Source organism: Faecalicoccus sp. LCP19S3_E2 (assembly GCF_052121255.1).
Taxonomy (GTDB): Bacteria; Bacillota_I; Bacilli_A; order Erysipelotrichales; family Erysipelotrichaceae; genus Faecalicoccus.
The window spans coordinates 57,672-115,342 of record NZ_JBQKEP010000005.1 but is presented as its reverse complement, the minus strand read 5'-3'; the positions used below and the strand labels follow the sequence as shown (position 1 = coordinate 115,342).

53 protein-coding genes and 3 pseudogenes (2 of these 56 cut by a window edge) are annotated in these 57,671 nt (G+C 38.5%); 12 read left to right on the top strand and 44 right to left on the bottom strand.

Annotated elements, in window-relative coordinates; all coding sequences use genetic code 11:
• The 6 genes in view from ACTQX6_RS06410 to gnd are tightly spaced (at most 13 nt apart) and all read right to left on the bottom strand, a layout consistent with a single transcriptional unit that may run on beyond the window.
• Positions 1 to 764: the 5' portion of a M20 family metallopeptidase gene (locus ACTQX6_RS06410; RefSeq protein WP_168965419.1), read on the bottom strand. It extends 415 nt beyond the left edge of the window; the window shows 764 of its 1,179 coding nt (coding positions 1-764); it begins with the start codon at positions 762 to 764; its stop codon lies beyond the left edge, outside the window.
• Positions 765 to 769: 5 nt separating this feature from the next.
• Positions 770 to 1,603: a PTS system mannose/fructose/sorbose family transporter subunit IID gene (locus tag ACTQX6_RS06405; protein ID WP_117445714.1), complete on the bottom strand. Its 834-nt coding sequence runs from the start codon at positions 1,601 to 1,603 to the stop codon at positions 770 to 772.
• A 1-nt stretch (position 1,604) separates the two neighbouring features.
• Positions 1,605 to 2,348 carry a PTS mannose/fructose/sorbose/N-acetylgalactosamine transporter subunit IIC gene (locus tag ACTQX6_RS06400; RefSeq protein WP_117445715.1) on the bottom strand — a complete coding sequence of 248 codons (744 nt, stop codon included), beginning with the start codon at positions 2,346 to 2,348 and terminating at the stop codon, positions 1,605 to 1,607.
• Positions 2,349 to 2,361: 13 nt separating this feature from the next.
• Positions 2,362 to 2,859, bottom strand: coding sequence for a PTS sugar transporter subunit IIB (locus ACTQX6_RS06395; protein WP_117445716.1), 498 nt, complete (start codon positions 2,857 to 2,859; stop codon positions 2,362 to 2,364).
• Between the two features lies 1 nt (position 2,860).
• Positions 2,861 to 3,274 (bottom strand): PTS sugar transporter subunit IIA, encoded by a 414-nt coding sequence (locus tag ACTQX6_RS06390; protein ID WP_272003122.1) that lies wholly within the window; start codon positions 3,272 to 3,274, stop codon positions 2,861 to 2,863.
• On the bottom strand, positions 3,267 to 4,175 hold the full coding sequence (gene gnd, locus ACTQX6_RS06385; protein WP_441657362.1) for a phosphogluconate dehydrogenase (NAD(+)-dependent, decarboxylating): 909 nt from the start codon (positions 4,173 to 4,175) through the stop codon (positions 3,267 to 3,269). The genes ACTQX6_RS06390 and gnd overlap by 8 nt, the downstream gene beginning before the upstream one ends.
• A gap of 189 nt (positions 4,176 to 4,364) precedes the next feature.
• Here gnd and ACTQX6_RS06380 point away from each other — a divergent pair, with 189 nt between their 5' ends.
• Positions 4,365 to 5,213 carry a MurR/RpiR family transcriptional regulator gene (locus tag ACTQX6_RS06380; protein WP_117445719.1) on the top strand — a complete coding sequence of 283 codons (849 nt, stop codon included), beginning with the start codon at positions 4,365 to 4,367 and terminating at the stop codon, positions 5,211 to 5,213.
• A 236-nt stretch (positions 5,214 to 5,449) separates the two neighbouring features.
• Here ACTQX6_RS06380 and ACTQX6_RS06375 read toward each other — a convergent pair.
• The 3 genes and pseudogenes from ACTQX6_RS06375 to ACTQX6_RS06365 all read right to left on the bottom strand — a co-directional run bounded on the left by ACTQX6_RS06375 (position 5,450) and on the right by ACTQX6_RS06365 (position 11,270).
• Positions 5,450 to 6,656: pseudogene (locus tag ACTQX6_RS06375) on the bottom strand (transposase).
• Between the two features lie 221 nt (positions 6,657 to 6,877).
• On the bottom strand, positions 6,878 to 9,190 hold the full coding sequence (locus tag ACTQX6_RS06370; protein ID WP_441657363.1) for a hypothetical protein: 2,313 nt from the start codon (positions 9,188 to 9,190) through the stop codon (positions 6,878 to 6,880).
• Positions 9,183 to 11,270, bottom strand: a complete 2,088-nt coding sequence (locus tag ACTQX6_RS06365) for an efflux RND transporter permease subunit (RefSeq protein ID WP_117445721.1) — start codon at positions 11,268 to 11,270, stop codon at positions 9,183 to 9,185. The genes ACTQX6_RS06370 and ACTQX6_RS06365 overlap by 8 nt, the downstream gene beginning before the upstream one ends.
• 149 nt (positions 11,271 to 11,419) lie before the next feature.
• Here ACTQX6_RS06365 and ACTQX6_RS06360 point away from each other — a divergent pair, with 149 nt between their 5' ends.
• Positions 11,420 to 12,022: a TetR/AcrR family transcriptional regulator gene (locus ACTQX6_RS06360; RefSeq protein WP_117445722.1), complete on the top strand. Its 603-nt coding sequence runs from the start codon at positions 11,420 to 11,422 to the stop codon at positions 12,020 to 12,022.
• A gap of 57 nt (positions 12,023 to 12,079) precedes the next feature.
• Here the strand turns inward: ACTQX6_RS06360 and ACTQX6_RS06355 are convergent, their stop codons facing one another.
• Together ACTQX6_RS06355 and ACTQX6_RS06350 are read right to left on the bottom strand one after the other, a co-directional pair.
• Positions 12,080 to 12,775, bottom strand: a complete 696-nt coding sequence (locus tag ACTQX6_RS06355) for a PD-(D/E)XK nuclease family transposase (RefSeq protein ID WP_294687836.1) — start codon at positions 12,773 to 12,775, stop codon at positions 12,080 to 12,082.
• Between the two features lie 256 nt (positions 12,776 to 13,031).
• Complete coding sequence (locus ACTQX6_RS06350) at positions 13,032 to 14,693, bottom strand: diphosphate--fructose-6-phosphate 1-phosphotransferase (RefSeq protein WP_117445724.1); 1,662 nt, start codon at positions 14,691 to 14,693, stop codon at positions 13,032 to 13,034.
• A gap of 215 nt (positions 14,694 to 14,908) precedes the next feature.
• Here ACTQX6_RS06350 and ACTQX6_RS06345 point away from each other — a divergent pair, with 215 nt between their 5' ends.
• A complete protein-coding gene (locus ACTQX6_RS06345; RefSeq protein WP_320863246.1) occupies positions 14,909 to 15,865 on the top strand; it encodes a hypothetical protein in 957 nt (318 codons plus the stop codon).
• Positions 15,866 to 16,079: 214 nt separating this feature from the next.
• On the opposite strand, the gene ACTQX6_RS06340 is transcribed toward ACTQX6_RS06345, so the two are convergent.
• From ACTQX6_RS06340 to ltrA, 15 genes are all read right to left on the bottom strand, one after another.
• Complete coding sequence (locus ACTQX6_RS06340) at positions 16,080 to 17,948, bottom strand: ABC-F family ATP-binding cassette domain-containing protein (RefSeq protein WP_294687834.1); 1,869 nt, start codon at positions 17,946 to 17,948, stop codon at positions 16,080 to 16,082.
• Positions 17,929 to 19,242: an N-acetylmuramoyl-L-alanine amidase gene (locus ACTQX6_RS06335; protein ID WP_294687833.1), complete on the bottom strand. Its 1,314-nt coding sequence runs from the start codon at positions 19,240 to 19,242 to the stop codon at positions 17,929 to 17,931. Before ACTQX6_RS06335 ends, ACTQX6_RS06340 begins: the two co-directional genes overlap by 20 nt.
• A 42-nt stretch (positions 19,243 to 19,284) precedes the next feature.
• Positions 19,285 to 20,685 (bottom strand): polysaccharide deacetylase family protein, encoded by a 1,401-nt coding sequence (locus ACTQX6_RS06330; protein ID WP_294687831.1) that lies wholly within the window; start codon positions 20,683 to 20,685, stop codon positions 19,285 to 19,287.
• Positions 20,686 to 20,817: 132 nt separating this feature from the next.
• A complete protein-coding gene (gene asnS / locus ACTQX6_RS06325; RefSeq protein WP_294687830.1) occupies positions 20,818 to 22,176 on the bottom strand; it encodes an asparagine--tRNA ligase in 1,359 nt (452 codons plus the stop codon).
• Positions 22,177 to 22,392: 216 nt separating this feature from the next.
• Positions 22,393 to 23,031: a redox-sensing transcriptional repressor Rex gene (locus tag ACTQX6_RS06320; RefSeq protein WP_117445619.1), complete on the bottom strand. Its 639-nt coding sequence runs from the start codon at positions 23,029 to 23,031 to the stop codon at positions 22,393 to 22,395.
• Positions 23,032 to 23,095: 64 nt separating this feature from the next.
• Positions 23,096 to 23,725, bottom strand: coding sequence for a hypothetical protein (locus ACTQX6_RS06315; RefSeq protein ID WP_294687828.1), 630 nt, complete (start codon positions 23,723 to 23,725; stop codon positions 23,096 to 23,098).
• Entirely contained in the window at positions 23,718 to 23,972 is a 255-nt protein-coding gene (locus ACTQX6_RS06310; RefSeq protein ID WP_294687827.1) for a TIGR03905 family TSCPD domain-containing protein, read from the bottom strand. Before ACTQX6_RS06310 ends, ACTQX6_RS06315 begins: the two co-directional genes overlap by 8 nt.
• Positions 23,969 to 24,472 carry a Gx transporter family protein gene (locus ACTQX6_RS06305; RefSeq protein ID WP_022790629.1) on the bottom strand — a complete coding sequence of 168 codons (504 nt, stop codon included), beginning with the start codon at positions 24,470 to 24,472 and terminating at the stop codon, positions 23,969 to 23,971. Before ACTQX6_RS06305 ends, ACTQX6_RS06310 begins: the two co-directional genes overlap by 4 nt.
• Positions 24,469 to 24,831, bottom strand: a complete 363-nt coding sequence (locus tag ACTQX6_RS06300) for a NusG domain II-containing protein (RefSeq protein ID WP_022790628.1) — start codon at positions 24,829 to 24,831, stop codon at positions 24,469 to 24,471. Before ACTQX6_RS06300 ends, ACTQX6_RS06305 begins: the two co-directional genes overlap by 4 nt.
• Positions 24,832 to 24,834: 3 nt before the next feature.
• Positions 24,835 to 25,617, bottom strand: a complete 783-nt coding sequence (locus tag ACTQX6_RS06295) for a ZIP family metal transporter (protein ID WP_168965439.1) — start codon at positions 25,615 to 25,617, stop codon at positions 24,835 to 24,837.
• 10 nt (positions 25,618 to 25,627) lie between these two features.
• Entirely contained in the window at positions 25,628 to 26,158 is a 531-nt protein-coding gene (locus ACTQX6_RS06290) for a hypothetical protein (protein ID WP_294687822.1), read from the bottom strand.
• A complete protein-coding gene (gene whiA, locus ACTQX6_RS06285; protein ID WP_117445615.1) occupies positions 26,151 to 27,098 on the bottom strand; it encodes a DNA-binding protein WhiA in 948 nt (315 codons plus the stop codon). The genes ACTQX6_RS06290 and whiA overlap by 8 nt, the downstream gene beginning before the upstream one ends.
• 54 nt (positions 27,099 to 27,152) lie before the next feature.
• On the bottom strand, positions 27,153 to 28,100 hold the full coding sequence (locus ACTQX6_RS06280) for a gluconeogenesis factor YvcK family protein (RefSeq protein ID WP_195222024.1): 948 nt from the start codon (positions 28,098 to 28,100) through the stop codon (positions 27,153 to 27,155).
• On the bottom strand, positions 28,097 to 28,954 hold the full coding sequence (gene rapZ / locus ACTQX6_RS06275) for an RNase adapter RapZ (RefSeq protein WP_117445613.1): 858 nt from the start codon (positions 28,952 to 28,954) through the stop codon (positions 28,097 to 28,099). Before rapZ ends, ACTQX6_RS06280 begins: the two co-directional genes overlap by 4 nt.
• Positions 28,955 to 29,063: 109 nt before the next feature.
• The gene (ltrA, locus tag ACTQX6_RS06270; RefSeq protein ID WP_294687821.1) at positions 29,064 to 30,347 is read right to left on the bottom strand and encodes a group II intron reverse transcriptase/maturase; all 1,284 of its coding nucleotides are present in this window, start codon (positions 30,345 to 30,347) and stop codon (positions 29,064 to 29,066) included.
• Positions 30,348 to 30,937: 590 nt separating this feature from the next.
• On the opposite strand from ltrA, the gene ACTQX6_RS06265 reads away from it, so the two are divergent.
• The 3 genes from ACTQX6_RS06265 to ACTQX6_RS06255 are packed head-to-tail and all read left to right on the top strand — an operon-like array spanning position 30,938 to position 33,600.
• Complete coding sequence (locus ACTQX6_RS06265; protein ID WP_168964785.1) at positions 30,938 to 31,456, top strand: HAD domain-containing protein; 519 nt, start codon at positions 30,938 to 30,940, stop codon at positions 31,454 to 31,456.
• Entirely contained in the window at positions 31,440 to 31,844 is a 405-nt protein-coding gene (locus ACTQX6_RS06260; protein ID WP_117445610.1) for a VanZ family protein, read from the top strand. Before ACTQX6_RS06265 ends, ACTQX6_RS06260 begins: the two co-directional genes overlap by 17 nt.
• A 58-nt stretch (positions 31,845 to 31,902) precedes the next feature.
• A complete protein-coding gene (locus ACTQX6_RS06255; protein ID WP_195222679.1) occupies positions 31,903 to 33,600 on the top strand; it encodes a putative glycoside hydrolase in 1,698 nt (565 codons plus the stop codon).
• 20 nt (positions 33,601 to 33,620) lie between these two features.
• On the opposite strand, the pseudogene ACTQX6_RS06250 reads toward ACTQX6_RS06255, so the two are convergent.
• The 3 genes and pseudogenes from ACTQX6_RS06250 to ACTQX6_RS06240 form a co-directional block, all read right to left on the bottom strand.
• Positions 33,621 to 34,850, bottom strand: a pseudogene (locus ACTQX6_RS06250) (peptidoglycan bridge formation glycyltransferase FemA/FemB family protein).
• A gap of 97 nt (positions 34,851 to 34,947) precedes the next feature.
• Positions 34,948 to 36,144: an FprA family A-type flavoprotein gene (locus tag ACTQX6_RS06245; RefSeq protein WP_206198206.1), complete on the bottom strand. Its 1,197-nt coding sequence runs from the start codon at positions 36,142 to 36,144 to the stop codon at positions 34,948 to 34,950.
• Positions 36,145 to 36,421: 277 nt separating this feature from the next.
• Positions 36,422 to 36,787, bottom strand: a complete 366-nt coding sequence (locus ACTQX6_RS06240) for a thioesterase family protein (RefSeq protein WP_195222677.1) — start codon at positions 36,785 to 36,787, stop codon at positions 36,422 to 36,424.
• 31 nt (positions 36,788 to 36,818) lie between these two features.
• On the opposite strand from ACTQX6_RS06240, the gene ACTQX6_RS06235 reads away from it, so the two are divergent.
• Positions 36,819 to 37,787, top strand: a complete 969-nt coding sequence (locus ACTQX6_RS06235) for a hypothetical protein (protein WP_294687813.1) — start codon at positions 36,819 to 36,821, stop codon at positions 37,785 to 37,787.
• Here ACTQX6_RS06235 and ACTQX6_RS06230 read toward each other — a convergent pair.
• The 4 genes and pseudogenes from ACTQX6_RS06230 to ACTQX6_RS06215 form a co-directional block, all read right to left on the bottom strand.
• A complete protein-coding gene (locus tag ACTQX6_RS06230; RefSeq protein WP_294687811.1) occupies positions 37,784 to 39,172 on the bottom strand; it encodes a sensor histidine kinase in 1,389 nt (462 codons plus the stop codon). The two genes, ACTQX6_RS06235 and ACTQX6_RS06230, sit on opposite strands and share 4 nt — an antisense overlap.
• The gene (locus ACTQX6_RS06225; protein ID WP_022790615.1) at positions 39,165 to 39,851 is read right to left on the bottom strand and encodes a response regulator transcription factor; all 687 of its coding nucleotides are present in this window, start codon (positions 39,849 to 39,851) and stop codon (positions 39,165 to 39,167) included. The genes ACTQX6_RS06230 and ACTQX6_RS06225 overlap by 8 nt, the downstream gene beginning before the upstream one ends.
• 87 nt (positions 39,852 to 39,938) lie before the next feature.
• Positions 39,939 to 40,667: pseudogene (locus ACTQX6_RS06220) on the bottom strand (peptidoglycan bridge formation glycyltransferase FemA/FemB family protein); the annotation flags it as partial.
• Positions 40,668 to 40,735: 68 nt separating this feature from the next.
• Positions 40,736 to 41,194: a peptidoglycan bridge formation glycyltransferase FemA/FemB family protein gene (locus tag ACTQX6_RS06215; RefSeq protein ID WP_294687808.1), complete on the bottom strand. Its 459-nt coding sequence runs from the start codon at positions 41,192 to 41,194 to the stop codon at positions 40,736 to 40,738.
• Positions 41,195 to 41,497: 303 nt separating this feature from the next.
• Between ACTQX6_RS06215 and ACTQX6_RS06210 the strand changes: the two genes are divergently transcribed.
• The 3 genes from ACTQX6_RS06210 (at position 41,498) to ACTQX6_RS06200 (ending at position 42,291) form a co-directional block, all read left to right on the top strand.
• Complete coding sequence (locus ACTQX6_RS06210) at positions 41,498 to 41,815, top strand: hypothetical protein (RefSeq protein ID WP_294687805.1); 318 nt, start codon at positions 41,498 to 41,500, stop codon at positions 41,813 to 41,815.
• An 8-nt stretch (positions 41,816 to 41,823) separates the two neighbouring features.
• Entirely contained in the window at positions 41,824 to 42,012 is a 189-nt protein-coding gene (locus tag ACTQX6_RS06205; protein ID WP_195222668.1) for a hypothetical protein, read from the top strand.
• A gap of 123 nt (positions 42,013 to 42,135) precedes the next feature.
• On the top strand, positions 42,136 to 42,291 hold the full coding sequence (locus ACTQX6_RS06200) for a hypothetical protein (protein WP_294687803.1): 156 nt from the start codon (positions 42,136 to 42,138) through the stop codon (positions 42,289 to 42,291).
• A 46-nt stretch (positions 42,292 to 42,337) separates the two neighbouring features.
• On the opposite strand, the gene ACTQX6_RS06195 is transcribed toward ACTQX6_RS06200, so the two are convergent.
• From ACTQX6_RS06195 to ACTQX6_RS06175, 5 genes are all read right to left on the bottom strand, one after another.
• Entirely contained in the window at positions 42,338 to 43,138 is an 801-nt protein-coding gene (locus tag ACTQX6_RS06195) for a hypothetical protein (protein WP_294687800.1), read from the bottom strand.
• Positions 43,139 to 43,362: 224 nt separating this feature from the next.
• Positions 43,363 to 44,940, bottom strand: a complete 1,578-nt coding sequence (gene gpmI / locus ACTQX6_RS06190; RefSeq protein ID WP_117445599.1) for a 2,3-bisphosphoglycerate-independent phosphoglycerate mutase — start codon at positions 44,938 to 44,940, stop codon at positions 43,363 to 43,365.
• 70 nt (positions 44,941 to 45,010) lie between these two features.
• Positions 45,011 to 45,766 carry a glucose 1-dehydrogenase gene (locus tag ACTQX6_RS06185; protein WP_195222662.1) on the bottom strand — a complete coding sequence of 252 codons (756 nt, stop codon included), beginning with the start codon at positions 45,764 to 45,766 and terminating at the stop codon, positions 45,011 to 45,013.
• A 65-nt stretch (positions 45,767 to 45,831) separates the two neighbouring features.
• A complete protein-coding gene (nhaC, locus tag ACTQX6_RS06180) occupies positions 45,832 to 47,262 on the bottom strand; it encodes a Na+/H+ antiporter NhaC (RefSeq protein WP_294687794.1) in 1,431 nt (476 codons plus the stop codon).
• Positions 47,263 to 47,267: 5 nt separating this feature from the next.
• Entirely contained in the window at positions 47,268 to 48,047 is a 780-nt protein-coding gene (locus ACTQX6_RS06175) for an alpha/beta hydrolase (RefSeq protein ID WP_117445596.1), read from the bottom strand.
• A gap of 294 nt (positions 48,048 to 48,341) precedes the next feature.
• Here ACTQX6_RS06175 and nrdD point away from each other — a divergent pair, with 294 nt between their 5' ends.
• Together nrdD and nrdG are read left to right on the top strand one after the other, a co-directional pair.
• Positions 48,342 to 50,516 (top strand): anaerobic ribonucleoside-triphosphate reductase, encoded by a 2,175-nt coding sequence (gene nrdD, locus ACTQX6_RS06170; protein ID WP_117445595.1) that lies wholly within the window; start codon positions 48,342 to 48,344, stop codon positions 50,514 to 50,516.
• Between the two features lie 66 nt (positions 50,517 to 50,582).
• Entirely contained in the window at positions 50,583 to 51,104 is a 522-nt protein-coding gene (gene nrdG, locus ACTQX6_RS06165; RefSeq protein WP_117445594.1) for an anaerobic ribonucleoside-triphosphate reductase activating protein, read from the top strand.
• Between the two features lie 8 nt (positions 51,105 to 51,112).
• Here nrdG and ACTQX6_RS06160 read toward each other — a convergent pair whose 3' ends face one another.
• The 6 genes from ACTQX6_RS06160 to ACTQX6_RS06135 form a co-directional block, all read right to left on the bottom strand.
• Positions 51,113 to 52,279, bottom strand: coding sequence for an iron-containing alcohol dehydrogenase (locus ACTQX6_RS06160; protein ID WP_117445593.1), 1,167 nt, complete (start codon positions 52,277 to 52,279; stop codon positions 51,113 to 51,115).
• 78 nt (positions 52,280 to 52,357) lie between these two features.
• Positions 52,358 to 53,455: a glycerol dehydrogenase gene (locus ACTQX6_RS06155; RefSeq protein ID WP_294687784.1), complete on the bottom strand. Its 1,098-nt coding sequence runs from the start codon at positions 53,453 to 53,455 to the stop codon at positions 52,358 to 52,360.
• A gap of 148 nt (positions 53,456 to 53,603) precedes the next feature.
• On the bottom strand, positions 53,604 to 54,740 hold the full coding sequence (locus tag ACTQX6_RS06150; protein ID WP_294687781.1) for a M15 family metallopeptidase: 1,137 nt from the start codon (positions 54,738 to 54,740) through the stop codon (positions 53,604 to 53,606).
• 333 nt (positions 54,741 to 55,073) lie between these two features.
• Positions 55,074 to 56,441 (bottom strand): MATE family efflux transporter, encoded by a 1,368-nt coding sequence (locus ACTQX6_RS06145; RefSeq protein WP_294687778.1) that lies wholly within the window; start codon positions 56,439 to 56,441, stop codon positions 55,074 to 55,076.
• Positions 56,442 to 56,509: 68 nt separating this feature from the next.
• Positions 56,510 to 57,277, bottom strand: a complete 768-nt coding sequence (locus ACTQX6_RS06140; RefSeq protein WP_272001575.1) for an N-acetylmannosamine-6-phosphate 2-epimerase — start codon at positions 57,275 to 57,277, stop codon at positions 56,510 to 56,512.
• Positions 57,274 to 57,671: the 3' portion of a Cof-type HAD-IIB family hydrolase gene (locus ACTQX6_RS06135; protein ID WP_294687774.1), read on the bottom strand. 388 nt of this gene lie beyond the right edge of the window; the window shows 398 of its 786 coding nt (coding positions 389-786); its start codon lies off the right edge, out of view — the gene reads right to left on this strand; its stop codon occupies positions 57,274 to 57,276. The genes ACTQX6_RS06140 and ACTQX6_RS06135 overlap by 4 nt, the downstream gene beginning before the upstream one ends.

The following is a 57,671-nucleotide window of genomic DNA, read 5'->3' as shown; positions in this document are numbered from 1 at the left end:
TTAATTAATCTCACTAATTTTTCAAGATTACTAGCACTAAAACACCTAACATTTGATTTTATGACTACTTTATCAGGAACGATGTTTGTTCTTATTCCTCCCTGTTCTATTATTTGATTTATTCTTGTATCCATAGACAATTGCTGTTTCCATAAGCCACATGCAGTTAAATAAAGATTAGCAGCACTCAAAGCACTTCTACCTTCCTCAGGATGACTTGCAGCTTGAGCTGATTGTCCGTAAAAAGTAATCTTTAAATCATAAACCGAAAGGCATCGTCCTGCTAGCTTTGTTTTATAACTTGTTGGATGCATCATAAAAACAGAATCTATATTCTCGAATACACCTTTTTTTAGAAGCTTTATCTTTCCGCCACCGCCTTCCTCAGCAGGTGTTCCAATCACTTTAACACACCCTTGATCAGGATGCTTGGATAAATACTCTCTAATAACATCTCCAGTTAAAATTGATGTTGCGCAAATTAAATTGTGTCCACAAGCATGCCCCATTCCTTCTAATGCATCATATTCTGAGACTATACAAATAGCAGGTTTGCCACTGCCATACGTAGCAACAAAAGCAGTGTCTAATTCATCAACTCCTTGTTGAACTTCAAATCCTTGCTTTCGTAAAAAATCACATTGGATCTTTGATGCCTTATACTCTTTAAAGCCAATCTCGGGGTTTAAATGAATGTACTTGGAAATTTTCCAAACATCTTCTAATTTTTCGTCTATATATTGATTATAATAATCTTGTTCCATATTCATTATCCAAGAATTCCAAAGAAGCCGGCAATCATCGAGAAAATTAAGATACCAAAAATAACTTTATTATAGTTTGCTCCTTTATGCGTAAAGTACCAATATATTCCAAATATGCAACCAAGAGGTAATATACCTTTCAGTATTTGGTCTAAGATATCCTGCAATACTATAGGATTGGCGTTTTGCATAACAAATTGTAGACCTGTTGACACTTTAACGTATGAACTAGATAAAGCCCCCATCATAAACAAACCTAAAATACTTGCTCCAGTTATAATATTATTAATCATTCCAGATTTCATTAATTTCATAACTGAATCTTTTCCTAATCTATATCCAAATCTTAAACACCACATTCCTATCCCTATGCAAATTATTGGAATAAGAAATGGAATAAATGCTCCTAACGTACTTCCTTGTAGAGCAAAAGTACAAGCCAAAGCAAGAATAATCGGCTTTAATGTTCCATGAATTAAAGTATCTCCAATACCAGCTATCGGACCCATCAAACCTGTTTTTATCCCTGTAATAACTTCTCCAGTTATCGGTACACCATTTGCCTTTTCTTCTTCCATAGATAAAGCAATCCCATGTATGACAGATCCCGTAATTCCTTCAGAATTGTAAAATTCCATATGTCGAACTAATGCTTTTTTATATTCTTCACTATCTTTTCCATATAATTTTTCTAGGTTTTTTGCCAATGCGTTACAAAATGCCAACCCTTGTAAACGATCATACGAATTACTTAGTTCTGTAGTTGCCCACCACATCATAAAAGTCTTTTTCAAGTCTTTTTTGTCTAATGTTACTTTTTTATTTACATTGTTTTCCATGTTAAGCCTCTTCTTTTTTCATTGAATTAAAAATAACTAATAATGAGATACATACCCCAAAAACAGCTGCAGCCATAGTATTAATTCCTAAGTATTGGACCGCAAAAAAACCGATAAAGAAGTAAGGTAGCAATTTTGGTTTTCCAATAGTAACAATAATGATAGCAAACCCCATAGCAGGTAAGATTCCACCTGCCACAGAGAATCCTGTAATCACCCAACCAGGTAACACTTTTAATAGAGATGAGACCGCATCTGTACCAAATAATGTCAAGACAAAGACTGGTACAAATCTTAATAAGATGGTCATTAATTCTGGATATAGAAATGCACATTTGAAAATTCCCTTTCTATCTCCCATTAAAGCATACTTATCCCCCATTCTGACCCATATTGAATTTGTGGTTCTACGAATCTGATCTAAAAATACTCCTAAAACTCCAAATGGTACTGCTAGAGCAACAGCAGCGTCTGTATCAATACCGGTTTTTAGTGCAATAGGTATTGCTATTACTGCAGCTAAGGCTGCATCTGCTGGAACATTACCTCCTGTCATTATGATTCCAAGGTAAACCAGCTGAATCGAAGCACCTATAGCCAATCCTTTAGTTACATCTCCAAAGTATAATCCTAAAACAAAACCAATAAATACTCCCGAGCCTAGAGCTGATGCCAAAGTATAACCAACACGATTAGTTCCTGCAAAATATAGCAAACCACATAGTATAGCTAGTGCAATATCCATATTATATCCTTTCCTAAATATCAAAATTATTCTTTTTTAAGACGTCAATTAATTCAGCAGATCCTTCTTCCGGAACTTGATGAAGATAAACTCGAACGTTATTATCATTCATTTGTTTTAATTTTTTAGCATCTTCATCATTTAAAGTAATCGGGCCAAATACTACTTTACGCCCCGGAGCACTACCTAGTCCTCCAATCTGTATTTCTTTAAATGGGAACCCTAGTTCCCATGCAGAGTATATTTGATTCACATTTTTGAAGAGGACTAATAGCTTACCATCTCCTAATTGATTCTTATTCCACTCTTCAACAGCTTTTTCAACCGAAAAAACTGTAACTTTCGCGCCCGGAGGAGCTGACATCTCGTAAATACTTGCCATGAATGGATCTTTAGATAATTCATCGTCAATAATTATAATTTGATTTGCCCTTGTAGTACCAAACCATTTTGTAATTACTTGTCCGTGTATTAATCTAAAATCAACTCTTACTAATCTAATATCTGCCATATTATAAACGCTCCTTCTGATTGCTTAACAATTCCGACTTTACATTCTTGATATTATTAATAGATGTTGTTATCGCCAATTCCCCAAGCAATTTGATTGGCATTCTATTTACATTAGAATACACTTCGATTAGCATTGCCAAGTTTAGTCCTGAAACAATCTCTATATTAAAGTCTTTTACGAATGTACTTGCCATATTTGACGGAGTACCGCCAAACAAATCCACGAGAAATAGATAATAATCTTGTTCATGCTGTTTCAAATAATTTTCAATTCTTTTTTTATAGTCGTATGGATCTTCTCCTGGACTTAAACATAAAATTTCAATATCTTTTATTGGACCTACTATTAATTCAGCTGATTCTTTAAGAGTTCTACCAAACTCTCCATGTGTACATATCACTAATCTATTCATATAATTTTTCCTTTATTACTGTGTGACCTCCAAATCCATTTCGCAATGCTGAAACAACCTTGCATGAAAACTTTTCCTCATCTTTTGAATTATTTCTCACCATAAGCGATAATGCTATGATGGGAATACTTATGCCCAGACTCAATGCCTCCTCAACTGCCCATTTGGCTTCACCTGTGGCATCAACAACCCCTTTTACATCTTTTAGACCCGGATGGGTATTAAATTGTTCCTGTGCTAATTCCATTAACCACCCTCGAATCACAGATCCATTATTCCAATTTTTTGCAACCAATTTTAGATCATAATTATATTCACTCTCCTTTAGTAGTTGAAACCCCTCTCCAATAGATTCCATCATTCCATACTCGATGGCATTATGTATCATTTTCATATAATGACCGCTGCCAGAACTACCAGTATACAACTGACCGTCAGTTACTGAGATATCTTCGAAAACTCCTTTTAAATATTCATATGCACGTTTATCACCACCAATCATTAAACATGCTCCTGTTCTTGCACCTTTCATTCCACCTGATGTACCTACGTCCAAATAAAATATTTCTTTTTGTTTTAAGGATTTCGCTCTAGAAACAGAATCCTTATAGTAGGAATTTCCCCCATCTATTAAAATGTCATCCTTCATCAGATATGGAGTTAATCGATTAATACAGTCATCGATTGTTTCCCCGCTTGGAAGCATCAACCATACTACTTTTCTATCATCTAAAGCGGATAATAATTCTCTGATATTCTCTTTCACTTCAATACCCTGATTCTTCGAAAAATTTCTTGCGGAAACACTTGTATCAAAACCAACTACTCCATAGCCATGGGATTGTAAATTCATCGCAATATTTACACCCATTTTTCCTAATCCTATAACACCTATCTTCAATGTAAGCGCCTCCATTTCTTAATTTAATTATACAAAAATTATTTTTATTTTCAATCATTAAATAAAAAATATTTTTTTATTTAATGATTTGACCGTTTAATACCAACGTTTGCTGAGGTTTTAAAATATCGACACAAAAATATTTTCATGGTACTATTCATTTGTAAAAAAAATTGTTTGGAGAATTAAATGAAAACCAAAACTATTAGCCTAAAAATTAAGTCAATTTATAGAGATTTGAGCAAAAAAGAAAAAACTATTGCAAACTTTATACTTCATGATCCAAAAAATGTTTCGCACATGACTATTACTGAAATTGCAAAATATTTGGGATTTGCCGATTCAACCATTTTTCAGTTCACTAAAAAACTTGGATACTCTGGGTTTAGAGATTTTCGTAACGATCTGCTTACAGAGACTTTCGACCCCGAAATATCCATACATGAGAACATAAAACAAAGTGATAGTTATTACACTATCGCACAAAAAGTGTTTGATTCCAGTATACAGTCTTTAAAGGACACAAAATCCCTTATTGACCCTAAAACTGTCGAAAGAGCTGCTAAAATGATCCTATCCTCCGATTCTATAAATTTTTTTGGTGTTGGTGGATCAAATGTTGTTTCTTATGATGCGTATCATAAATTCCTCAGGTCTCCAATACCTTGTCGCTATAATAGTGATTTTCACATTCAATTAATGCAGGCATCCCTTTTAACCTCTAAAGACTGTGCCATTATTATCTCTCACACAGGCTTAACGCATGAATCAATAAAAATTGCCCAGACTCTAAAAAAGGCCAACGCAAAAATTATTATCATTACTAGTTATAATCTAAGCCCACTAACGAAGTATTCAGATATTTTACTCATTTCATCATCTGAAGAAACGGGCTTTCGATCTGAATCTTTATCTAGCAGAATTGCTCAATTAGCAATTATAGATTGTTTGTTTACAATTGTGATGTTTGATAACGAACAGAAGTCTAGAGAATCTCTATACAAAATTAGGGAAATAATAAGTTCCACAAAAGGATAATACCCAGTTTCTAAATAAAAACCTATGGATATTGCTAATCATTTGATAATTTAACTTATCGTGTGGACAAATTTCTATCATTACAGAACAAAAAAAAGATCAGCCAGATGAGGCCGCTGAAAAAATAGGAGATTTTAAAATCCAAAAAAATGAAAACAGTGAGAACATCAGAAAAAAATTCTGTCTCTCACTGTTTTTTTTGATAATGCTATAAAATCGGTTAAAATCAGGGGACTTTAAACTCCTTTATACTTCATTAATTTGAAAATTCGCTTCATATTGACCATAAACATCGTACTGGCCCCTTGTATGTTCATGCTTAAAAGACCACATCCTTGTGCAGTATCATAACCATATTCACTTTTTAACTCTCCATTCTTTGCCTCGATTTTATATCGTTGTGCATACAGCCCTTCAAATTCTTTTGTCTTCATGTAATCCATATACTCAATATGAATATCCGATTTGACTTTGACAGAATACGTTTTTGTTTTTGCCCCTCCTTTTCAGAATAAGCTCCATCTCCTATTACTGCTTCTACCTCAATTCCTGCCGCTTCACTCTTTTCTGCCAATTCCTGCATTTGTTTACCGTCATGTTTTTCACCCGATGTAATGACGGCTGCCGCTATGATTCTCTCTTCACTCATCGCAATATGTGTCTTATACCCAAAAAAATTCGTATCCGCTGTTTTATGTCCTATTCTGGCATCCCTGTCTTTTGAATATTCTATTTCGGTTTCTGTATCCTCAATCCCTTCTCTTAGATATTCCATGCGTTCATTAACGGCTACACAATTTTCAAATCCACCTTCTGTCTCTACCGCTTTTATGACTTCTTTTGTATATTCAATCGTATCTTCTAAAAGTCCACTGTTCGCTTTTCGTTTGGAAGGCATTTTTTCTTTCATCCCTTCGTCAACCGCATAAACGGCTTTGCGTAAATCTTTGGCTCGTTTTAGAAGTTCTTCTCTGGGTGATACCGGTTGATAAAGGGCATGGGTATGCGTGGAATCTTGGATCAATTTGTTTCTGACGTTCATCACACCTTTACTGAGTGCGATCTCGACGGTTTTTTTAATAAAAGATCCACTAAGTCTAGATCCTTCAATCGTATATGCCGAAACTTTGATAAAAGAGAAGGGTCAATAAAATTCGTTTCTTCCGGCGTGTAACCAAGGAAATACTTCATCTCCATATCCACACGGGTTTTACGTATGAGATCCCTATCCGATAATTTCATGGCCGATTTCGACAAGACATATTTGAACATCAAAATAGGGTCCTGTGCTGGACGGCCCATATTGGCGCAATCATTTTTTTGGACTTCGTTGTAGATAAAAGATAAATCTACAGTCTCATTAAGCATTCTCCAAAAATTATCTTTATCGATCAAAATGTCATATAAATCACCGAAAGGACTTAAACTCAAACCATCCTGGATTACTGTTTTTAGCACACATATCACCTTTATTTCTACATTGTCTATTTTATCATTTTCGAGCACAGGAAGGGATGAAAAAAGAGGTTAAATAAGCATACTGTGATCACTTATTCTAACCTCTTTATATTTTGCTTTTTCGAAAGATTCTTTTCTATTCATATCTTGAAGACTTTTTCAGCAGCCTCAGCCAGATACGCTTTTGTATCCTGCTGATCATTTTTTTATTCATCTTTTGATTCGATATCCTTGGTTCGGAATACAAATCGAACGATGTTTTCCGAATTATCCGGTGTACCCGCAAACGACTTATGTTCCTTGTTTAATGCATCGATTTGATCAAACACAGTTTGTAGTGTGTTAAATTCCGTTGTTGTCAAATCGACCGTTTCTTTTAATTGATTCATACCCTGCTCATTGAACTGACTTTGTCCGTCATAAAGCTGTTTGGCACCATTCTCCAATGTATCAAAAGCACTTTGCAGCTGTACAAGACCATCGCTCATCTCCATTAATTTTGATTTTTGTCCTTCCAACTGTGCTGTTCCGTCATTTAATAAGGAGGCACCACTGATCAATTCTTCATTTTTAGATACGATTTGTTGAGAACCGGCATTTAACTGATCAACAGCTGTCTTGGATTCACTTTGAATCTGTTGCAGACCTGATTCCAAAGCTACTGAGCCCGTATGAAGCTGATCAGCCCCTGCTTTTAACTGACTGACTCCACCCTGCAGCTTCGTGATGAGTTGAACAAAATCTTGATCGCTCATATTCTGATGAACACCTGTCATGATTTGTTCTAAGGTAGCCATGGACTGAGCGGCTGTCTGCATAGATGTCTGCAGCTTTTGCATATCTGATTTCGTACCTTCCATGACCTTTGACAGACCTTCCAAAGAATGCTTAGTCTGAGAAAGCAAGACTTGCAGCTGCGTTTTTTGTGCATCTAATGTTTCCAGTGTATAACCCTGAACATCAATACTTTGAACAACTTGTAATTGAGTCTGCAGACTGGCAATCTGTTCATCAATCTTAGAAGCGGCTCCTGTTGTATCTTCCTGTGGAATTGCAGACTTACTGGCTTGTAAGGCCTGAATCGAAGACTGCAGTGCCTGCACCTGCGCCTGTTTTGCACTTTCTAACTGAGCATTAAAACTTTGAATCTTGCTTTGATCGCTCTCTACAGTTTGATTTACCGAAGCCACCAGAGTTTCAAATTGTGTCTGGAAAGTATCCAAACCGGCCATAGCCTGCTGAACCGTTTGTAAACTGTTCTCTAATGAAGTCAAAGCTTCTTTTGAAGTCGAAAGCTGTGTTTGTAATGTTGTTAATTCTTGCTTGGTCGTATCCATCGCCTGTGTCAGTTTTGCTAAGGTGTTTTTATCCAGCCCATTTACCTGTTCTTCCAGTTGTGCAAGCCCGGCCTGCAGTTTTTGGGCACCTTGCGATAAGGATGTGCTACCCTGCACAGTTTGCTGCATAGCGGTTGGTATAGCTGTTAACTTTTGATTTCCCTTATCCAGCTGTGTTACTCCCTGTGTATATGCTTTGATTCCATCCAACAATAAGCTGGAGCCTGTATGTAATTGTGTTGATGCATCAGCCAGCTGTTGAATCTGGGGTGTAGCACTCGTTAAAGGTTTAGCCCCTTCCTTTAGTTCTGTCGTACCTTCATACAACTGTTTAGAACCATCTAACAACTGATCGGAAGCCGACACCAGCTGATCGATACCGCCTGTCAGATCCCCGATGGATAATTGACCAGCCAATTCATCCAAAGATATTTCATTGCTCATGGCAATCATGATCGATCCTAAATCAAAATCCTTTACATCGGTCTCAATCACTGTATCATCACTGATATGTAACTGATCGATGACCTTGTTTAATCCGGCGTCCTGTAAAGTACCAGCCAATCCCGGTACATTGGCAAAGGCCAGCACTTCATTTGTACCATCATTCACGATTTTTCCATTGGAACACGATACATTATCGTAATGATTCGCATCCAAAGTTAAAAGACCTCCGGCTAAAAAGCTGGGATGAACAGTAATAGCTTTTCCATCCGCATAGACCGTCTTTGATTCCAAATTTTCAAAGTGAATCGTCAATTTCAAATGTCCGCTTTGCCCAGCAACTTCTTTTGCGCTTAATTGACGTCCATCCAACTCATATGTAATTTTTACTTCAATGGGAAGCTGTTTTGTTGTTTTACCCTGATAGTAAATATCATTGCCCTTGCTGTTCCATGTATAGACATTTCCATCTACTTTTGGTTCCTCATCGGTTTTAACATTTTCTACATCGGTTTCATCTAAGGTTTCTTTGATGTTATGGATGCCGTCATCATCGTGCAGCCAGCTGGATACGATTGTATCCGATATCGATCCATCGGCATTTAAAACCGCATAGACAGTTTCTGTTTTCTGGGTCGGATTTTCATCCTCTAACGCATACACATGAAATGGAAGCATCGATTGTGCCAATACGGCACTTAAGATCAAACTGCCCATTACCTTAATTTTTTTATTCATACTGATCCTCCTTAGCTGTCGGCCATTTTTTCGTTGTTTTTTCAATAAGCTTATGTCCTAATAAAAGCATGCTTGGCAAGATGAAAATAATACTGATGACAGAAATGATGGCTCCTCTTGCCAAAAGCTCACAAAGGCTGGAAATCAAATCCATACGTGAAATCAAAGACACTCCAATACAAGCCGCAAAGAAGGAGCAACCACTGGTAATAATCGAAGGGGATGTCTTTTGAATCGCAACTCGTATAGCCTCTTTTCCACTCTTATTTAAACTGAGTTCTTCTCTAAATCGCGTTGTCATCAAGATCGCATAATCCACACAGGCCCCTAACTGAATCGTACCGATCACAATACCGGCAATAAACGGCAATGTCGTATGTGTCAGATAAGGAATACCCATGTTGATCGTGATTGCCAATTCAATCGCCAGCACTAAGATAAACGGTAACGCAATTGATTTAAACGTAATCAAGATGATCACAAAAATTGCCAAAATCGATAATACATTTACGACCTTAAAGTCTTCATTGGTCGTGGTAATCAAATCCTTTGACAACATGCCCTCACCAGTGATCAGCGCTTTTTTGTCATATTGATCCAAAATTTCATGGATCTTGTCCAACTGCTCATTTTCTTCATCCGTAGCCGCATGATAATCACTGTTGGCAATCAACAGTTTATAGCCGCCATTTTCAAAAATATCTTTAATGGCTTCCGGCTCAAATGTGCCGGGAACACCACCACCGACAAAATTTTCATAAGCTAGTACATTTTCAATCCCCTCAATGTTTTCAATTTTTTTGGAAAGTTCCTGGATATCCTTTGTCGGCAATGTATCACTGACCAAAATAAAGTGAGTCGTATTCATATTAAATTTATCTTTCAGCTCTTCCGTTCCCTTCATACTGGAAAGATCAGATGGCAATGTACTGGTCAAATCATAGTATTGCTTGACATGAGCCTGTGCAAAACCCATAGGAATAAAGATACAAATTCCAATCAGCAGCAAAAACTTGGCATGTCGAACTACAAAGCCAGGCACTTTTTTGAGTTCATGAATCAATGTCCGATGTGTATATTTTTCAATTTGGCGATCAAAGATCATCAATAGACTAGGTAGAACAAAAATCGTACAAATGACTCCCAGCACAACCCCTTTAGCCATAACGATACCAATATCGCCACCCAGTCTTAACTGCATGAAACAAAGTGTTAAAAAGCCGGCTATCGTTGTCACTGAACTGGATGTGATGGAAACAAAAGTAGCCTGAATGGCCTTAGCCATGGCCATATCATTGTTCGTATTCTCTGCTTTTTTCTTTTCTTCCTGATAGCGATGTAGAAGGAAAATCGAATAATCCATTGTTACTGCTAACTGTAAGATCATCGCCAAAGCCTGTGTAATATAAGAAATCTTTCCTAAGAAGATGTTGGTTCCAAAGTTATAGATAATGGGAAAAGCCATACCCAACATAAAGATCAAAGGTGCTACAGAAGATTCAAGTCCTAAATACAGCACAACCAGACTTAACAAAACAGCAATCACTGCATATTTGACAGTCTCTGAATTAGCCAGATCCTTGGTATCCTGCGCAATAGCACTCATTCCCCCTAAATAACAATCCTTGTTTGATACTTCTTTGATCTTCGCAATCGCATCCATCGTTTTCTCCGAAGCTGTATCTTCTTCAAAGGTGACGATCATCAAAGTTGAATCTTTGGAATATAACTGTTTTTGAAGGGCTTCCGGTATCATTTCCTTAGGAAAGGTGATATCCAAAACATCATCTCGCCAGAAGACTTTTTTGACCCCGTCGATCTTTTCAATCTTATCTTTTAAAGAAACAACCTCTTTATCCGAGAGATCATTGGTTACCATCATTCCTACACTGGCCAGATTAAAATCCTTATCCAGGACTTCCTGTCCCTTCATCGATTCCGCTTCTTTAGGCAGGTAGGAAAGAATATCATAATTGATTCCCGTATTTAAATAACCGATCACACTGGGAATCAAGAGCAGTACAGCAACAAGTAAAATCTTGTTTCTGTATCTGACAATAAACTTAGAAATTCTATCCATATTCTCTATCCTTTCTCAACATGGACATGAGTATAGTACAAAAATGACTATTAGTCAATTATTTAAAATAATTTTTAATATAACCTTTATATTAAGAAATAAAAATTGACCAAACGTATATTTTTGTCTATACTGTACGTGGTGATAGTATGAAATCCAAAGTATTGGAAAATAAAAGAAATAAAGAAACAGCGCTTTTAGACAGCGCTTTTGACCTGTTCACAAAAAAAGATATCCATTCCGTAACCGTTCAGGATATCGTAAAAAAAGCCAATGTAGCGAAAGGAACCTTTTATCTGTACTTTAAAGATAAATACCAGATTCGTGACGTACTGATTCAAAAAGAAGCAGCTCGTTTGTTTCAGGAAGCCAGAGAAAAGCTGGAGAAAAATGATATTCAAAATTTTGAAGATGCGATCATTTTCATCATTAATCAGGTTTTGTTGAGCTTAGAAGATAATCCGGCTATTTTAAAATTTATCGAACGTAACCTATCCTGGGGCATTTTTCATGAACAACTACAGACAACTATGGATAATGAAGAAATCGGTATGCTTCAACAGTTTACTTTATTAGCCAAAAAAAGTGGCTATACCTTTAAAAGACCGGATATTATCTTATTCATTATCATCGAAACTGTAGGAAGCACTTGTTACAACTCTATTCTGTATCAAAAACCCCTTCCTTTTCAGGAATACAAGCCTTATTTATTCAAGGTCATTCGAGCCATACTCAAAAATTATAAAGACTGATGATTTTAAAAGCAGGAGGATGTCTTTTCAGAATACTCCTGCTTTACTTGTTTGAAACTACATCTTGCATGTTTCGATATTTTCAAAGTAATCTTTATTGAGCTTCTCGATTACCCTTGAATCCATTCGATTGATGATTTTATCTGCCATTGCGATCCCTTCTTCTAATCGAATCAATTCTTGGATGATGTCTTGTTTTTTATCGTCTGCATAGTATTTGATAAAGAAACACCATTTTTGCAGCAAGCTCATCTGATCAGGATCCATTACAGGAACTTTGACCAGTTGAATTATCTTTAATACTATGATTTCTAGATCTCTGCCAAGCGGCTGTCCTTTTTTATTTCGTAAGTCAAATTCTGTCAACAACCCCTCAAAGTCAGGATCCACTACAAAATCCGCAATCCCAATCTTATATGAACTCTTCAAGCCCAGATCGAGTTCATCCCCTTTAAGCTCCTGATTGCCATAAATCGCATATAGATCAAGCATCATCTCATACATGATATCCTCTCGTGGATTGACGATCTCCAACTCAACAATAACTTTTCGACCGCTCTGCAGTTGAGCAACAAGGTTCACACACGATTTACTATTATCTATGAATCTATTATCCGTGATTTGAACAAACTTCACCTTCTTACCCAACAATGCATACAACAATGAACATAAAACAATCTGATTTTTTTCATCATCCGATCCAAAGACCGTCTTAAAAGCCACATCATGCTTTAACACTAATTTTGACACCATAAATTACCTCCTTATTCGACTATTGATACAATGTTGTAAAAGAAGGCAGATTTATTTTAATTTCACTCTACTGTATCAATAGCCTCACTATTAGATACGCAAAAAAAAATCAAAAAACTATTAAAAATTTTTTTATCTTTTCGTTAGGTGCAGATAACTTATAGGCTCATTTGCCATTGCATAATAAAAGATCATCAGCCAGAGCCAATGATCTATGATTTCATATTTCTGATGTTTTTCATCTAAAAATGTAAGCTTATTCACCTTGTTCTAAAGCCAAAGTTTTTGTAGTGATGTCACATACATCAGCCGGTCCATAATACTGGATAGCACCTGGATATACATAACATGTGTTTTCAGCCCATTCTTCACGATGTGCTTCAAAATATTTAAATGGTTTTCCTTCCAATTCAACTAACGCTTTTTTGATAACTGGTTTGTCTTCTCCATGACGTCTTTCGATGTTCATCATCTTAGTGATCGGCATACCTCCGGCAACCCATTCATTAGCTGGTTTTGACAAGTTGGAAATCTTAGATAAGTATCCAGTGTAACCATACTGAATTAACATAAAGGCATTGTATCCTAATGAATAACAATAGTCCGCATCAAAGTTAGATGGGAATGCACAACGTCCTTCATATCCGAAGAAATGATGTAAGGCACTAAATTTACCTGTGTAAGTTCCGGCTTCTTTTCTTTGTGCCAGTTTATCGGCAACCAGAGCAGAGAACAATTTTTCAGATTCAATCAAAGAAACCTGTACGTTTCCATGAGGGTCACGTTCTAAGAATAACTGCTGCTGAATACTTTCCGGTAAAATCGCAAATACATCCATCGATTCTTTTGTCAAACCATTTTCGATGAAAGCATATTTATCTTTCCATGCAGGTAAAGCATTAAATTCATCAGCTTTGCTTCCGGCTAACAATTCGTTAATTTCCGCAATCAATTTAGAGAATTCAGGTACAAATTCTACTACACCTTCCGGAATGATGGCAACACCAAAGTTCATACCTTTGGCAGCACGTTTTTCTACTGAATCAGCAATGTAATCGGCAATCTGTGATAAAGACATTTTCTTGGCAGAAACTTCTTCAGATACCAAACAGATATTCGGCTGTGTTTCCAGAGCACATTCCAAAGCAACATGAGAAGCAGAGCGTCCCATAACTTTAATGAAGTGCCAATATTTCTTAGCGGAATTGGCATCACGTTCGATATTTCCAATCAGTTCGCTGTATGTCTTAGTGGCCGTATCAAATCCAAAAGAACATTCGATATCTTCATTTTTCAAGTCACCATCAATTGTTTTTGGACAACCGATAACCTGTACACCAGTGTTATTAGCTGCAAAATATTCCGCTAATACAGCTGCATTGGTGTTAGAGTCATCTCCACCGATGATTACGATAGCTGTAATACCATGTTTTTTGCAGACCTCAGCAGCTACGGCAAACTGTTCCTGTGTTTCCAGTTTTGTACGTCCGGAACCGATGATATCAAATCCTCCGGTATTTCTGTATTCATCAATATATTCATCATCAAAGATCAAATAATCATCTTCGATCAATCCGCTGGGACCATTCTTAAATCCATATAATTCATTTTCCGGATTTGTTGCCTTTAAAGCATCATACAATCCACAAATAACATTGTGTCCACCTGGAGCCTGACCACCGGAAAGGATAACACCGACAACCTGTTTTTTAGCTTCCGATGTATTTTCACCTTTTTCAAAAGTGATTTCTTTTTTCCCATAAGTATTTGGGAACAATGCTTTAATCGTTTCCTGATCGGCAACGCTTTGTGTTTCTTCACCTTCCTTGACACAGATGGCAGAAATTCCATGTCTTAACATTCCAGGAAGTTTTGGCGAATATTCATATCTTGCCTTTTGTAATGATGAAATTTTCATACTAGATCTCCTTTTTTTCAACGTCTAAATTATAGAATATACATCAAGAAAAGTAAACTGTCACCGCATGGATTCTGGCTACATTCACTTCATGATTTTTATCATTTTTTAAAAAGTTTTCTAAAAAATTCATAGTTTTGATTCTTGTTTACGTATATATAAGCAGGAGGTATTTTTGTATATCACAATTAAATGAACCGGGAACCGTACTTGAAATGGAAAAGCATTATTTTGATACCCAGTCAAAAATCATTCTCTCTTTTAAGTCGGTTCAGGCTACTCTTCTTCAACAGTGTCTGGACGAATGTAAGCATCTGTCCCTGCACGAAATAGTTCCTCTGATTCAGCCAAGCTCTTCCCATTCCAAGATCATTACCTTGAATCCGGAAGATCTTCGTATGCCTGGGGCCAGAATCATCTATGATCTGTTGTATGTCCTTCAACATCCCTTACATCCGGATCGATCCATTTTGATCCATATTGAAGCACAGGGAGAGGAATCCTATAAGTATCATCTTCCTCGTCGAGGTCTTTATTATGGATCTCGACTCATTGCCGGTCAACAAAATCATTCCCTGGGATTTCAGGATGATTCTTACGATGATATCCTGGATGTTCGCTCCTTGTGGATTTGTTTGCGCCATGCCGGAAAAAAGGATAACTGTTGGCTGGAATACACAACAGAAGAGAAACTTAGAAAAGGAAACTTTCGATTTGATCCAGAAGTCTATGGGATATCCAAGATCCAGATTTTATATCCCGGTATCCAATCCAAGAAAGACAAATCCATTGAGGAAATACTGGAAGGCCCCAAAGACATTATGGAACTATTGTCATTGTTGTTTTTATCGGATAGAGAATTCGAACAAATTCTATTAATCCTAGAAAATAAGTATGATATACTGTTGACGAAAGAGGAAAGAAAGGAGGTTGAAGAAATGTGTACGTTTGGTCAGGGTGCTTTTCTGGCTTGGAAGGATTATGGATTAAAAAAAGGTCGTGAAGAAGGTCGAAAAGAAGGTAGAAAACAGGGAGCTTATGAAACCCTTGTTCAAAATATCACATTCCTACTTGAAAGTGGTACGATTTCGGATATCCAACAAGCCTTTTCTATTCTTCATGTTAAAAAAGAATTACAGCCTAAAATTTTAAAAAGATTAAACCTTAATTAATTGTCTCAATTAATTTGTGTATTTTCTAGCATTGAAATCCATTTCTACCATTTTTTTAAAGGCAGTTATTTAACAAGTTGCCTTTTTGTAATCACTTAATGAAATGTTCAGTAATCGCCTGAACAATGGTTGAAATATAAGCTTGAAAGTATATTTTATTCATTAAATACTAAAAAATAAGCCCTGTGTTCTCCAAACCATAAGGGCTTATTCTTTAGGACATAGACTCCAACAATTCCATCTTTTCTTCCCATTCTTGTGTATAGTGTGCTATTTCATTATGCTTATCATCAATTTGCTGATCCAACTCTTCCATTTTCTGATAGTCTTGATAGTACTCTGGTTCATATCGTAATTCTCGAAGAGCCTCTAAATCTTCCTGTGCCGCTTCAAGGAGCTGCTCCAGTCGATCCACTCGATTTTTCAAAGCTTTTCGATCTTTAAATGACTGTACAGACACATTCGATTTTTCTATCTGCGGCTGCGCTTCCAATAAAGTTCCCGCTTCTTTTTTCTCAATATACTCAGCATAAGTACAATCATATACTTTGCAGTCTTGTCCCATTTCTAGCACTCGATTGGCCATTTTAGATAAAAACATACGATCATGCGAAACAAATAAAATCGTTCCATCATATTTTTCCAAAGCCTTTTCCAAAGCCTCTTTTGTAGGGATATCTAAATGGTTGGTTGGCTCATCCAGCAAAAGCAAATTGTCTTCCATCAACATCAGTTCTGCTAAAGCAAGACGCACTTTTTCTCCTCCGGAAAGCGTATTGATCTCTTTAAAGACCTCTTCCTGTGTAAATAGAAAACTGGCCAGGGTATTGCGAATCTGTGTCTGTGTCAAATCCGGAGATACATCCCATAAAGTATCGATAACCGTCTTATTCGATTTTCGATGAGCACTGTCCTGATCAAAATAACCAACATCAATTTGATGTCCAAAATGAAACTGCCCGGATAACGCCGGTACTTTATGCATCAATGTCTTGATCAAAGTACTCTTTCCTATTCCATTAGGTCCTACAACAGCCATTCTTTGTCCTTTGATCAATGAGAAGCTAACAGTCGATAGAGGTTTATCATACCCGATTTTTAGATTTTCAACCTCCAGCACCTGTTTTCCGCCTTTTCTGGCACATTGAAATGTCGCATGCATGGATGATGTATCCGCTTTTCGATCTTGTATGCGATCCATTCTTTCCAGATATTTAATTTTACTTTGGGCAAAGGCTGCCTTATTTTTCTTATAACGAAATTTTTCGATCAACTCTTCCAGACGTTGAATTTGTGCCTGCTGACGCAAAAACGCCTCATGATTCTTTTTGATAAATTCTTCTTTGGCTTTCACATAATGTGAATAATTCCCCACATAACGTGTTGTCACACCGTATTCGATCTCAATAATTTCATCGACCACATGGTCTAGAAACATTCGATCATGACTGACCAGAACGATCGCACTTGGATAATGTCGGACATAATTTTCCAGCCATTCGATACTTTCAATATCTAAATGATTGGTTGGCTCATCCAGCAAAAGCACATCCGGCTTTGACAACAACAACTTAACTAACGCAATTCGTGTTCTTTGTCCGGAACTGAATTCGTCTAATGTTTTATACAGATCGTCTTCTTCAAAGCCAAAATGGAAAAATACGTTTTTTAATTCCACTTCATATTGATATCCATTCAATGCCTCAAACTCACTTTGTAAGCGAGCATAGCGCTCCATCTGTTTTTCGCTGGCATCGGTTTCCAAGATACTCGCCTGCTCATGAAGCTTCGTTTCCAATTCTTTTACTCTGGCAAAGGCATCACTTAATTCCTGGTACACCGTATGTTCGGTGTTCGAAAAAGTAATCTGTGCCAAATATCCAATACGCACTCCATTTTGGACAACACGACTTCCCTGGTCAGGTTGTTCTTTATCACAAATTATTTTCAACAAGGTTGTTTTACCGCATCCATTTTTCCCAACCAATGCGATTTTTTCTTTATCTCGGATGCTTAAAGTAGCTTTTTCCAAAACATCCTGCGCCCCATAGCTCTTTTTTATATTACTGACTTGCAGTTTCACTGTTCTCACCTATTCCATAATAATTGAATATCGCATCGGCAATTGTCTTTGCCATCTGCTCTTTATTTTTCTGATAATACTGAACACTTTCTTCATTGCTTCCATTTGCCAGCATGAAAACAATGCTCTCCATTCCAAACACATCTTTATAGCCTTGATTGGCCGATGAATTCTCCAACACACCGGTAAAAGTCTGTTTTCCACCGGTTTCTCTTAACTGTGGATATACATCATACACACGATCCTGTCCTTCCTCACTCTGTCCGGGATCGATTACGACCGCACTGTTTTGTACGCTGTTACTGGTAATGGATGCCATCTTTAGATCTTGTGATCGAAAAGCATATGCAATTTCATTGGCTAAAAGTCCTTTCGTATAATTCGATGTCAAAATATAAGGATACTGCAGTTCATCATCTTCATACACTTCAAAACTGATAAAAGCCTTGGCCTTAGCCTTATATCCCACACCTACACGCGAGGAGGAACCATAATAGCTGTCAAAATCATCAGCTTCTCTGGTCAATAAGACCTTTAATCCTCTAGATTCTAGCTCCTTTTGGACAAGTACGGCAAAACTGGATGTTTCCTGCGGCTCATTGATCCAATCGGTAATGATACCCGGTTCATTCTGCATACTAAACTCGTTATAAATATTTCCACCTGGATCTAAAACCACATCCGCAACCTTAACTTGCGGTATATTCTCATTGACTTCCAAAAAAGCGTAGTTCAGTTTATAAGAAATACCAAAGTCTGATAAATACTCTTTGGAAGCATGTAATGTGATATCCTTTACATGCTTATCATTGCGCATCGTACTAAATGTTTCACTATCGAAAGAATCTTCAAAATAGACTCTTTTCTTCTCATAGTTTTCATAAATATAGATTTCATATAATCCCGGATCCAAAGTACCTAGCTGAATACCTGAATCAATACTTTCTCCGATCGCAAAGCCCAGTTCCTTTTTGGTTTCCACATTCCGTAAAACGACCATGGTTCCAATCAATGAATCTGTCTTTTTTTGTCCATATTTTCCCTGATAGAAGGATAGAGTCTGACCATAAATGCCATAATCCTGGATTTCAAATGTTTCTGTAAACCCTTTTTTCACATTGTCTTCGATAACATCGGAATCCATTTTTTCTAATACCGTCATCTGTAAACGATCAATATCCGTAGGACGACTCATATATAGAAAAAGAGCAGCACTGATCAAAGAGATCACTACGACAATCGCAATGATCATTCTAGGGTGTTTAAATCGTGAATGCAGTTTTCTTTTTGTCATGCCCTAAGTATATCAAAAAATGAAAAGAGCGCAAAGAGCGCCCTAGTTATTGACTCCATGATGTGGGGCAAAAGAATCTATCTCTATTGCCTTAAACACATAGCCTTCTGATTTGTAATGTTCAATGATTTTAGGTAATGCCTCTACAGTCGTATCTTTAGCTGCTGTATCATGCATCAAAATATTGATATATTGACTTTGACAGGCTGTTGCATTCTGAATCAAAGTATCTGCCGGAATATTATTTCCACTGGCATCCCCTGAATCACAATTCCAGTCAAAGTACTGATAACCTTTATCCTGAAGGGACTTTGTCAAGATCGTCATGATCTTGGGCGAATATTGTTTAGAAATTGTATTGGAGGATCCACCGGGAAACCGGACTAATTTGACTTCTTCACTTGTTATGTCCTTGACCATATCTTGTATCTTTCGCAAATCGTCATAGTAAGCACCGGTTGAAGAATAAACGCTGGCAAAATCATGTGTAAAGGTATGCAAGCCAATCGTATGTCCTTTTTCATGAGCCACTTTTAGCCAATCGTTATAAGAAGGTTGATTCCCCGTCACAAAGAATGTAGCCTTGACATCGTACTGATCAAGAATCTTTAAAATTCGCTCTGTATTTTTACTTGGTCCGTCATCAAAAGTTAAATAAACGATTTTTTGGTTTAATTCCTCATTTTTTAAGATTGTCAAACTTCTTGTTTTCTGTGTTTCATTACCGGAACGATCCCTACCGATATAAATGAGGGTATAATCACCCGGCTGATCAAAATTAACTTGTGAAGTATCCGTATCTAATGAAGGATTTTCATCAAAATCATCTTTGATGGATACATCTTCCAAAAAATCAGGAAGCAGCCCTTGTTTAAATTCGATCCTTTTATCCGAATGTTCAATCGTCGGACCTTGTTTGTCTTCACAGCGCTCTAAGATAGCGCTTGTTTTTGTTTCATTTTTTCCTTGATCTGTGGCAATAATTTGAACTTCATACCGCCCCGGTTTGGAAAAATCTTCTTGATTCGCAAAATGATAGGTAACTTCTGTTGCATCCTCACATTTTTCAATAAAGGAAGCTGGCTCAATGTCCTGTATCATATCTGTTTTCAGATTTTTGGTTGTTATAGAAGGAGCTTTGGTGTCTTGTACCTTGATCTTTACTTCCTTTTGATATTGATGAAACTTGTAGTTAAGCGTATATTCACCTAACTTCGATGTATCGACCTCTCCATCTATTTTTACTTCTTTATCATCGCCGAGTACAAATAAAATCTGATCTTCCGGTTTAAACTCAGAATTGATTTCCACCTCTATAGTGGAGGCTTTTAACAGGACAGGGTGAAACAATAAATAGAGAAACGAGATACCGGTAAACAAAATAGCCGCGGCAAAAAAGACTCTTTTATATCGAATCTTATATGTCCGCGGTTGTTTCTTCATAATCTATTCCTTCCATCGATATTCTTATTATACAATAGTAAACCGAAAATAGAAAGGTTATTAAATTATTTAGATTCATAAACTATTTGTACGAATTTCTTGATTCGCAAAATAAAAGAGTCTTTCGACTCTTTAGAAAATAAGATTTCGTGGTGTACGTGGATATGGTTCTACATCACGGATGTTTTGGATACCGCTTAAATACATCAACATACGATCAAATCCTAATCCAAATCCACTGTGTTTGCAGCCGCCGAAACGACGAAGATCCAAATACCATTGTAGAGGTTCCTGTGAGATATTTAATTCTTTTAATTTCTCTACCAATACATCATATCGTTCTTCACGTTGTGAGCCGCCAACCAGTTCTCCAACATACGGCACCAGTAAATCACAGGCAGCCACAGTCTTTTGATCCTCGTTGACACGCATATAGAAGGCTTTGATATCTTTTGGATAATCAATCAGGAAGACCGGTCCGTTGACAACCTTTTCGCAGATATAGCGTTCATGTTCACTTTGCAGATCCATACCCCAGTATATGTTTTTATTTTCAAACTGGTCTTTGGCCTTTTCCAAATGTTCAATGGCTTCGGTATAAGTCATACGTTTAAAGTGGGAAGCGGCAACAGCTTTGATTCGTTTGATACAATCTTTGTCGATCATCTTTTCAAAAAAAGCCATTTCTTCCGGTGCATGCTCCAGACAATAATTGATACAATACTTGATCATTTCTTCAATGCAGTCCATATTATCGCTTAGATCCGCAAAAGCAAGTTCCGATTCGATCATCCAGAATTCACTGGCATGTCGTGTTGTATTTGAGTTTTCCGCCCGGAATGTAGGCCCAAAGGTATAAACGTTACGATACGTCAAGGCAAATGGTTCGACGTGAAGCTGTCCGGAAACGGTCAACTGTGCATGTTTGCCAAAGAAGTCTTCCTCGTACTTATTATCTTCTCTAGTTGTGACCGTAAAACATTCGCCGGCACCTTCGGCATCGTTACCGGTAATGATTGGTGTATGCACATAGACAAATCCTCTATCCTGAAAGAATGTATGAATGGCCATGGACAAAACACTGCGCAAGCGGAAGATCGCATAATAGGTATTGGCACGAGGACGTACATGAGGAATCTCACGCATATACTCAAAGCTGTGGCGCTTCTTCTGCAGAGGATAGTCATGATCACTTAAGCCAAGCACTTCGATCGATTCAGCCTGGATTTCAAAAGGTTGTTTGGAATCCGGTGTACACACCAGCTTTCCTTTAACTTCAATCGCAGAGCCTAATGTGATCTTACTGATCGCTTCATAATTTTTTGTACTTTCCTGATAATAGACAACTTGTACATTGCCAAAGCAGGAACCATCATTCAGTTCGATAAATCCTAAAGCTTTCGAATTTCGATTGGTTCTAACCCATCCCTGCAATGTGATATCTTGTCCATCAAAACTCTGAAAATCTTCTTTTAACTTTTTGACTAACATCTTTTCTCCTCCTGTAAAATAAAAAAATCGTCCCGTTAGGAACGATATATAACCGCGGTACCATCCTGTTTCAAAAAAGCCCTCTTGAGATTAACGCACTCCAACGAGGCTGACTACTGCTATTTCTCCAGCCCGGCTCCGCAGTTGTTTGTGCTTATAAGCTATCGGTTCTTTTTCACCATACAGAACTCTCTTTTGACGCATCACTTATGGCAACTACTGTTTCTTAGCCTTTGTATCCATGGAATTGGTGATAAAAACCAACTCTTGAATTGATGATACCACATCCACAACTTTCACGGCAACCCCTTTTGGCACCAGAAAATGTTCATGGGTAAAATCCACAAGTCCGGTAATGCCACAAGCCACCAAACGATCTACCGTTTCCTGTATCATATGGGAAATCGTCAAAATGGCAATATGACAGCCTTCCGGAATTTTTTCTTCTAATTGTGTCATTGGATAAATCTGTACACCAAACTGGACTCCGGCTTTGGTTTCATCCATATCAAAGGCGCAGGCAATTTCTCCAACCACATGATCCCATTTATTATAATTCATCAAGGCCCGCCCTAAGTTACCGGCTCCCACCAAAATGATCTTTTCATCAAAATCGACTCCAAGCTCCGCATTAAAAATCTCTATCAGTCGATCTACATCATAACCATATCCTTGTTTCCCCAAATTCCCTAAAAAGGAAAAATCTCTACGAATCGTTGTGGATTCGATATCTACAAACGTTGATAATTCTTTGGACATGATTCTTTGTACGCCATTCTTTTTTAGACGGCGCAGTGCTTTTAAATATAACGGATATCTCTGCAAGGTCGCTTTTGGTACTTTTTTAGTCGCCATGTCTAATCACTCCTACAAGTATTTTAGCATTTTTTTATGCTTTGTGAAGATGTTAACAAGTCTTTTAGAAAATTTTCTTTCGCTTCTTTTGTTTCTTCATGACACAACGATCCAATCTTTGACAGAGCGTATCTAAATCAGGATACAGTTTTTGAATCTGTTTCTCCATCAGGAAGCCGATTCCTTTTTGTTTACCAAAAAACAATACACCTCCATAAAAGGCGATAGATACCAGCCATCCGATCAAAAACGGAACTTGCAAGACCAGAACACTGAGAACTAAAATGGCAATCGTAACAGTCAGTAAAATCAATAAAAATACCCGCGTATATTCATATACCACATTTTGATAATACGATTTATGAGCTTTTAAAAATTCTTGTACCTCGCTATCCCCATCCGATGTAAACTCCAGATAACGCCAGTTCTCTTGTCTTTTTCGTTCATTTTTTAACTGCATGATCTGCTGCATGCGAAGGATACAAAAGTACATGCCTTTATGGTTTTCAAACCGTTGGTATTTTTTATAGTACAGCTCCAATGTCTTTAAATAATCGTTATCGGAAATCTTTTGATAGATCATTGATTCTACCAAAGCATCCAAACGCTCTGTCAAGACGTCTGAAAAGATCAGTACATTATCTTTAGAGCGTCTTTCCAGCGCTTTTAAAGCCCCTAAAAAATAATCAGCCATTTTCTTTTACATACGCCTGCAAAGCTTTAGAAATCTGATCCGGACATGATGTGCTCTTTATGCCACAAGTTACTCCTTCCAGATCCTCCATGACTTCCTTTACATCTCTTCCCTTTAACAGACGTCCGATTCCTTTCAAATTGCCATTGCATCCGCCAATGGCTTCAAAAGACTGGATTACGCCATCTTGAATCTCAAAATGAAATTCACGAGAACATACACCTTGTGGTTTATAAACAAACATCATATACTTTTTCTTCCTTTCCATCGATTCATCATAAGCTGGCTCAAAGCGCCGATGCATAAGCCACTTACAATAGACAATGCCAGTAAAACCGGCAAAAACAACTGCATAAAAAACTGTTGATAGATCCATGTCACCATCAAAACCTGGCCAATGCTGTGAAAGGCCGCACCTAGAACACTGATTCCTAAAATGGAAAACCAACCGGTTTTATAGCCAATGCTCATAGCGCATAATGCCAGAAAAGCGCCGCTTGCCGACAGCCAGAAAGAAACCGAAAACAAAGTTCCCTGTAAAAGACTTGCCAGAAAAACCCGCATGGCACTGACTAACCACATTGATTGGATACCGTACATCTTTAATACAAACAAAGCCGTGATATTGGCAAACCCGATCTTGAATCCGGGAATGATCCAGGAGGTAGGCAAAAAGCTTTCCAGTATCTGTAAAACAATCCCAATAGCACACAAAAAGGATAACTCTACAATTTTTTCTGTTTTCATTGTATCACCGTGTCTTCCTTTGTGTCACCTTCGATTTGAATGACTGTCTCATTGGGCAGGCATACGATCGGCACATTTGAATCCGAAACAAAGCCTTGTTTAGAACAAAGATGATGCGGACTGTTTTCCTGTGTTACACGTACCGCATGGTCTTTTACTTCGATGTTGACTTTGCCATTGGTTCCCTCTACGCTATATTGTCCATCCTGATTTAAGTCAATTGATAAAACCTTTTCTTCCTTGACATACACATCCGCCCTGTTGGCTTGTGTCGTATGTCCCAATAAAAAGAAAAGGCTTGAAAGGGATATCAACATCAAGATCACGATCAAGATACGATCGGCTTTTGTCAGTTTCATATTCTACCCCAAAGCCGTATCCAGGATCATCATGCAGGCAAAACCAATCGCAAAGGCAATCGTGGCAATATTCGAATGCTGCCCGTGCTGGGATTGCGGAATCAGCTCCTCTACACAGACATAGACCATAGCTCCGGCCGCAAACGCTAACAACCAGGGCAAAACCGGCTGCAAGACCGCCGAAAACAAGATCGTCAAAAACGCACCAATCGGTTCTACGATGCCCGAAGCGGTTCCTAAAAGAAATGATTTCATCCTGGACATTCCCTGTGAATGTAACGGCAAAGATATAACGGCTCCTTCCGGAAAGTTTTGAATGGCAATTCCCATAGAAAGTGCCAAAGCCCCTTCAATGGTCAAGGCCGTATTGGCACTGTATAATCCGGCAAAAACGATGCCTAATGACATCCCTTCGGGAATATTATGCAATGTCATCGCAAAGAATAGCTTTGTAGTTTTCTTCCAGGAAGTATGGATTCCTTCTTCCTGATCCGAATCTACATGTATATGCGGTATTACTTCATCTAACACCAATAAAAAGAAGATTCCCAACAAAAAGCCAACAGATGTCACCAGCCAGCTGTTTTGATGTAAACGTTCGACTTCTTCCATCGCCGGCAATAATAAGCTGAAGACACTGGCTGCGATCATAACACCTGCCGCAAAGCCAAGCATAAATTTTTCAACCAGTGGCGGCACACCTTTTTTTAAGAAGAAAACGACCGCTGCTCCCAACATCGTTCCCAAAAAAGGAATTACCAATCCTAAAAACATTTCTAAATACATCTCTATCTCCTTATGTTACATTGACATGGACTTCTCGTGTTACCGCATTGCCAAAACGATCGGATACGCGTACTGATACATCCTGCGATCCGGCAGCTGAAGCATTAAAATCCGATGTCGTTGAAAATGAAACTCCACTTAAATCACTGGCTTTGATATAAGCCGACCAATCTATGCTTTGTCCTGCCGAAATATCGATTTCTGTCGGACAGGATAATATCGTTGGCGGTTGCGTATCTTTTACGGAAATGGAAAAATCGATATCCCGATTTCCCGCATGGATCACAAAATCATACACTCCAACCACCAGATAATCCATATTCTCGGAAGTAAAACGATTTTGTGCCTTCACAACACCGGAGCTTTTGGCCTCCACTTCCCAGTCATCCGTTGGATAATTTTGCGCATTCTTAATATATAAGGCCGCATTGGCATAAATATCCTGCCCTAATTCAACCGTAAATGTCTGTCTTTGCAGTGCGGGACCAGAACAACCCGTCAATACCAACAGACACATCATAATCCATCCTAGTTTACGCATCTGCATCCTCCAAAAACGGCTTTGCCATTTCTTTGATTTTTCCCAGACGATGCTTCATCCCCGATTTGGAAATGATCTCACCATACGCCAGATAACATTGTTCACACAGCTCATTCATGCTGGCTTCCGGGAACTTCTTCCGTATTTCCATCACATGCCGTATCTTGGAAGAAATCTCAACCTTATTCTCATTTTGTTCCAATGCATATATATAATCCAACTGTTTTTTTCCTGCTTTTAACGCCTTCATTTCATTGGCCAGCTCGCAATTATCCAAACGCTTTAAATTGTTGTAGAAATCACGCTGAATTCGTGAATCCTCAAAGTCAAACAAAGCCTGGGATGCGTTACAGAGTTTTAAGAAATCGGCAATCTTGTCACCGGCTTTTAGATAGACGATATACGCATTCTTTCGGCGTATGGTCTTGGCCGGCAAATAAAATCGCTGCATCATCTTTTGTATGCTTTGGGCCATCTGTTCTTCATGTGTACTGATCTCACAATGATAATTTGTCGTTTTAGGATCGTTGATGCTGCCACCGGCTAAAAAACATCCCTGAAGATAGGCACGAGCGTTTTTCTCTGAACGTGTATATTGGATCGGTGGTGCAAAATGCAGGCCACTTTCCGTCAAAATCTTTAGATCCGAGAGAATTGTCTGCGCCTTGTCATAGACTTGAATACGATAGACATTGTTCTTTTTTAACTGCATTTTTCTCAGAACAGAAAGACGAGGATCCACCTGATACAACTCTTTCATTCTTTGAAAGACATGCTTGGCAATCGTCGCATTTTCGGTTTGAAACGATAAGTACATCCCCTGCCAGTTCATATGCAAAGAGGCCCGCATTTGTAACAGAGCACAAAGCTGTGCTTTGGCAGCACTTGTATCCAGTACATCATCACAGATCTGTTTTTTTACCTCGCTTGTAAATGACATGCCAAACCTCCTTTTTTGCGCTAGTTATTATACCATGAGATTTTTAATTGTATTCTAAAGAGCCTTTAAAATTTCTTCTACGACTTCCCGAACGGCTTTGGGATCATGACGAATATGTCCCTTTTCATCAAAATAAATCATGTTTCGTTTTAAAATCTGATACGAATGCTCCTTTTCCTGCACCTGAATCGGATATGAGTTCATATGAGCATACTTATCCAGAATGGATTGTGGGATATAACTTTGATCAACCACGACAAGATCCACCGGATTTTTAAACGCATGTTTTTCAATAGCACGGATGTGATCTTCCATGCTGTAGTTATCCGTTTCTCCAGGCTGTGACATCGCATTACAGAAATAAATATGCGGACATGTCGTTCTTTGAATTGCTTCTGAAATCTCTTTTATGATCAAATTGGGCATGATCGATGTATATAGCGAACCAATCCCGTAAATTAGAATATCCGCATTTTCAATGGCTTGAATGGCCGGCAAATACGGAGTGACTTTCTTTTGATAAAACACGTGATCGATACTGTTATCCAATGTAGGAATGTTTTTTTCTCCCCGGACCAGCGTTCCATCCTTCATCATCGCATACAAGGTTACAATATCCAGTGTACTGGGTACGATCGTTCCTTTAACCTTCAAAACCTTGCTGATGGCCTGAATGGCACCAATAAAAGAACCCGTCAGATTCATCAAAGCTAAAAAGATCAAGTTTCCCAGGTTATGACCGCCGATATCTTTATCGCCTTCAAAGCGATAATTCATCAGATCGCTGAACAAATGATTTTCATCATCCTGTGCCATGGCACAGAGCACATGACGGATATCCCCGACTGCCGGTACATTATAAATATCTCGGATACGACCGGTACTTCCGCCATCATCCGCCACCGTTACAATAGCGGTAATATTGGCATTCTGAATACTTTTCATTCCCATAAGCATGCTGGAAAGTCCGGTTCCACCACCAATGACTACGATATTTTTCATTCTTCATCCACTCCTATATCCCGATGGGATTTAAAACAACGATACGTATCCTTATATATATCATATAACCAGTTACATATGGATACGGAACGATGCTGTCCACCGGTACAGCCTATCGCAACGATCATATGGTTTTTATTTTGGTGATCATAGCTTTCAAAAACAAAATCTGTGTAATTTTTTAACCGAACGATAAAATCCTGAGTTTCCGGCTTCTCCATGACATAGTTATAGACTTCTTTTTGATTACCGGTCTTATCCCGCAACTCGGGTTCATAAAACGGGTTGGGCAAAAAGCGTACATCGATGACCATATCTGCATCTAAAGGAACACCATGTTTAAAGCCAAACGATTGAAACGTCAAGGTAAACTGACTTTTTTCCTGCATCTTAAAGCGATGACGAATGCGACTAGCCAAAGATGTCGGTGTGATCTTTGTCGTATCAATATGGATCATATCCGGAGCACTATCTTGTAAATGATCAAATAAATCTCTTTCCATTTCGATAGCTTCTTCGATTGTTGTCGCTTTGCCTATGGCAATCATCGGATGATGTCGTCGGGTAAAACGATAACGAAGCAGCAGTTCTTCATCACTGCAATCCAGAAAAACGATAGATACAGGTTCCGGCATATTTTTAAAATACGTTACAAAATCTAAATAATCGATGGCACTAACAGATAACGCAACATACTGATAATGATCTTCTTTTTCCAGTAATGTTTCTAAATTTGGTAAAAGCTCTTTTGGAAAGTTATCGATACAATAATATCCCATATCTTCCAAAGCATTCATGGCACTGGATTTTCCGGCACCTGACATACCGGTGACCAGAACAACTTTTTGTTTCATAGGTAAATTTAACTCCTCTCTCTATAATAAACAATTGGAGATTAACTCCTCTAAGAACCGTACGTGCAGTTTTCCCGCATACGGCTCCCCACTGTTACTTTCAAACATTTCAGTTATAAGTCACACCTGTACTATTCCATATATTCACATGAATATGCGGGTGTACAATTCTTTCCTGCCATATCTTATAAAATGTGTCCAATTGAAAACTCTTCCTCTGACTTCTTCGATTTAACCACTTGAATGTTACGTACATCGCATGTCGGCATAACCCCTTTATCTCACGCATCATTCCGTTTAAACTGTAGTAGTTGATACTTCCAGTTATCTTTTTATTCAGTGTCTTCATGAATTCATCAAATGGAAGATTTCGATTTTCTTTCACCCATTTCTTTAGATTCGACTTAAACTGCTTCTTCTTTTTGCGACTGATTTTATGTCCCACTGTATAATACCCATTTCTTGTCTTTCCATTAAAATGGGTAAATCCCAGAAAATCAAAAGTTTCCCGTGTGGCGCAGTTTCTTTCAAATGGAAGTATCTGTGTCTTTTCTTTGGATAATTCCAATCCAAACTTTTCCATTCTTTTCGCAATAGCTTCATATACTCTGTGCGCATCCCTTTCATATTGAAACATGATTAGAAAATCATCGGCATATCTTACCAGATACGCTTCTCCATAGAGTTGTTTCTTGATGCACTTTTCAAACCATAAATCCAGTACATAATGTAGATACACATTGGCAAGTATTGGACTTATCAGTCCTCCCTGTGGTGTTCCTACACTGTTATCCTCAACTCTTCCTTCTATCATGACTCCCGATTTAAGCATTCTTGCGATATATCTCAGGTAGTTTGGGTCCGCAATATCATTTCGCAAGAATTTCATGAGCCATTCGTGATTCACGTTATCAAAGAATCCTTTTATGTCACAATCCAGTATGTAATTTACTTTCTTGTGCATAATCGTATCATTGATGACTTTGATCGCATCATGTGCTTTTCGATTTGGTCTGAATCCATACGAACAGTCCATAAATCTGGGCTCATAGACTTCTTTGAGTATTTCTGCCATGGCTCCCTGAACAAGCCTATCCTCATAGACTGGTATTCCCAAAGGTCGTTTCTTTCCATTTCCCTTATCGATTTCTACTCGTCTTACAGGTTGTGGTCTATATTTAAAACTTTTGAGTTTGTTTATTAGATTATCTATGTTCTCTTCTAGATTTTCTTCATACTCTTCCTTGGTTACCTTGTATATTCCAGAAGCTTTGTTTCTCTTCTGTAGTCGGTGTTGTCTTATTAAAGACTCTTTGTCGACTTGATTCATCAACGTTTCCAGTTTAGGGTATCTTTTTGACAATGTTCTTATATCTTGTCGTTTTGTTTCCATGTCTTTATAACCTCCAGTGTTTCAACATGTGTCCCTTCAAGAAACGTAACTGTGTTTCGGTCCTTCGCTCCATGTACTTTCATACACTTCATCACTACTATGACCTCATCGGACTTCTTACAGTTCTTCCCGTTGTTCTTGTGGTTTTGGCACTTGTAACAACAGTACCGTGTTTATCGGAAACTGTAAGACCTCCCAGGTATGCAGTTGATACCTTGACTTCTCGCCCTGCTTTAAAACGCCGGTGGTGTCCGGTTGAATCTGGCTTAACGATTCAACCTATGTTGGTTGCGGCTCTTATGAAAGCATCACCCACCACTTTGTCAGGACTAACGACGCTAGATGGCTCCAGGCTTTCGCTTTAGGGCTCTAAGTCTTTCCTTCCTACGCTTAACACTGTACCTCACGATACAATGCCCAAGGACTGGATACTGGCCTCTTTGCTCCAAGAGTTACCAGGTTGGGAGTTTCACCCAACTATATCAACTGCACCGAACTGGCGCACCATAAGGAAGCCTCCTTTTGTCTTTCATTGTATCATATCTTGCCCCTGACTTTTGTATTTTGTACAATAAGGACAGGAGGAGTCTATGCATCCTATTATCTTTTTGGACATTGACGGAGTATTACATCCCTTAAAAACCAGTAACAGTTCTGCTCTTGATCATCATTTAAATCAAGAACTGGCCAAACTCTATCATGATCCTGAATTTTTAAAATTGAATATTTATTTTACCAACCTTGTTTATTATGGCTTTGATCAAAATGCCTGCACCCTTTTAAAGAAGCTGGTGGATGAATTTGATGCCCGTATCGTTTTAACAAGCTCCTGGCGATTAATTTATTCTAAGCATGAGCTTTATTATCTTTTTAAGATCCTGCATCTGGAACAGGCATTTATCGGCACAACGCGAAAATCCACACCTCGTTTTCAAGTCATACAGGAATATATTGATAAACATCATATCGATTCCTATATCATCATTGATGATGCCGATCTTCAAAAATACTTTGAGTTTCATACAATCAAAACCATCAATCGTTTTTGCGACAGCGATTATTTAAAAGCCCGAAATCTGCTGCTTCTTCAACATGTCAAAGCACATTAAATGGCGATGGGCCAGTTTGGCAATTGCCTTATTGATCTTCTGGTTTTCCGGCAGAAATGCCAGTCAATCTACCCTGCAAAGCGATTCCTTTTTATTCCTGCTTCCATTTCTGCAGGAAGATACAGCCCGTTTCTTGATTCGCAAGCTGGCTCATTTTACCATTTATATGGTTTTAGGCTTTTGTGTATATCGCTCTTTTAAAGAACCTCATTCCAAATGGGCTTTTGGATTGAGTCTAATGCTTTGTTTTCTCTATGCCTGCAGCGATGAATTTCATCAGTTTTTTATCGCCGGACGATCTGCGCAGTTTACCGATGTCATGATTGATACATGTGGCGCCTTGATCGGGCAGACTTTATCGTATATTTCCATCAAAAAGTGGGGATAAGTTGTGGATTTTGGACCAAAATTGACTTTTTTTTACCAATTATGATATTGTTCTTCTGATGAAAAAGAGAAAACTTAGAGCCGGTGCCCTGATTCGGATCGGTGGAGCATTGATTGCCGCTGTTTTTTTGGTATCCTGTATCACAGCGATTTCCTCAGGCCTCTATAATGCGATCCATCCTATCCGCTATATCTACAGCAAAGAAAACACGCTGCAAGTCAGCGTACCTTATATCGTTGACGGAGAAGCTGCCGAAAAGAAATTCAGAATTCCTCGCGGTACAGCGGTTCGCCTGTCCGAGAAAAAAGAAAAGGAATCTACTTTCCAGTATGAAGGCATGCAAATCTCCCTGGATAACCGTTATTTAAAAAACACATTGGAGGAATGCATCCAGATCGATACTGTCTATCCTAGACGATTGATCAATCTGCGTGAGAAAAAAGATGGTCCTTTATGCGATGAAATCGTAAAAAAAGGAGAAAGTGTCCAGGTCGCAAAGGTTGATCTTGACGATCTTGATCAAACGACCGGAGAAATTCGATGGTATCAAATCGAAAAAGACGGAAAGAAATATTGGTTGAACGGAAAATACGTAGAAACCGATAAAGATCTGGCTACAAAAAACTGGAATACAGATATAACATATTCAATCTATTGGGATGAATATTATGGTGAAGGATACTCTAAAGATGCCTATATCGATCAAATCGATTATAAGCCCACGCAAACTGCCAAGTATGAAGACAATTCATTATTGACCAACTGCAATGCGGTTCACATCTCATTAGAGAATATGATCCAGAATAAAGAATATTATTTAAATTTGAATAAAGAAACCGGTGTCAATGCCTATGTTGTGGAATTAAAAGGAGATGCCGGCTACCTGTGGTATGATTCAAAAGCGGCAGATGAATATTTAAACGATCCAAAGCAGGCAAAATCCAATGTATTAGCTTCTATGGATGAATTAAAAGATCTCATTAAGGAATTCCAGGATCAGGGTTATTACATTATTGGTCGTATCGTAACCTTTAAGGATCAAATATTTGCCTTACAAAACAGTAAAGAATCCATTACCGACAACAGCGGAAATCTCATTGTTCACAACGATGAATATTGGCCAAGTGCATATTCTCGTAAAGCCTGGATGTACAATGTAGCCATTGCCAAAGAAGTGGCGGATTGCGGTGTTAACGAAATTCAATTTGACTACGTTCGCTTTCCGGATGGATTGAGTGCAAGCATGGATTCCATTGATTTAAAAAACACCTATGATGAAAGTAAGACTGCTGCCTTACAAGGCTTTTTACAGTATGCCAAGGAAGAACTGGAGCCCTATCATGTCTATGTGGCTGCCGATGTCTTCGCCTGGCCTTTGGTCGCACAGGATGATCAGGATATCGGACAGTTTTATCTTGCGATTGCCAACAGTGTTGATGTGATCTGCCCGATGCCTTATTCCGATCATTTCTCTGCCGGAGCGATGGGAATCGAGGATCCTGGCAGTGATCCTGGAAAAGTATTGGAAGAATATACTCGTCTGGCAGCCAAAGAAATGAAAGAGTTGGAGAATCCACCTGTCTATCGTTCCTGGATACAGGCGTATGGAGACTTAACACCAGATCAGATCAAAGCCCAGATCAAAGGAATCAACGATTCCGGTTATGAAGGATACATGGTCTGGTATGGCTTTGGAAATCCGGAAGACTTAGACAGCAACAAAGCCGGCTACATTGACAGTGCCATACAAAAATAAGGACAGAGCAATCTGTCCTTTTAAATATCCAAATGATTCTTTTTCTTATATACATTAAAAAGCATCGTATGCAATGGTAAAATAAAGTTTCCTACCAGTTCGACTACGACCGCATCGAAGCCTCGTTTAAAATCAAAGACCCCATAGCCTTCCTGATCCGGTTCAAACAATCCACTGATGCCGTAAAAATTATACTCTGTATAACCTTCTTCAATTGCCTTTTGGATCATTGTCCACTGCACAGCATAAGGCGCTTTAAACTTCTTATAAGCATCATTGGAGCCACTCATCAAATATACCACTTCTTTTCCATAAAAAATGTACATAGCTGCCGCCAATCCTAATTCATGTCCATGTTCTTTCTGTAAAAGTACAGCCTCTTCCTGGCGTTTATACAAAGATTCTAAATGTAAAGTAGCGGTGTGCAAACGATTCTGTGAATTTTTAGAATGAGGATTTTCCTGCAGTCTCTATTTAGCCTGTTCAATTACCTGTTTTTCTTTATCTATGCTTTGTTGAATGTTTTCTACATATGCGTCAATATCCAGATAAGCATAATACGCCTGGGCCTTATCCTTAAAATATTCATATTGTTCCTGATAATATTCCAGAGATAAAGAAGAAAAGTGTCTTCTCTCTCCGGTCATACTGACCAGGTCGTGCAGAATGGAAAGCTCATCTTTTTCCAGTTTTCGTACTTTGATATTATACTTCAAGGCATTTTTGATATCTTGTCTGGTCTTGGAAGGAAAAGCCTTGAATACTTGTTCCTTTGTTTGGCCTTCTAAATGTAAGATTGACATCCAGCGACACTGTCTTGTCATATCATATCCTTGCGTTAGTGGAAGATGCGCAAATCCCATTTCTTGATAAAGATCTACAACATCCTGATGATTCCATCCGCCTTCAACGATCTGTCCGTTTTCATCTCTTTGTCGCAAAGGAATATAGGGATCCGTTTCCAAATACACACATTTTTCTTTTTTCAAGTTCTGCAGTAATCTATAGTATTCTTTGAGATTCTCCTTGTTTGTATAAAAAGGCCCTCTGGGAATATAGGCATAGCAAAACAGCTTCATTAGAGGTTTGATCGCAACCATGGCACAGACTTGAATCGTATTTTCTTCCATACCGGCCAGATATCGTACATCCCAGCCATCTTTTTTTATCTTTTCTCCTTCATAACTGGATTGTAGAAAATTTCTGTTCTCAAATTGTTCGATCCAAGTTTCATATGCATCTGTATTAATTTGCTTTAGTTTTATATTCGTACCTTCTTTGACAATACACAGTTGTCTTATTCTTCCCCAAAATGAATCTCAAACAAAAAAAGAGGCATCAAGCCTCTTACATAGATTGTTTGATTGCCTCTGTCAATGCATCCAATGGTTCTTCTGTATGCAAAGAACTGTTGATTTTTACCGTACTGTCTAAAACGTTCATATTCTTCATTGCTTCTAACATTTTTCGCATAAGATTTCCGGACATGCTGGCCCAGGAGCCATTCTCCATAATTGCGATGGTACGATTCTGGAAGTTCAACATTTTTAAATGTTCCAGGAAGTCCTGCATCTTAGGGAATACACAAGCATTGTATGTACTGGAAGCTAATACAATGTGCGAATATTTAAATGCTTCTGAAACTAAATAGGATGGATCTGTATTCGATACATCGTAAACCACAACATCTTTGATTCCTGTCTGTACCAGCTTGGAAGCTAAAGCCTGCGCAGCACTTTCTGTATGACCATAAACCGATGCATAAGCGATCATAACGCCCTTAACTTCCGGTGTGTATGTAGCCCAAAGCTGATGTTTTTCAATGATATAAGAGAAATTATTTCTCCAAACCGGTCCATGCAGTGGACAGATCATTTCAATATCTAACTGGCTGGCCTTCTTTAAAAGATTCATGGTCTGTACACCATATTTGCCAACGATATTTGTGAAATAACGACGAGCATCATCGATCCAGTCTCTGTCAAAATCCACTTCATCATTGAAAAGCTTACCGTCTAATGCACCGAATGTACCAAAGGCATCTGCCGAGAACAACGTTTTTCCATATGAATCATAGCTGACCATAACTTCCGGCCAATGCACCATAGGGGCCATCACAAAAGTTAATGTATGTTTTCCCAGCTCTAGTGTATCGCCTTCTTTTACAGCCTGTGTTTTTCCTTCCACCGCAAAGCCAAACTGTTCCATCATCGTAATCGCTTTTGCGGTAGCATAGATCCTAGCTTCCGGATAACGAAGCATGACCTCTTCCAGGCTCGCCAAATGATCCGGTTCTACATGATGGATGACGATCACATCCAGTTTTTTTCCATCTAATACATGCTTCAGATTTTCCAAAAACTGTCCGCATACAGACCAGTCCACTGTATCAAACAATACATTCTTTTCATCCAACAGCACATAAGAGTTATAAGAAACTCCACGTGGAATCGGATGGATATTTTCAAACAGATTTAAGCGGTGATCACTGGCTCCCACCCAAATCAAATCTTCTTGAACTTTACGAACGTTATACACAATCATTCCTCCCGCTAACTTTTTCTCATCTCAAAAAATATTTTACTTAGATTTGTCGCAGTTGCAAGTGTAACCCATTGAATCCCGCTTAAAAAATAAGAATCTATCCATAAATAGACTAAATCGAAAAATCTTTTTTTGTCATTTATGTATTGATGCAACCAAATTTTAGATGTTAGATAAAGATTAGAGAATAAAATATAAGAACAGCTTTCATGCATATAAAAAAACTTACACACTGTTTCATGATCAGGTGTAAGCTTTTTGTGAGTTTTACAGTCTTTTATTGACCATATGTTTTTTTCAGGAATTTTTCAGCCTGTACAATAAAGCGCTCATGTTCGCCTTTTCCGATACAAGCATCCCCTTGACACGCTTCTACATGAAACTTAAGCTTTCTTCCATCCTGCTCTGTTAATGTAGAAACAATGCGAATTTTTGCCCCCAGCGGGCTGGCTTTATCATGGCTTACCTGCATCAGGGTCCCAACACTGGTCATGCCTTCTTCCAGATCCAATACCTGACAGCTGGCTTCTTCCATCCATGCGATCATCTGTGGCGTCGCCAATACATCTAAAGATCCACTTTTCATCTCAGAGGCCAGATGGGATCTTCCTACAATTCGTTCAATAGTTACAGTTTTTGACATTCTAATCTCCTTTTCATATAATACATTTAACATGGAAAAGATCAATTATCAACAAGATGATGCAACGATTTATAAAAAAGCAAAAACACGTGTTCTGATACGTCTGTGGGTTTCTTATTTACTCTTGCTTCTATATTTTATAGGTGTATGGGCCTTGCTGCATATGGATCTCTTTGCAATCCAGGAAAGCCAACTATCCAATACACTGCTTATCGTATTGGCGGCAGGACAGCTCATTCTCTACTTGATCCTGTTTTTAATGTTATCCGGAGGATATAAGGTTTTTCGCATTTTCTACTGGATCTGTTATGTTTTTGAAATTGCTTTATTGATGGTTCCCGGCTACTATCTGATCAATGATCTTTCCAGTATTCTGGTCTATGGAGCACTGATTGGATGCATGCTGGTAAAACTGATTTTTCTTTCTACATTAGGCAGTTATCTTAAACAGAACCGTTGGGCCAAGGTCTTCTTTGACTATATAATTGAAATTGAAGATGACGAATACGATGAACAGGAAGAAGAAATCTTTGAACCCATTCGCTCTATCTATCATAATCCGGAAGAAGAAATAGAGGAAGAGGAGTACGAAGAAAAAGAGCCTTATACTCTGCCGCAGATTTCAATTCGACTGGGAATTGCGGTTTACGCCAGCTTGATGGTCTTTCCGATCCTGGTACAGATTTTCTCCAGTTTTTTTGTCAGTAATGATCTGAAAACCGTATTTGCGACAAAAGACATCTTTATACTTTGTATCGTCAGTGCCGTCATCTGGACCATACCAATTTTCTTTATGTACTACAACCATCCGGCTTCTAAAAAGATCTTGCTTGGCTGTTTACTTGCCGAAGGAATCTCTATAGCCGCTTTTCTTCCGCGTTTTATCGGTTATATCACATCGGGAGAATACCCGATCCGCGTTTTCATCCTCTTTATCTTAGTGGATCTATTACGCTACATTATACTTTATTTCGCATTACGACCGGTATCAAAGGTTTAATCTTCCGGAATCGTATGTACTAAAATTGGAAGGGACAACGTGATCGTTGTTCCTTTTTGTTCTTTACTTTCCAGTTCGATCGACCCCTTATAGAAATGCACAATATGCTTGACGATTGAAAGCCCTAATCCTGTTCCGGAAATCACTTTGGAACGTTGTTTATCCACACGATAAAAACGCTGGAACACTTTTTCCTGATCTTCCTGCGGAATACCGATACCTGTATCCTGTACTTTTAAAATCATATTTTTTCCTGATGCGTAGCAGGAAATTGACACCGTTCCATCATACACATTATATTTTATGGCATTGCTGATCAAATTTTCAAAAACGCCCTCTATATGACCTTTATTGGCATAAACATACAGATCCTGACAATCTACGACAATATTTAAATTCATTTTTTCCTGCTGAACTTTAAATCTCTCCAGAAGGCCATCCAACACTTCCCGAACCGAGATATGACTGAATGGTGCTCTGTATTCTTCACTTTCCAGTTTGGAAACCATCAGGATATCATTTACCAGCTGCGTCATGTGCTTACCTTCTCTTGCGACATGCTCCAAGCATCGATCGACCTGTTTAGGATCTGTGATCGTATGTGTTCGAAGAAGTTCTGTATAACCCATGATCGATGTCAAAGGAGTTTTTAATTCGTGCGAAGCATTGGAAAAAAACTCCTGCCGAATCTGTTTTTGTTTCTCCAGCTGATTTAAGTTTTCACCGATTTCTTCATTCATCGATTCAATCGCAACCGTGATCTCACTTAGCTCCGGATAATTATATTCTTCAAAATGTATTTTTTCCTTGCCGATTCGAGTTGTCCATATAGTCTGTGATATCTTTTGTAATGGCAAAACGATCGAAGTTGCCATTTTTTTAGAAATGAACCAGACTGTCGATAGAGCGATAAGAAACGCAACTAAAAAACTTGGCATCAAAACCATCCAGGATTGTGATATTCCCTGAAAAGGAATCGCAAGACGAATGACCTTGGCATCTTCTTCATCAAAAACTGCCGTATATAAATAATTTTGTTTGGTCGTATCTGACTTACGAATGGCACTTCCCTTACCCGTATCCAGCGCCTGTCCAACCTCTTCTCTTTGCAGATGGTTTTCATCAATTTTTGACACCGCATTATCATATATGACCGTTCCATCTGTCCGGATGATCGTTAGACGCGAATCATTTTCCATCAGATATTTTCCAACGCCTTCCTGATCGTCCTCCCCCATCTTCTCGATGATCTGCAGTTCATGAAACTGCTCACTGCGCTGATTCTCCAGAAAGACCATGTATAAGACCGCATATAATACACTAAATCCCAATAGAAAAGAGATTAAAAAAGTTATCATAAAAGAACGGATGATCTTCTTACGCATTGGAATCACCCGTACTAAAACGATAACCTAACTGGCGAACAGACTTGATATAATTTCTTCCAATAGGACCTAATTTCTTTCGCAGTGAGTTAATATGCACATCCAATGTTCTAGTTTCACCCACAAAATCATAGCCCCATACCTGATTCAACAATTCCTCACGTGATATGGCTCGGCCCGCATTGGAAGCCAGATATTTTAAAAGTTCAAATTCTTTGAACGTCAGTTCAACAACCTGATCCTGCACATGCACGATACGCTGATCAACATCAATTCGCAAGATTCCCTGCTCGATCGTATCCGATTCTTTTTTCGTTCTTCTAAGCAGAGTTCGAATACGCGCAGCCAGCTCCAAAACACTAAACGGCTTGGTCATATAATCATCGGCTCCCAGATCAAGTCCCATAATCTTATCTACTTCCTGATCTTTAGCACTTAAAATAATGACCGGCGTTTCTTTATTGAGCTTCTTTTGACGCATCTGCTTTAAGATCTCATATCCGTTCATACGCGGCAACATCAAATCCAATATCGCAAGGTCCACTTTATGATTCAATAAATATTCATGTGCATCCGCTCCATTATCAAAATCTACGATTTCATACTGAAAATTCTCTAACGTTAATTTTAATAACTGTCGAATACTTTCATCATCTTCTACGATACATATGCGAATCATTTTACATTCCCCTCTTCCTGCTGAAATTCTTTTTCATTTTATCATAAACACAAGAGGGCTAAAGTAAAAATCCTGTAAACTTATACCTTATTTCCGTAAACTATGCTTGATTTTTCTTAGTGTGTTACAGATCTTATATTTCTTCGTATCTACGATATACTCAAAGTCACCAATCAGTTCTACGACTTCGCCCTGGAACCCTTTTTTGAACAAATACACACCATAATCCGGAGCACTTTCATCGAAAATACCGCTGGTTCCATATAAATTGTATCTCTCCATACCATGCTCTATGCAATAATTCATCATTTTCCAATGCATCGCATAAGGAGCCGCAAATCGCATATACTTTTCATACACACCACTCATCAGACACAACACTTCTTTTCCATAAGTAAAGAAGATGCCACTGGCAAGATCTAAGACCTGACCGTCTTCCTGAATCATTTGATTGGCTTCCTCCAGTTTTTTATGCAACTGATCCACTTGTTCTTGGGCCAAATCCATCTTCTTTTGAATCTTAGGACTTTCCTGTTTTTCTAAGCGCTTTTTTGATGTTTCGACAATAGCTTCCTGTTTTTGAAGATCGTCCATCAAATCCTTTTTATAATCATCTAAATTGATTGTCGCATTCAAAAACTTCACATAACCTGCATCATGAAACGCATCATACAAGCGATGATGATATTCATCATCTCTTCCCTGAAAGCCTCGCCGCTTCCCAGTCTGTTTTAATACTTTTTCATAAATTTCGATTTGATCACGTGAAAGCTCATGAACCTGTACATTATATTTCTGTGCTTTCTTGATACTTCGAACCGTTTTTTTTCAAAACTGCTTCATCAGTTCTCTGGTGTTTTTCCTTTTAAAGGAATGGTATAAATTCATCGTGGCTCTCGGCTTAAATCTATACCTCGCGTAAAACCTTCATGACGATACCCCAATTTTTTCAACAAGGACACTACATCCCGATTGTCAAAATCCCCTTCCACTACATTACCATCTAAATCATGTGGTACATAAGGTACATAGGGATCAATATGCAGGTAGATACAGTTTTTCTTCTTTAAAAATGCGATTAAATGCTCATGAAAAAAAGTGACCTGTTCTTCGTCCTTATAATCCAACAATGGTCCTCGTAATGCCTGTACCAATGTTCCATTCATAAAGATAGGAAGCACCGATAACATCGAGCCGGCAATAATTTTCCCACTTTCATCTTTGATACCGACATAATACGTTGAAAAACCTTTGGCTTCCCGCATTTGTGCCATATTGGATGTCTGCCAGAAATTACATAACGGATGTGTAATGGCAAACGCATCAAATTCTTCCTTCGTCAATTCTGTAAATTCTATGAGATAGATTCCCCCTTATCTTTTTATCTCTGATTTTATCACACAAAAAAGAGGGAATCATCTTTTTATGGAAATCTTGATGATCTACTGAATGTACAATTCTTTTCAATTTATTCACATATTTTAATTCTTTTGACTCATACATTAAAATCAAAAAAAAATTAAAGTGCTTTTGATAGTTTTTTGATTTTTTATCGTATTAAATAGTAGTACTTATTTTTTTCCGGAATAGAAATAGTGCTGATACAGGATTCATTTATAAAAAGAAAAGAAGGTGATATTTTGACAATGAATCCCTATGATCTCTGTTTAAAGGAAGTCCTTTCCCATAAACAGTATTTTGCCGATTTGTTTTCTTTCGTCTATTTTAAGAAGGATTTACTTCTGAATCCAGACAAGCTTTCGCTCTACGACAAGGAAACGCATCATGATCTTGGTTTTCGTAAGGAAAATGATTTATTGATGTTTTATGATGACAAGTTCTTTCTCCATCCTGAATTTCAGAGAAAGAAGGATCCCTACATGCCTGTTCGCATCTTAAACTACAAGTATACCGGTATCCGTCAACAGATCAAGATTGATACCAAACTCCGGTATATTCCCTGACCCTTTACATGGGCGAATCAAGATGGGAACATCGTAAGAGATTGTATGAGTGCATACACAAAAGCGACTGGAACAAAGATGAAATTCCTGATTATGAGATGAAGTTGTTTGACATCAACAGTGATCCTATCGATTTTATGTGTCTTTATTTACAGAAGTTCTTTCGTATCATACAATATACCTATCAAGAAAGATGAGACGATCTGTATCAGGATGCATTACTGCAGGAGATAGAAGAAGATATACTTTATCATGCCAATGTATTTGTCGAGTTTGATGAAAAATTTATAAAAACACACAGTCAGAAAGGAAGTATCAATATGTGCAAAGCTGTAGAAAAACTCAAACAGGAATATATTGAAAAAGGCACAACAGAAATCGCATTAAACATGTTAGCTAAAGGTTTTCAACATAATCTTATTGCCGATATCACAGGGCTTAGCTTAGATAATGTTTTAAAACTATCTACACACTAAAAAGGCACGATGTGCCTTTTTAGGTTATATAATCTTAATTTTCTTATCATTCTTTATAACTTTCATTTTCCGTTGATAAAACAAACACTGCCTGACTTCCACCTTGCGCAACATCCTGTACCATTTTTTTCACAGTAAATGATGCATCATACAAATAGGCTTGTGTTTCATCAATATAAGCGATATATGAAAAATCTGAATCAAAAGGAAATACAAGTGCATAACAGTTTTCCTGAGATTGTTTTTCTAAAGAAATATTGTATGAAAACTCATCACTTTGTCTTTCCACATTAAACTCTGAAAATACGGCACTACCAGGATTTGCTTTATTAATTTCAAGACAAGTCACTAAAGAAAAGCCTTTGGCATTGATGTCTGGCTTGCTGAAATAAGCAATATTATCGGCCGTTTCCTCTGGAATTTCTTCCGTTTCCGGAATATTTGTTTTCTGTGCTAAAGCCGGTACATTGACAAAAGAGGTTTTTGTATAATCAATATCAAATGTCTTTTCTATATCATCGATCATAGCATTTAAGTTTTCCATAGACTCTTTTAACAATGGAATGGAGTCAAAACGCAAGGTCTGATCTTCCTGCACCTGTAATATCCCACTGGCAGTATCCTGTGAAATGAAATTACCATCTTCTAAAATCATTTCTGTATATTTCATATCATACTTTGTAAATCCGGCATCCGTTGATGTCAGCTCCAGTGATTTTTGCTTAGTTCTTCCTAATGCCGCTTCCGTTTCCATTGTATATCGATATACGATATACGGCTTATCCTTTGCATCCATTTGAAAGCTTAAAACACATTCCTGCTGATCTCCATATTTATGGATCGTCAATTAGGTTACCGCTTTCATTCAAATATCTCTCGATTTGATCGTATGTAATCGTCCAAAAGTCTAAAGAAGTTGATGGACTACACCCAATACAACCTAGACACAGAAGAAGACAAAAGCACACTTTTTTTATTGTTTTCATACCTATCCTTTCTATAAGCTGCCTTTTTTTCTTCGCAAGCAAAAAAAGGATCAAAGCTCTCCTTCGATCCTTTCTAATTGTTTTTTTACTTTTTCAACAAAGATTCATTCCAGTGTTTGTTTGGTTCTACACCTAAGAAATCAGCTACCGTGCTGGCAATATTTGACAATCCTAAAGAATCATCCTGTTTTAATTCAACATCGGCCCCATATACGATGAATGGTACACGATTCAATGTATGTGAAGTTTTAGCCTTGATTGGCGCTCCTTCTTTTTTCGGTTTGTCATACATCTCATCAGCATTTCCGTGATCGGCTGTCACTAACAAGATACCGTTAACTTTATCAACCGCTTTGATCAATCTAGCCAAAGCCAAATCGACAGATTCAACACCAATGATCGTAGCCGGAAGACTTCCTGTATGTCCTACCATATCTCCATTTGGATAGTTGGTACGTAAGAAATCATACTGTTGGCTTTCAATGGCTTCTATCAGCTGATCGGTAATTTCGGCCGATTTCATCCAAGGACGCTGCTCAAATGGAATGACATCACTAGGAATTTCCACATAGGTTTCCAAAGCTTCATCGAATTTTTCAGAACGGTTTCCATTCCAGAAGTAAGTTACATGTCCGTATTTCTGTGTTTCGGAAATCGCATATTCTTTGATTCCGTGTTTGCACAATTCTTCTGTCAAAGTATATTTGATTTTTGGTGGTTCTGTCAGATATTTATGTGGAATATCCAGATCGGCATCATATTGCAGCATACCGGCATACATCACATTCGGCTTGCGTACACGATCGAATTTATCGAAGCTTTCATCCGTATCAAATGCTAAAGAAATTTCCTGAGCACGGTCACCACGGAAGTTAAACAGAATTACACTATCGCCATCTTCGATGGTTCCAACCGGCTTACCGTCTTTGGCAATGACAAAGCCCGGCAGATCCTGGTCGATCACACCTAATTCTTCACGATATGTTTCAATGGCTTGTGCAGCACTTTCAAACTGACGACCATCACCTAATACGTGAATATGCCATCCTTTTTCAACCATACCCCAGTTAGCTTCGTAACGGTCCATCGTGATCTGCATACGTCCACCACCACTGGCAATGCAGGCATGGAATGTATCATCATTCAACCCGTTCATGAAGTTTTCAATATCATCCACATACGTCAATGCGCTGGTTTCCGGAACATCACGTCCATCTAATAATGCATGTACTCGAACTTCATGAATTCCTTCTTTTTTGGCCTGTTCGATCAAAGCCTTTAAGTGATTGATATGAGAATGTACGTTTCCATCACTTAAAAGACCAATGAAATGCATCGTGTGGCCTTTGGCATTTTCTACTAATTCTTTCCATGTTTTGGATTCAAACATTTCTTTTGTATCGATATTTTCATTGACAAGCTTGGCACCCTGAGAATAGATTTGTCCACATCCAATCGCATTGTGACCAACCTCGGAGTTCCCCATATCTCCATCGCTTGGCAAACCAACGGCCAAACCATGAGCACGCAACTGCGTATGAGGGCATTCTTTCCATAATTTGTCTAAAGTGGGTTTATTTGCTAGGGCAACGGCATTTCCAAATTCACTGGCATTGATTCCGACACCGTCCATAACCACTAAGATTACAGGTCTTTTGTTCATATTTGTTCCTCCATTTTATCGACATAAATATACCACTAACCATCACTAAATTCAATGTAATATGCCTGGACTAACCGGCAATCCATCCACCATCAACAACTAAGGTATCGCCATTGATATACTGTGATTCATCGCTGGCTAAAAAGAGCGCGGCAGCCGCAATATCTTCCGGCACTCCAGGCTGTGGTGCTGCTGCCAAAACCTTTTGTACTCGTGCATACCCACTTGGATTAGGCATTCCCATGGAATTGGCAATTTCCGTTTGAATACCGCCGGGCGCAATCGCATTGCATCGAATATGATCCGGAATATACATGAATGCGGTATTTCTGGTCATCGCCAACAAAGCTGCCTTACTGGCACAATAAATAGCACCGGCAGCTGTTCGCATACCACCGACACTGGCCACATTGATGATATTGCCATGACCTTGTTCCTTAAAAACAGACACTGCTTTTCGCATGGCACACATCGGTCCATATACATTGACCTTCATCACCTGTTCATACTTTTCATCCGTGGCATCCCCTATACCGGACATATCATCCATAATGCCGGCATTATTGACCAAAACATCCAGCTTTCCAAAATGTTGAACGGCCAGTTCGATCATCTTTTCATTATCTTCTTTTTTAGATACATCGCCCTGGAAAACCAGCACCTGCCCCTTTTCCTGCGCCAGACTTTCCTTTAAAGCATCCAACCTTTCCTTCCTTCGAGCGACAGCCACAACAAAAGCTCCTTCTTTTACAAAACGCTCCACAATGGCTTTTCCCATACCGGAACTGGCTCCTGTTACTACGATTGATTTCTCTTTTAGACGCATTTTCTATGCCTCCCTTCTACCTTTTATTATATCGTAAATCCCACAAAAAAAGCGCCCTAAGACGCTTATTTGACAAGAGGTGTGGCATCGGCTTTTTGACGGCCCCACATCTTTTCTCCTTTCGTATTCCACATACCGATTCCGGTAACAGAGCATAGAATGGAAAAGACAGGTACCAGGAATATAAACCAACAATAGGGAATATAAGAAGCGTCCACATTGAGCACGCTCATAACATAAATAGTCGCAACACCCCAGGGAACGATCGGTGCACTTAAAGTACCGGCATCTTCCAACGTTCTTGATAAGACCTTACGATGGATTCCCATGCGATCAAAAGCTTCTTCAAACGTTTGTTCGGTAACGATGATCGATACAATTTGTCCACCGGCAGCCAAGAAATTCACCACGTAACAGTAAATCAATGTCGTAAACACTAAAACAACGCGGTTTTTGATAAACTTCAATAATACATTACGCGCAATGACATCCAGGATACCGGTCGAAGTAATGACCGCACCCATGACAGAAGCCATCATAAAGATACCCAACAATTCCATCATGCTGGTGACACCGCCACGATTTAACATCGGATCGACAATCGCAACCCCAGTTTCAATACTAAAACCATTAAACGCATAATTCATCAAATCGACAAAGCCTACACCTTGAAAAACCATGGCAAAAATAGCACTGATGATAACGGTCAAGCCCATCCCCAAAATTGCCGGCATCTTAAATACAGAAACCAGTAAAACTAGAATGGCCGGAAGAATCAAGATCAATGACATATTAAAGTGCTCTTGTAATGTGGACATGATCAGCTGCGACTGACTGGCATCCATAGATCCGGCGCCAAAGGTAAAACCGGCAATCGCAAATAAAACGATCGCAATCAAGGCTGCCGGCAGTGTTGTATACATCATTGATCCGATATGATCGTATAACGGAACCTTACTGACACCACTTGCCATATTGGTCGTATCCGATAACGGCGACATTTTATCACCTAACCAGGCTCCGGATACGATAGCACCTACTACAAGTGGAATGGATATATCAGTCGTCATGGCAATACCAACCATCGCCAATCCCATCGTGGCCACCGAACCAAAAGAGGTCCCGGTAAAAATCGAAGTGACACCGCTCAAAATAAAAGCAAGCGGCACCAGGATCGTCGGTGAAATCAGCTCCATACCATAATACATTAAAGCCGGAACTGTTCCCGAAGCCATCCATATCCCAACTAACATGCCTACCATTAAGACAATTAAGAAAGTTGGCGTACTGTCCGCAATTACATTTTTGATCGTTTTTTCAATTTCATCCCAGGAAATTCCCAAAGCCAGGGCAATGCCTACCGCAACGACTGCTCCTAAAAAAATGGAAATCGTCGTGTTTACCCCCAGGTTGATCAAAACCACCAAGACCGCAATGATCAACAAAAATGATGTTAACGCAAATAACGTCGTTGGCTCTTTTCTTGCTCTTTTCATATCTCTCATCCTTTCTTTAATTCATCACACAAAAATCGTAAGGCACTTTCCATTCGTGCTTTTCGATATGGCACCGAAGTAAAACGATGCTCAGCTCCTGAAACGATCAACAAATCTGCTCGGTCACCATACATGTCTTTGAGCTTTCGTGAAACATCACATGAAGCAGTGATATCCTGATCGCCATGAACCAGATTGACCCGCTTATCAAATTGTGAAGCAATCGCATATGGATCGATACGCAGACAATCTTTGTAAAAATCAACGGATAGACGAAGTCCTTCCACATCCGCATACCCTTTTTCTTCAATATCCGATACATCTTGTCCACAAAGATTCTTTTCGCGCATGTTATAGACAAGATCCAGCGCCGGACACCATAAGCTTAACGCCGTAACCTTTTCTTTTTTTAATCCGGCTACCATACTGGCAACACAACCACCTAAGGATAAACCATGCAGGGCAATTCGTGATGAATCCACAAAAGGTAATGCATCTACATAGTCCAGGATATCGAATCCATTCTGTACCTCACGAGATACCGTAATATCTTCAAAGCAACCATCGCTTTCTCCGCTACCTAAAAAGTCAAACCGCACTGAGCCGATTCCTTTTTCACATAATCGCCTGGAAAGCTCTGTATGCACAAAGTTGATCTCATTTCGATCGTCTTGAAAGCCATGAAACAAGATCACAAACGGAATCTTTTCATCCCTGTTTTCCGGTACATGCATCATGCCGCGCAAGGTATAGCCCATACTGCTGATTTCTACATATTTTTCCATACCGTTTCCCTTCCTAAAATCTTCCTTATTTTGCACCTAAATATCATTTTTGTCAATATTTCGTGAATATATGTTCTTGCTTTATGAACATTTTTATATTCTACTTCTTTTTCAGTTTGCACTTTTTAAGAAGTAAAATTTTTTTGTATAAACTCCCTTTATCTAAAGGAGGTGTCCAAAAAGGTCTCGATTTTGACCTTGTTTTTTTATCTAAAATCGATATACTAGAAGTACAGTTAATGAAAATAGTTGAATGTTCAACTATTTTTTTGGATAGATAAAGGAGAATGCATCATGAAAGTTATCAAACGAAGCGGTGAAGAAGTCATTTTTGATGTCCATAAGATTGAAAATGCTATTCGAAAAGCCAACAAAGCAACTTCTCACTCTCAAATGAGTGAGGCAACCATTTTAAAGATTTCCAAGCAGGTAGAAGCCCAGTGCGAAGCCATGAAGCGAAGCCCCAGTGTAGAAGAAATTCAGGATATGGTAGAAACCGCCATTATGAAAGAACAATATTATTCGGTGGCACACAACTATATTACCTATCGTTATGAAAGAGCCTTGGTTCGTAAAGCCAACTCAACTGACCAGCAAATTTTAAGCTTGTTGGAAAGAAATAATGAAGAAGTAAAACAGGAAAACTCCAACAAAAACCCTTTGGTCAACAGCGTACAGCGTGATTACATGGCCGGCGAAGTTTCTAAAGATATCACAAAGCGTTTCTTATTACCGCAGGATATCATCGAAGCTCATGAGCAGGGATTGATTCACTTTCATGATTCAGACTACTTTGCCCAGCACATGCATAACTGCTGCTTAGTGAACCTGGAAGATATGTTACAAAATGGAACTGTAATTTCGGAAACCATGATTGAAAAACCACACAGCTTTTCAACCGCATGTAACATTGCGACCCAGATTATCGCACAGGTGGCAAGTTCGCAATACGGAGGACAAAGTATCACCTTGTCTCATTTAGCTCCTTTTGTACAAATCAGCCGTGAAAAGGCTCGTAAAGAAGTCAAAGATGAGTTTGAAGCCATGAACATGGATGTCATCGAAGAAAAAATCAATCAGATTGCCGAAATGCGTGTACTTCGTGAAATCGAAAAAGGAGTACAGATGATCCAGTACCAGGTCATCACTTTAATGACAACCAACGGACAAGCCCCATTCGTAACCGTATTCATGTACCTGGATGAAGTCGAAGAAGGACAAACTCGCGATGACTTGGCTTTGATCATCGAAGAAGTTCTAAAACAAAGAATGCAGGGTGTAAAAAACGAAAAAGGCGTTTGGATCACTCCGGCTTTCCCAAAACTGATCTATGTTTTAGAAGAAGACAACATTCATAAAACAAGCAAATACTATTATTTGACAGAATTAGCTGCCAAGTGTACTGCCAAACGTATGGTTCCGGATTACATTTCCGAAAAGATGATGAAGCAGCTTAAAGTTGATCAAAACGGAGATGGACAATGTTATCCATGTATGGGATGCCGTTCTTTCTTAACACCCTATGTAGATGAGAATGGTAAGCCAAAATATTACGGACGCTTTAACCAGGGTGTTGTCACAATCAACCTTGTTGATGTAGCCTGCTCTTCCAAGGGCGATGAAAAACGCTTCTGGAAGATCATGGATGAAAGACTGGATCTTTGTTACAGAGCATTGATGTGTCGTCACAACCGATTAAAGGGCACGCCAAGTGATGTAGCACCTATTTTATGGCAAAACGGCGCCTTAGCTCGACTGGAAAAAGGCGAAACGATTGATAAGTTATTATATGGCGGATACTCTACAATCTCCTTAGGCTATGCCGGACTTTGTGAGTGTGTACAATATATGACCGGTGTTCCGCACACAGAAGAGCCGGGTACAAGCTTTGGATTAAAAGTAATGCAGTATTTAAACGATGCCTGTGCCAAATGGAAAAAAGAAAACAACATGGATTTCTCTTTATACGGAACACCAATGGAATCGACAACCTATAAGTTTGCCAAAAAACTGCAGGATCGCTTTGGCATTATTCCAAAAGTAACCGATAAAAACTACATCACAAACAGCTATCATGTACACGTAACTGAGGAAATCAACGCCTTTGACAAACTGACTTTTGAAGCACAGTTCCAGAAATTATCACCAGGTGGTGCCATCAGCTATGTAGAAGTACCAAATATGGAAAATAACATTCCGGCTGTATTGGCAGTCATCGAGCATATCTATGATCACATCATGTATGCCGAATTAAATACGAAGAGCGACTATTGCCAGATTTGTGGATATACCGGAGAAATTCAGATCGTAGAAGACGAAAACCACAAGCTGGTATGGGAATGCCCGAACTGCGGAAACCGCGATCAGGAAAAAATGAATGTAGCCCGTCGTACCTGTGGTTATATTGGAACACAGTTCTGGAATCAGGGACGTACACAGGAAATCAAAGAACGAGTACTTCATTTGTAAAAAAGAGAGGTTTTCTCTCTTTTTTTATCCATTTCCCCATATAATAAAAACAGAAGAGGTTAAAACATGAACTACGGAAATATAAAACATTATGACATTGCCGATGGCGAAGGTGTTCGCGTCACCTTATTTGTATCCGGCTGCACGAATTGTTGTCCTGGCTGCTTTCAGCCCGAAACATGGGATTTTAACTATGGAAAACCTTACACAAAAGAAACAGAACAGGAAATTCTGGAAGCTTTAAAACCCGGCTATATTCAAGGATTAACTTTATTAGGAGGAGAGCCCTTTGAGCCTGAAAATCAAAGAGAGTTGGTTCATCTTTTAAAAAAAGTCAAAGAAACCTATCCCGATAAAGATATCTGGTCTTATACCGGCTTTATCCTGGATCAAGATTTATTAGAAGGCGGAAGAAGGTATTGTGAAGTAACCGATGAAATGCTTTCGTATATTGATGTATTGGTGGACGGTCCTTTTAAACAGGAACAAAAAAATATTTCTTTAGCCTTTCGTGGCAGCGAAAACCAAAGAGTTATTGATTTAAAAAAGAGCTTACAAGAAAAAGAGGTTATCCTATATTTGGAATAACCTCTTTTCTATAGACAGTTTCTAAAGATTTGAAGAATGTCTTCTTCATATAACGTTTTAAAGCCTTGAATCGGTCCACCTTTATCACGTATGCAACTCTTTGCCATCTCTTCCAACTTTGTATCATCAATCCCAACTTCTTGTAAGCAAGAAGGCAAGCCCAGTGTTTCATATAAGAATGTTTCTGTTTTTTCGATTGCTTTATTCGCAATCCAGTAATCATCCTTTGATGCATCCAGCCCCCAAACTTCCACACCATATTTTTTAAAACGGGATACAGTCTTTTCATCCAATACATAACGCATCCAACGTGGTGTTAAGATAGCTAAGCCCACACCATGAGTAATATCATAATAAGCACTTAATACATGTTCCATTCCATGACAGGACCAAGCCATAGAATACCCTGTTTTCAACAAGCCATTTAGTGCCATAGGTGCTGCCCACATCAAGTTCGCCCTAGCACTATAATTAGTTGGTTCCTGGATGGCAATCGGACCATAATGAATACAGGCTTTCATAGCGCCAACAGCTAAGCCATCCTGTAGATAGGCATCTTCTACATTCGTAAAGAACTGTTCCCACAAATGCGAAAGAATGTCTGCTGTACCTGCTGCCGTTTGCAGCGGTGGTACGCTATATAGATTTTCCGGATCTAAAATAGAGAGAACCGGACATAAAAGATCATCATGCAAACCAATTTTTTGATGCGTTTTCATATTGGAAATCACAGCAACATTGTTCATTTCCGAGCCGGTAGCACTCATCGTCACGACACAAACGACCGGTAAAGCTTTCGTTACCTTTGCTTGTCCAATCACTAAATCCCACGCATCGCCTTCATAAAACGTTGCGGCTGCGATAGCTTTGGCACAATCAAATGAGCTACCGCCACCAATGGCCATCACCACTTCAACTTGATGTTTTCGACACAGCTTTACTCCCTGCTTAACGGATTCAATTTTCGGATTTGGCTCTACACCAGACAATTCGACTACCTTGCAGTCCGATAGCTCTCGCATCACTGTATCATAAATACCATTGTGTTTGATACTTCCTTTCCCATACACTAATAAAACTCGTTTACCTATTTTTGGTACATGTTCATGAATCTTGTTCATGCTTCCTTTACCAAAAAGAATACGTGTCGGAGAATAAAATTCAAAATTATTCATTATAAAGCTCCTTTTTCCTTATTGTATCACAGAAAAAAGCAGGATATGCAAACTTGCATATCCTACATATTCATGTTCTTACTTTCCTAAATACTGATGTCCATAGGCATTAGCTGCCAAGATCGCATTATATGTAGATTCTTCCGTAACCTCAAACGACATATTATGAAGCGTATCTGTTTCCGCTGCCGCAGCTTTGGCAACTGCACGAATCTTTTCTTTGGTGATTTCCGTTACACCTAATTGTTCTAATGTAACTGGCAATCCTACACAAATACAGAATTCAATGATATCTTCCAGCTCCTCTAAAGGCACATTTTCCAGTACGAGTTGTACGATCGTACCAAATGCCACTTTTTCTCCATGATACATCGAGTGACATTCTTCTAAAACAGTCAATCCATTATGGATTGCATGGGCTCCGGCAAGACCACAAGATTCAAAGCCGATTCCTGACAACAAAGTATTTGCCTCTACGATCTTTTCCACAGCCGGCGTAAGAGCTCCGGCTTCCAAAGCCACTTTTGCCTTATAGCCTTCTTCCATCAATGTGTCAAAACAAAGTTTTGCCAAGGCATAAGCAGCACTCGTTGCTTTTCCGTTTGCGCAAGTCGTAGCTTCACTTTCCACACAGGCTCTAGCCTCAAAATAAGTCGCTAATGCATCACCAATTCCGGCCATCGTCAAACGAACCGGCGACTTGGCGATAATCTCTGTATCCAAAAGGACAATATTTGGATTGCTCGGCAAGAATAGATATTCCTCAAATACACCTTCATCTGTATAAATAACCGATAAAGCACTGCATGGCGCATCTGTACTGGCAATGGTCGGACAGATCATAACCGGTGTCTTTTCATAATAAGCAACTGCTTTTGCGGTATCGAAAATCTTTCCACCACCAACACCAATGATCAAATCACATTGTTTCTCTTCTACAAGAGCACTGATTCTTTTAATTTCATTATATGAACATTCACCATTAAACATCTCAAATTCACATGTGCAATCTTCGGTTTCAAAACCATCCAGAATATCCTGTCCATTTCTTCTAAACCCACCAGCGCTGATTAGAATCAAAGCCTTCTTTCCTAGACCAGCAGCATATTTACCAACATTGTTGATTTCTCCCGGACCTTGAATATATTTTCCGGGACTAAATAAGATTTTTGTCATCGTATAGACCTCCTGACTTTATTTTATCAGATTTAATAATATCTGAAAGCGGTATTACTAAGAAATGTGTGGTTTCCAGATAATTCAATCTTTGATAATCCAACTTTAGTTCAGTATAAATATAAATAGATGATTCGGATTGTTGTTATTAGTATCCACCACCAGAAATCCCCAGATATTCCTCCAGAGTTAATCCAGAAGCATAAATTGCTGAAGCCTGATCGCCTACATACCTTAAATGCCACGGCTCTGGCATATATCCTGTGACCGATTCTTTTCCGGAAGGATAGCGAACTATAAAACCGTATTCATGCGCATGTGCTGCAATCCAATTGACTTCCGGTGTAGTCTCTACCAGAGTTCCATTACTATGCTTTAAATCAAATGCCAGGCCAGTCTGATGTTCCGAATAACCTGGTCTTGCGGAAAAACGATCGGCTTGTGCCTGCCCATAGCTGTTCACGTAATTATTATATAAAGAAGATTGATAAGTATAACTCCTATATCCACTATATGAACTACTGATTGCATAGCCTTGCCTTTGCATATCCGCAATCAACTGTCGAATCTTTGCACCTGCCTCTGCATTTTCCTGTGGTGCATAATTAGCCGGTAAACCATGTTTTTTATTCACGACCATGATTCCCTGAACATAATACGGATCTGATGAAACAACTGATTGACCTTCTTCATTTTCGGCAGGTTTATTTGGTGATGAAGTTTCTTTCTCATACTGAACTCTGACAATACATTCTTTTTCAATACTGTTACCATAAGTATCCGATGCAATGATCATCATTCTATAATCTCCCGGATTCAAAAAATCAACTTCCTCTATTTTGTATTGGATCGATGTTTCACTTAGATCTTCTGCCAAAAAGTAGCTTGAAAAATCATAATTCTGATCAGAGTCTAAAGGAATTTCTACAACATCTGAAAATTTTGAAAACTTTGGTTTTGTTGTATCTTCCACTTGAATTTGGATGGAACTTGTATGTGGTATAAACCATTTGGAATATGTCACTTTACATTCATAGTTTCCTACTTCCGGATATTCTTTATCCTTCTCATTTTTGATATCTGACAAGTCAATTTTAAGATCCTTTATACGCTTCAAATCTTCCTGAGTTAAAATATCTTCCTTTGTGATCGAAATTGGTTTTCCATATTCAAAATTAAAATCATGATAGATTAAACAAGGTTGATTTAAATACCAAGTACCTGCACTGACAGTAAGTACTAACATCGAAGATACAGAACCAATTATTATTCTTTTCTTTTTCATGGCCAATCTTCCTTCGACCTCATTATATCATGACTCATGTGAATTGGTCATGATAGTCTGATTTCCTGCATCTTATTCTCGTCGATAAGATTTTCATTCATTCGATGACAAAATTACACATGTGAATTCATATTTCTATTATTCTTTAGCAAGAATAATTTTTGAAGTTTAAAGTTGTTATACCCTATATAAGCATAACTGGTATCATTTCTCTACACAAAAATCTATACTATTTAATTCTTTAATATCATCTTACAGCTTTTTGTTCTGGTCATTCATTTATCCAAACAACAGCTTAGCTTCTATCTATAAAGTATCTCTCTTTATGATATTTCATTCCTTATTCCTTTTCACATCCAGTTTACAATAGACCGTTACCAACATTGTGATAAAACAAATCGATCCGCCAACAAAGTTGGAAATTGGTTCTGCCATAAAGACACCCATAGCTTTAAAGCCAAGATGTGGCAAGATAAACGTCAAAGGCACTACGATCACAACTTTTCTTAAAAGTGAAAAGAAAATCGCCTGTTTCTTTTTATTCAATGATTTAAAAACAGTTTGTCCGCAATATTGAAAAGCCTGAAATACAAACGCAAAGAAATAAACATGCATGGCCGGTACGGCAATTTGTAAAAGATCTGGTTCACTATTAAAGATATGAATAAAAAACTGTGGAAATAGGATGATAAACATCCATGCGACCAGTGTATAAACAACACCGGCAAATGTAATGATTCGGATTGCTTTTCTGACACCTTTACCATTTCCAGCACCGTAATTGTAGCTAAGAATAGGACTGGAGCCATCCCCTATGGCCAGCACCGGAACTTCCAAGATCTGACGAACCGAATTAATCACGGTCATACAGGAAATATAAAGATCGGACCCCACCTGTGACAGCATGCTGTTGCAGGCAATTTGCACCAGGCTGTTTGTACACTGCATCACAAAGCTGGAAGAGCCTAAGCTGATCACATCTTGGATTTCTTTTCCTCGAAATTCTACATTCTTAAAATGCTGCAGTTTTAATTCCGAAGATTTACCTGTCAAAAACCGAAGTACAAAAATGGCAGAAAGAATCTGGGAAATGACCGTTGCGATGGCAGCTCCTTGTACACCCATGTCCAAGCCAAAAATAAAGATCGGATCCAGAATGATATTGGAAATGGCCCCGATAAAAATTGTCATCATCCCGGTGCTCGCAAAACCTTGTGCATTGATAAAAGGATTCATACCTAAGGCAATCATAGAAAAAAGCGTACCTACAAAATAAATTCGCATATAGGGTAAAGCATATTGAATCGTAGTATCGCTGGCACCAAATATATACAACAATGGCTCAGAAACCAAGATTCCAACAATCGTTAATACAATCGCTGTTAGAATCAACATATAAAAAGATATATTCATGATTCGTTGGGCTTTTTCTATATTTCTTTTTCCTCGTTCAATCGAACATAAAGGTGCACCACCAGCACCAAACAAATTAGTAAAAGCCGTAATCAATGAAATGATGGGAAAACAAAGTCCTACACCACCTAAAGCTACGACACCAATTCCTTCAATCTTACCTATGTAGATACGATCCACGATGTTATACATCAAATTTAAAAGTTGCGCTACCAACATAGGTGCCGCACACATTACGATATTTTCCAAAATTCTTCCATTTGAGAAATCGACTTGTCTGTTTTTCATAGTTTAAATTATACACCCGAAAAATAGAAAGACTGTATAGATTTTAAATGCTCTATACAGTCCATTCTTTATTTCAATTCATTGGTATGGTGTGCTTTTTCCGCAAGGCGCCAATCGTCTTGATATTTACTTAAACAATCTACAAAACGTTTGGCAACATAATGTGGTCTGGTAATGGCAGAACCAACTACTACCGCATGACAGCCAATAAAAATACATTTCATCGCATCTTCTGGTGTATATAAATGTCCTTCCATAATGACTTTGGCATCATCTCCAACAGCTCGACACATATCCGCAACCATGCGATAATTGGCCCCTTCAATATTTTCTGTGTTTTTTGTATAACCGTATAAAGTAGGAGCTACGATTTCAGCACCATTTTGAGAAGCATGTATAGCTTCTTCGATATTGGAACAATCTGCAAAGATCAAGTGATTTGGATATTTCTTTCGAACTTGTGGTAATAAATCCCAAGCGATAGTTTTTTCATGCGTGACTTGTGATGTGCAATCCAATGCGATAATATCAGCACCAGCTTCAACGATCGCATCCACCTCTTTCATGGTCGGTGTAATAAATACATCCGTATCATCATGCCAGACTTTATATAAGCCGATGATCGGCAAGCCAAGATCAGCTTCTTTGACTTGTCGTATTTGTTCCGGTGAATTTAAGCGTAAACCAACGGCACCTGCCCATTTAGCACATTCAGCCATTTTCACTACCATATCCGGTGTATAGATCGGCTCATCCTTTTGAGTTTGACAAGATACGATCAAGCCACCTTTTAAGCAATCTAATATCTCGATTTTTTTAGGGTCTGTAGTTTTCATTTGTCATCCTCCTCAATCAATTTAAAATGTTTTAATGCATAAACTACACCATCTTCTTCGACAGACTTTGTAATATAGTCACTACAATCTTTTACTTCCTGTAAAGCATTACCCATGGCAACGCTGCATCCTACCGCTTGTAACATGTCGATATCATTACCACCATCGCCAAAAGCCATAGCTTCCTCTTTCTTTAGCCCATATGCTTTTAAAATTCCTTCTACAGCTTTTCCTTTGCCACCTTCTTTAGGTATCATGTCACAGGCATAAGGCCACCATCGTACAATTTGAATATGTTTGGTGCCTTGAAGAAGACTTTCTTCCTGTGTTTCTGGTATAGCAGCCATCATTTGATAGATCGATGATTGCAGATACGTTTTAAAATCATCTATTT

Excerpts from the sequence above, each read along its gene's own strand:
- ACTQX6_RS06405 (WP_117445714.1), bottom strand. The coding sequence starts at position 1,603 with ATGGAAAACAATGTAAATAAAAAAGTAACATTAGACAAAAAAGACTTG.
- ACTQX6_RS06400 (WP_117445715.1), bottom strand. The coding sequence starts at position 2,348 with ATGGATATTGCACTAGCTATACTATGTGGTTTGCTATATTTTGCAGGA.
- ACTQX6_RS06395 (WP_117445716.1), bottom strand. The coding sequence starts at position 2,859 with ATGGCAGATATTAGATTAGTAAGAGTTGATTTTAGATTAATACACGGA.
- ACTQX6_RS06390 (WP_272003122.1), bottom strand. The coding sequence starts at position 3,274 with ATGAATAGATTAGTGATATGTACACATGGAGAGTTTGGTAGAACTCTT.
- ACTQX6_RS06380 (WP_117445719.1), top strand. The coding sequence starts at position 4,365 with ATGAAAACCAAAACTATTAGCCTAAAAATTAAGTCAATTTATAGAGAT.
- ACTQX6_RS06370 (WP_441657363.1), bottom strand. The coding sequence starts at position 9,190 with ATGAATAAAAAAATTAAGGTAATGGGCAGTTTGATCTTAAGTGCCGTA.
- ACTQX6_RS06365 (WP_117445721.1), bottom strand. The coding sequence starts at position 11,270 with ATGGATAGAATTTCTAAGTTTATTGTCAGATACAGAAACAAGATTTTA.
- ACTQX6_RS06360 (WP_117445722.1), top strand. The coding sequence starts at position 11,420 with ATGAAATCCAAAGTATTGGAAAATAAAAGAAATAAAGAAACAGCGCTT.
- ACTQX6_RS06355 (WP_294687836.1), bottom strand. The coding sequence starts at position 12,775 with ATGGTGTCAAAATTAGTGTTAAAGCATGATGTGGCTTTTAAGACGGTC.
- ACTQX6_RS06350 (WP_117445724.1), bottom strand. The coding sequence starts at position 14,693 with ATGAAAATTTCATCATTACAAAAGGCAAGATATGAATATTCGCCAAAA.
- ACTQX6_RS06345 (WP_320863246.1), top strand. The coding sequence starts at position 14,909 with ATGGAAAAGCATTATTTTGATACCCAGTCAAAAATCATTCTCTCTTTT.
- ACTQX6_RS06335 (WP_294687833.1), bottom strand. The coding sequence starts at position 19,242 with ATGACAAAAAGAAAACTGCATTCACGATTTAAACACCCTAGAATGATC.
- ACTQX6_RS06330 (WP_294687831.1), bottom strand. The coding sequence starts at position 20,685 with ATGAAGAAACAACCGCGGACATATAAGATTCGATATAAAAGAGTCTTT.
- asnS (WP_294687830.1), bottom strand. The coding sequence starts at position 22,176 with ATGTTAGTCAAAAAGTTAAAAGAAGATTTTCAGAGTTTTGATGGACAA.
- ACTQX6_RS06320 (WP_117445619.1), bottom strand. The coding sequence starts at position 23,031 with ATGGCGACTAAAAAAGTACCAAAAGCGACCTTGCAGAGATATCCGTTA.
- ACTQX6_RS06315 (WP_294687828.1), bottom strand. The coding sequence starts at position 23,725 with ATGGCTGATTATTTTTTAGGGGCTTTAAAAGCGCTGGAAAGACGCTCT.
- ACTQX6_RS06310 (WP_294687827.1), bottom strand. The coding sequence starts at position 23,972 with ATGATGTTTGTTTATAAACCACAAGGTGTATGTTCTCGTGAATTTCAT.
- ACTQX6_RS06305 (WP_022790629.1), bottom strand. The coding sequence starts at position 24,472 with ATGAAAACAGAAAAAATTGTAGAGTTATCCTTTTTGTGTGCTATTGGG.
- ACTQX6_RS06300 (WP_022790628.1), bottom strand. The coding sequence starts at position 24,831 with ATGAAACTGACAAAAGCCGATCGTATCTTGATCGTGATCTTGATGTTG.
- ACTQX6_RS06295 (WP_168965439.1), bottom strand. The coding sequence starts at position 25,617 with ATGTATTTAGAAATGTTTTTAGGATTGGTAATTCCTTTTTTGGGAACG.
- ACTQX6_RS06290 (WP_294687822.1), bottom strand. The coding sequence starts at position 26,158 with ATGCGTAAACTAGGATGGATTATGATGTGTCTGTTGGTATTGACGGGT.
- whiA (WP_117445615.1), bottom strand. The coding sequence starts at position 27,098 with ATGTCATTTACAAGCGAGGTAAAAAAACAGATCTGTGATGATGTACTG.
- ACTQX6_RS06280 (WP_195222024.1), bottom strand. The coding sequence starts at position 28,100 with ATGAAAAATATCGTAGTCATTGGTGGTGGAACCGGACTTTCCAGCATG.
- rapZ (WP_117445613.1), bottom strand. The coding sequence starts at position 28,954 with ATGAAACAAAAAGTTGTTCTGGTCACCGGTATGTCAGGTGCCGGAAAA.
- ltrA (WP_294687821.1), bottom strand. The coding sequence starts at position 30,347 with ATGGAAACAAAACGACAAGATATAAGAACATTGTCAAAAAGATACCCT.
- ACTQX6_RS06265 (WP_168964785.1), top strand. The coding sequence starts at position 30,938 with ATGCATCCTATTATCTTTTTGGACATTGACGGAGTATTACATCCCTTA.
- ACTQX6_RS06260 (WP_117445610.1), top strand. The coding sequence starts at position 31,440 with ATGTCAAAGCACATTAAATGGCGATGGGCCAGTTTGGCAATTGCCTTA.
- ACTQX6_RS06255 (WP_195222679.1), top strand. The coding sequence starts at position 31,903 with ATGAAAAAGAGAAAACTTAGAGCCGGTGCCCTGATTCGGATCGGTGGA.
- ACTQX6_RS06245 (WP_206198206.1), bottom strand. The coding sequence starts at position 36,144 with ATGATTGTGTATAACGTTCGTAAAGTTCAAGAAGATTTGATTTGGGTG.
- ACTQX6_RS06240 (WP_195222677.1), bottom strand. The coding sequence starts at position 36,787 with ATGTCAAAAACTGTAACTATTGAACGAATTGTAGGAAGATCCCATCTG.
- ACTQX6_RS06235 (WP_294687813.1), top strand. The coding sequence starts at position 36,819 with ATGGAAAAGATCAATTATCAACAAGATGATGCAACGATTTATAAAAAA.
- ACTQX6_RS06230 (WP_294687811.1), bottom strand. The coding sequence starts at position 39,172 with ATGCGTAAGAAGATCATCCGTTCTTTTATGATAACTTTTTTAATCTCT.
- ACTQX6_RS06225 (WP_022790615.1), bottom strand. The coding sequence starts at position 39,851 with ATGATTCGCATATGTATCGTAGAAGATGATGAAAGTATTCGACAGTTA.
- ACTQX6_RS06210 (WP_294687805.1), top strand. The coding sequence starts at position 41,498 with ATGAATCCCTATGATCTCTGTTTAAAGGAAGTCCTTTCCCATAAACAG.
- ACTQX6_RS06205 (WP_195222668.1), top strand. The coding sequence starts at position 41,824 with ATGGGCGAATCAAGATGGGAACATCGTAAGAGATTGTATGAGTGCATA.
- ACTQX6_RS06200 (WP_294687803.1), top strand. The coding sequence starts at position 42,136 with ATGTGCAAAGCTGTAGAAAAACTCAAACAGGAATATATTGAAAAAGGC.
- gpmI (WP_117445599.1), bottom strand. The coding sequence starts at position 44,940 with ATGAACAAAAGACCTGTAATCTTAGTGGTTATGGACGGTGTCGGAATC.
- ACTQX6_RS06185 (WP_195222662.1), bottom strand. The coding sequence starts at position 45,766 with ATGCGTCTAAAAGAGAAATCAATCGTAGTAACAGGAGCCAGTTCCGGT.
- nhaC (WP_294687794.1), bottom strand. The coding sequence starts at position 47,262 with ATGAAAAGAGCAAGAAAAGAGCCAACGACGTTATTTGCGTTAACATCA.
- ACTQX6_RS06175 (WP_117445596.1), bottom strand. The coding sequence starts at position 48,047 with ATGGAAAAATATGTAGAAATCAGCAGTATGGGCTATACCTTGCGCGGC.
- nrdD (WP_117445595.1), top strand. The coding sequence starts at position 48,342 with ATGAAAGTTATCAAACGAAGCGGTGAAGAAGTCATTTTTGATGTCCAT.
- nrdG (WP_117445594.1), top strand. The coding sequence starts at position 50,583 with ATGAACTACGGAAATATAAAACATTATGACATTGCCGATGGCGAAGGT.
- ACTQX6_RS06160 (WP_117445593.1), bottom strand. The coding sequence starts at position 52,279 with ATGAATAATTTTGAATTTTATTCTCCGACACGTATTCTTTTTGGTAAA.
- ACTQX6_RS06155 (WP_294687784.1), bottom strand. The coding sequence starts at position 53,455 with ATGACAAAAATCTTATTTAGTCCCGGAAAATATATTCAAGGTCCGGGA.
- ACTQX6_RS06150 (WP_294687781.1), bottom strand. The coding sequence starts at position 54,740 with ATGAAAAAGAAAAGAATAATAATTGGTTCTGTATCTTCGATGTTAGTA.
- ACTQX6_RS06145 (WP_294687778.1), bottom strand. The coding sequence starts at position 56,441 with ATGAAAAACAGACAAGTCGATTTCTCAAATGGAAGAATTTTGGAAAAT.
- ACTQX6_RS06140 (WP_272001575.1), bottom strand. The coding sequence starts at position 57,277 with ATGAAAACTACAGACCCTAAAAAAATCGAGATATTAGATTGCTTAAAA.